Genomic DNA, 55,196 nt, shown 5'->3' on the forward strand with positions numbered 1-55,196 from the left:
AGTTGTAGTTTTGATAAGCTTTCTTATGACTTTATTATGACACGGAAAAAGTATCTAATCTATTGAATTACCTTACAGGAATGTGACAGTTTTGTAATAATAAAACGCGCATTATGTTCCATTTTAATAAAGCGCTTTAATATTGGGATACATAAACGATTCTCTATTTTCTTTCCAATCTTTTTCTACTTCTTTAAAAGTTGGTCGTCCTAATTCTTTATTATTTTCATGTTTACTAAACCACTTTTTCACATACTGGTCTCCATTTTTATTTTGAACTGTACAAAGGAAGCTATTACTGCTATCCTTTAATATTTTTACAATCACGAAAAGGCACCTCTTCCCTTTTAAATAACATGATAGAACTTGATCTTTTACTATAAGCCCTTCCTCTCTTATAGTCATACGACTCCTCGGCCGCGCCAAAGTTGTAAGATCAAAAAAACGATATTCACTATGTTTATATTTTGCATAATTGATATGTGAAGTAAATATTATTTAAAGAAATCAGAGTTATAAGCATTATGCTTATCAAATATTTTATAAATTTCTAACTTATCATCTAATGTTGCATCTACTAAAATTAATATATTTCCATCGTAAATATATTCTTCATACTTTTTAGCATGTTCTTCTGGAATTCCTAATCCTATAAATGCTCCTATTAAACTTCCAGCTCCTCCGCCAATACCAGCTCCACCAATAGCTGCTGCGATTGGTCCTGCTGCTACAATTGGACCCATTCCAGAAATGGCAAGTATACCAAGGCCAGTTAATAAACCACCTAGTCCCCCTGCTACTCCTCCTGCTACAAGCCCTGTCGCTGAAAAGATATCTGCTTTATGTGCAGTTTCATTCTTAACTTTTTCACCCGATTTTTCTTCCAGGTGTTCAATTTCCTTTTGATCCTTCGCAATAGCTGAAATGTTATCTGCTGGGTATCCTTTATCATTTAATTCATTAATAACGAGTGCCGCATCATCAATTGTTCTAAAAACACCTACTATTTTTCTATCTACATTCATAACTATTAACCTCCTAAAGTTTTATATAATGTATCTTTATTTTTCTTCATTTCTGTATACACTAACCTTCTTATTAACATAACCATTTACGAAAAATGCGAATAGTAAAAGCACTACAAGTGAACTACTTAACAAGTAAATTAAATCAAATGTAATATCAATCATCATTTCATTCATGTATACCAGGCTCCTTTTTATTTAAAGTAAAAGTATATTTTGATAGACTAATCTACTAAACATAGACATCTTACAATTCATCTTCAGTCAATCTCTTTATAGTATATGTATACCCTTCCTAACTCTTTCTAAACGTAAAAAACTTTAATTATATTTTTCTTATTTATACGTTTAACATCTTCTAAAACGGGTATGTTTATATTGTTATGCTCACTATATGGAAAGGAATATTACGATGAACGCCATTCACTCTACTACTATTTCTTATAATGAAACACCTACAATAACTCAGATTCATCATTTTTATGCTTTAATGACAACATTTCAAGCTAATTTGTTTATAAGTAAACATGGAACAATGACATCAATCAAAAATTTAAGCACTCTAGTATCCTTTTTCCTTATTGTAAAAAAGAAAGATCTTGTATTATTTATTTTTGAAGGAATAGATGCAAAAAAAGCTTTAAGAACACTCTTTCCTTCTTAGAATGTTTGTTATCCTCTATTCCCCCGTTTACTACCTTTCATATATGTTTTTATATTTCAAAATGATTTCCTCTATGAAAAAAGAACCCCCTAATACAGTAGGGGGATTTCTAGTTTGGCCTTATGAAAACTGATATAATATATATTACGTTTTTTATTCTTTAAAATAGAAAACTTTTAATAATCTTGAAGGTAGGAATTTTTGATGAAATCGAAAGCAAAATTTAGTATTCGTTACAAAATTATGGCTGGTTATTTAGTTATCATTTTGTTCTTGCTTATTTCTTTCATTATGTTAAACAATGGGATTTCCAGTTTACAAAAATCTCGTAATTTTATTATTGATCACGATTTTAAAGTTCTTAATTTAACGAATCAAGTGGAGAAAGATTTACTAACAATTGAAAATAAAGCGAAAGGATTTATCACTTCTAATGATGCAAATTACGTTCAATCCCTTAACGCTGCAGAAAAGGATTACGAAAAACATTATCAAGATCTTTTTTCTTTATTAGAGGATAACCCCTCTCAGCAAGAAAAATTAAAACAGATTAACGAAAACATTACTAGTTGGATTAATAAAGAGATTCACCCACTCATTACAAATAATAATAGTAATAATGTACAAACAATCGACACGACTCAAATTCAGTCATTACAGTCGCAGCTAACTAACTTCCGTAGCACTGAGGAGCAACTAACGAAAAAAAGAGCTGCACAATTAGATATTGAAAATAATAAATTAGAGATTTGGTTATACAGTTTATTGTTCTTACTTTCTTGTATTTCCATTATCGTTTCACTCTATATTTCGAATTCCATTACAAAAACGATTAAAAATGTAATTCAAGCTATTAAATCCATTTCTTCCAAAGAAAAAATTACGGAAAGAATTCATGTAAACAGCCATGATGAAATAAAAGATCTAGCTCATACAACGAACCACTTACTAGACGAAATATCGAAAAGAGAGTGGTTGCAAACCGAGCTTGCAGAATTAATTTTAATGTATCAAGGTGTATCTTCTATTGAGATGTTAGGTAACAAAATTCTTAGTGGGGTTATACAAAAAACGCAAACTTCTTGCGGTGCATTTTATGTTCGTGAAGAAATTGAAGACACTGTCTACTATGTGAAGAAAGCTTCTTTCGCCGGTCAAGGTCCTGATGTTGGAAAACAGTCTATTAAAATGGGTGAAGGTTTCATTGGACAGTCTGCTTTAGAAAAGAAAAGTTTTATTCTCAGGGACATACCTGAAGAATTCCGTTACGTTACTACTGGATTATTAGAAATACGCCCTAAAAACCTACTAGTCATCCCTATCTTATTTGAGGATGAAGTAATTGCAGTAATGGAGTTAGTAAGTGTAACTGAGATTTCAGACTTGCATCAAGATTTAATTCAACAAACTGTTGATAATCTAGGTTTGACAATCCATAGCATTATGGGACGTATGCGAATTCAAACTCTTTTACATGAATCACAAGCAATGACAGAAGAGTTACAAGTTCAATCAGAAGAATTGCAAACGCAAGCGGAAGAACTACAAATGCAAGCAGAAGAATTACGAACAACGAATGAACAATTAGAGTCTAGAACTGAAGAAGCTGAGCAGAAAACAGCTGACTTACAAATTACTAAATCAGAATTAGAAGAAAAAGCAAGTGAGTTGTTACGCAGCTCAAAATACAAATCTGAGTTCCTAGCAAATATGTCACATGAATTACGCACACCGTTAAATAGTATTTTACTATTATCTGAAATGTTAAGAGAAAATCATGATAATCATTTATCGGATGATGAAATTGAACTAGCAACTGTCATTCATTCATCAGGGAAAGACTTACTTACTTTAATTAATGACATACTAGATTTATCTAAAGTAGAAGCAGGCAAACTAGACATCATTTTTGAAGCAACGAACATAAGTGACATGGCAGCCAATATGCATCAAAACTTTTTACATATAGCTGCACAAAAAAATGTCGAATTTACTATTGAAGACAGTGATACGATTCCAGATTTGTTTTATACAGATGCAAAACGGATTGAACAAATTATTAAAAACTTACTATCCAATGCATTTAAATTCACAGAAAAAGGATCCGTCTCTTTACATTTCAATCCGATAGAAACAACCAATTTGAGTCATGATATGCAATCTATAAGTAAAGAGTGGATTACAATTTCAGTAAAAGATACTGGTATTGGTATCGCTAAAGAACAGCATCAACTTATTTTCGAAGCCTTTCAACAGGCAGATGGAGCAACAATTCGGAAATATGGTGGTACAGGCTTAGGGTTATCTATTTGTAAAGAGTTTGCTAGATTATTAGGTGGTTGGATTACGTTAGAGAGTAATTTAGGAGAAGGTAGTACTTTCACGGTATATATTCCTAACCTTCCAAATGGATTACATGATATACAGTTATCCAATTTAGAAGTCGCAGCAACGGTAGATGACGTTATTCCTGCTGAAGTTGTTGAAGAAACTATCGTTACTACCGAAACAAATAACGTCTTCCAAGAGAAAACCATTTTAATTGTCGATGATGATCATCGAAATATATTTGCGTTACAAAATGCATTAAAAAAACAAAACGCCAACATTATTACTGCCCAAAACGGCATAGAGTGTTTAGAAATACTAAAAAGCAATACAAATATTGACCTTATTTTAATGGATATTATGATGCCTAATATGGACGGTTATGAAACGATGGAAAATATCCGAATGAACTTAGGGTTACATGAAATACCTATTATCGCATTAACTGCTAAAGCAATGCCAAATGATAAGGAAAAATGTTTATCTGCTGGCGCTTCAGATTATATAAGTAAACCATTAAACCTACATCAACTCTATTCGGTAATGAGTGTATGGTTAATAAAATAAGTGAGGTTTAGTTGGAGTGGAAAATAAGTATTATAATTTTGATCCATCAGTAGATACGGATAAGCGTACGAACTTAGAAATTGAATTACTATTAGAAGCGGTATTTAAACTATCAGGATTTGATTTTCGCCAATATGCTCGCACATCTATTTATAGAAGGATTTGCAATAGAATGCAGCTCTCTAATATCCCTACCATTTCAAAATTAATTGAAAAAGTAATTCATGAAGAAGGGTTTTTAGAACAGTTATTAAATGATTTCTCCATTAATGTAACTGAGATGTTCCGTAATCCTGCTTTTTTTAAAGCGCTAAGAGAGCATGTTATTCCTGAATTGAAAAAACATCCTGAAATTAGAATTTGGCATGCTGGATGCGCAACTGGTGAAGAAGTATTATCAATGTCCATCTTACTTCACGAAGAAGGATTAAGTGAAAAGGCTGTTATTTATGCAACAGATATGAATACAAATGTGTTAGAAAAAGCAAAACAAGGCATACTTTCATTAAATAAAATGCAAACTTACACGAAAAACTATTTACAAGCTGGCGGTACACAAGCATTTTCTAACTATTATTCGACGGATAGTCGTTTTGCTTATTTCAATCCATCACTTTTACAAAACATTATTTTTGCACAGCATAATTTAGTAACCGATCAATCTTTTAACGAGTTTCATATTATACTTTGTCGTAACGTTTTAATTTACTTTACAAGTAAACTTCAAAACCAAGTGCAGCAACTATTTTATGAAAGTTTAAGTCACAATGGATTTCTATGTTTAGGGAATAAAGAAACTCTTCGTTTTTCAGATATAATGCCGCATTATACCCAATTTAATCCTAGCGAACAAATTTATCAAAAAATACAATAAAGTGAAACTTTAATCAGATGGGGGGGATTCCCCACTGATTATCAGCCCTCACCAATCGGGCGTTTACGGACAGTTGATCTCCCACCTGCCTTCTTTGCTTCAGACTAAATTTTTTGGTGGGAGTCTTACTGCCCGTTAATGCGGGATAAAAAGCGTATGAAATCCTCTGTTTGGATTTCATACGCTTTTTATTTTGCATTCGTTTGTATCATAATTAGGCACATATCATCTGATTGTGCTTTCTTCTGTTCTCCCTTATAAAACCCTTCTATCTCGCCTTCTAAATCTCCCCATTTTCTTTCTGTAAAAGTACGTAATTTCTCTTCAGCCTCAAATTCATCATTTGCAATTGCTTCAAGAACACCATCTGTAAACAATACGATTTGAGCGTTCTTCTCAAAAGGTATAACTGTCTTTTCAACTTTTATTTCATCAAAAAATCCTACCGCACAACTCCCGCGATTTAGTTCAACCATATTTGTTTCATCAACTAAAACGTATCCAGAAGGATGCCCTGCATTTACATATTCAATCGTTCTCTTTTCTGTATCTACTACTAAATATATCGCTGTAAAATAATATGGAATATCGTCATTCTCATTATGTAAAAGAGTCATATATTTATTTAAGTCTTTAATGACAAGTTCTGGATCGATTAAAGATTTAATCGTTTCACGTAATACAGACGAAATAAACATACAAACTAATGAAGCAGATATACCATGTCCCATCACGTCTAATAATATAATACCGTAGCGGTTTTCATCGATTTTATACCAATAATACATATCTCCAGCTAATTTAAATGAAGGTAAGTAACTTGCTTCAATTTTTATATAATCTTCTCTTAATGGGCTACTTAATAAGTTTCTTTGTACTTGCGTAGCTAAATCTAGTTCATTCCGAAGATTTTCTTCTTGTTCTTTATGCCAATTTAATTCCGATTTCAAGCGTAACGCTACACGCATACGTGCTAATAGTTCAACTTTATTTATAGGTTTCGTAATATAATCCATTGCCCCCATATCAAGAGCTTCGGCCAACTTATTTGCATCCTCTAAAGCTGTAACAAAAATAATAGGAATATCTTTAAACTTCTCCTCTTTTTGTAATCGCCTACAAACTTCAAGTCCATCAATTTTAGGCATCATAATATCTAATAGTATTAAGTCAATTTCATTATGCCTGGAAGAATCTTTTCCAAACTGTATGTATTCGAAGAGCTCTTGTGCAGAATTGAGCGATACAAGATCATGATATCCGGCTTGTTTTAAAATTTTCTCAATTACAAATATGTTAACCGGATTATCATCAACAATTAAAATGGACACAAGTTATTTCCCCTTTTCTTATTTAAAATGTAAATCTATTATCATTTTCTATTTTTCTAGTATTACATACTCAGTTACAAAATGAAAATTTCGTACTCAAACATATTTATACAACAAAAGAACAAACCCCTAGAAATAGGAATTTGTTCTTTCACTGTATAAATTTCTACTTTTAATTTAACACCATTGCTTTATCATTTAAAAGACGATCTAATTCTTCCATATGATTTGTTTCATCTGCAATCATATCTTCTAGTTTTACAACTAACTCTGTCATATTTAATTTCGCTGCCTGTTCTTTTCTCGTTTCATAACGCTTAATTGTTTCATATTCTGATTGTCTAGCGGATTCTAACATTTCTCTAACATCTTCTACTTGTTTCACTGGTAAAGGGATCGTAGTAGGTGTACCACCTAACGTCTTAATTTTCTCCGCTAAATATAGGGCATGTCCTTGTTCATCACTAATTTCAGATTCAAAGAAAGGTTTCAATACTTGTCTATATATACCAGAAACTGTAGCTGCATTATGGTTATACATAATAATTGCTGAGTATTCTCCTGCTAAATCTTCATTCAATCCTTCGATTAGTTCTTTCACATCGTGTGACATTTTTATATCTCCTCCTATACTTAATAAGTACCCCTTTCCTCATGTTTTAAACATAATTATTTAAAATTTTTATGTATCTAAAAATGCAGCTTGCTTCAATTTACTTATCGCTTGTCTTTTAATACGAGAAACGTGCATTTGCGAAATACCTAACCGTTCTCCTGTATCTTTTTGATTTAAATTTTCTCCAAATATATAATGAATAACACTCTTTTCCGTATCATTTAATACGTTAAAAATATCCTCTAAAACGAGACGTCTTTCTGTCTGTTCATATCCTTGCTCTACTTCACCTACAGATTCAATTCTCGCTACCGAACTTCCATCAGATGAATTTTCAACTACATCATCTAAGGAAGATACTCGATAATTATTTTTCGCATCCATAATCTCTAGAACTTCCTCTTCCGATAGTCCTAAATGATTTGCAATTTCTATTATCTTCGGTGAACGTTGCAGGTGATCTGTTAACTCCTCTATCGCAAGTTTAATTTTCCCGCCTAAATCTTTAATTCGCCTTGGAACATGAATACCCCAAGTTTTATCACGTAAATACTTCTTTATTTCGCCTACTATTGTAGGTATTGCAAACGGCTCAAAAGCATTCCCTATCGAATAATCATACCTTCTTATTGCGCCTAAGAGCCCTAACATCCCTACTTGTATAATATCCTCATGCATCGGCCCGCCTTTTGAATAGCGATATGCAATGGAATATACGAGATTTTTATAATGATCAACTAACCTTTCCTGCGCTTCATTACATTGGTTTTGTTGGAATTCTGCAATTAGCTTAATAACGTCTTCTTTAGTAAGAGTTGTAGGTTGAGATTGGATTTCCATCATTCTCCACCTGCTCTCTTTGTATATATTTTGTCATTAAAACTGTCATGCCCTCATCATGCATGATTTGTATATCATCCATTAACGTATTGATTAAATATAAACCTAAACCATTTTCCGGCAAATGTTCTACTGGTTTATTAATATCATACGGACCGACTTTACTTTTTAAGCTACTGAAATCAAAGCTAACTCCATTATCCGCAGCCATAATTTCTAATCGATCTTCATATAGACCAAAGACAATTGTAATTTCTCCAACGTCTTCTTTATATGCATGTTGTACAATGTTTGTACATGCTTCACTAATAGCAATTTTCATATCTTCTATATCGTCATAAGCAAAGCCCATTCGATTCGCAACACCAGCCATTGTTAAACGAATAATAGCCACATATTCTGCCTTTGCAGGAATTTTCATTTCTATCTTTTCAAATCTCTCCATCATCCCTAGTCACCTTCTTTCTACTTTTTCAAAATCGGAATTCAAATTTAATATTTCTGTTAACCCTGTAATATCGAATAATCTTTTTAATCTTTTAGATACACCGATAAACTCTAGTTTTCCATCATTTTTCTTAACTGCTTTTAATAGCGCTATAAAAACACCTAAACCAGTACTATCCATATAATCTACGTTATGAAAATCTACTACAATATGAACCTCTTTTTCGCTTGTAATAGGCATTACCTTATTTTTTAAATCTGATGCCGTATACGCATCAATCTCACCATTAAGTTGTACCGTATAACCTACATCATTTTGCAAAATATTTATTTCCAAATTCATCATTTCCGCCCCCTTATCTCAAACTTTTACTATTTAATTACCCATAAAAATTAGTTTTAAACATATTTTTTTATTTTCATTATAAATAAATTTTCTACACCTTTCTCAGCTTAACACTAAAAAAAATACTACCGAATGTTTAAACCTTATAAATTTGTGTATGTATAATGTATAAACATTATTTTTAGGGGGATCTATCTATGGAAGAGCACAACTTTAAAAAGGGAGATTTCGTTCAATTTTCTTATCGACACGATCATGCTACAAAGTTAGTTGGTTCCATTATTAATATACTAACAAATACAATTGTAGTTGATATAGGTAATAACGAGGACTTATCTCATATAGAGCCAAGGCAAGTCGTAAGAATAAATAATTGTGAAAAAGTAACGATGGTTTAATACATAATAAAAAGTGTAATTTCAATGAGCGGGGGCCTTCATCCCCCCGCTCATTCCTATGCAGATTACATTAAAAAAGCATCCAAATTATTTTCATTGGATGCTTTTTTATGTATATTTATCAGTTCATTAACCCTATCGCTATATATAACAAACTTAAAATTACTATTCATTATCATACTTACGCTTTCCGTAGCATTCTAGAGAAGAATGTGACGATTAAAATAAAGACGATTGCGCCTAATAAAGCTGGAAGAATAAAGATGCCTCCCCATTCAGGACCCCAGTGACCAAATAATGCACTACCAACCCAAGATCCGATTAATCCAGCAATTACATTACCAACTATACCTAAAGGAAAGTCTTTCCCTGTAATCATTCCAGCTAACGCACCAATAAGTCCACCTACAATACACGTAATAATAAGTCCCACAATTAAACCTCCTATATTATTTTTATATTGGATTCATCAAGCTTTGGTATGTAACCAAAGCTTGATGAAAATGTATTATTCTTTATTATCCAACTCATCGCTTATCTTTTGTTTCACTTTTCCGACTTTTTCTTTTATAGTTCCCTTCGTCTTCTCCCACTTCCCTTCATTTTTCAACTCTCTATCTTCTGTAACTTCACCAATTCCTTCTTTTATTTGTCCTTTTTTCTTTTCAACTTTACCCGTAATTTGTTCTTTTAGCCCGCTCTCACTCATATTTCCCATCTCCTTTTCGTAATAGATTTATAGATTTAAAGGATACAAATTTAAATAGAATACATGCATCTTCTTTCTTGTAACCATTCACCGACTCTTTCTAAATCCTTAACGAATAACAAGATTTTCCCTTCATCCAGCTTTTCTTCATAAAAGTTCGCTTCTTCCTCATTAAGCCCTAACTCCTGCATCTTATTTCTTAACTGATCTCCTGTTTTTTGAAAGACGTTAATAATGCTTGTCCCAAGTCCCTCCTCTTTTATCCCAATTGTATTCACGTCTGCATTGTCTGCAATTCTATCTGTCCTATCTTTCTCATGTGTTAATACGTAAATATCTTTTTGTTCTATTCCTTTCTTCACTAGATCATTCGCTGCATTCATGACCTCTTTCTCCGTAATAAATTCATATACAAAAGGTTTACTATACTTCGTTTCCATCTTTAACTTCCTCCTTTAAAATGAATTATTTGTTATATTATATGTAGTACACCTATTTTCGAAATGTTAAACATAAAATTCAAAAAAAGTTATGTGAATTTTGATTTTAATAGAAAATAAACAACATCATTTACCACTTTAAAACATCTTCTACTTACAATAACCTCCTAAATTAACGGAAAATTGTTATAATTGAACGTAAGGAGGGATAATATGAAAAAAATCATATCTATATGCGCTCTAACCGCTCTATCTTTCACTTTAATAGGTTGTACAAGTACCTCGGTTACAGATAAATCTTCACAAGTTAAGCAAGAACATACACAAAATACCTTTCAATTAAACTCCGCAAATATTACCGACATTGAAATACTGAAAACAACAAATAATACTACTTCCAAATCTCAAACAGATAATGAAGAAATGATAAAATCTATCGTTTCAGCAGTTCAAAATGGAACACCTAAAACTATCACTTTAGATCAAAAAAAGAAACAATCTGTGCATTCTACTATAACCGTTACATATAAAGATGACGAAAAAGAAGAGTTTCTTGTTTGGGTTGATAATAAGGAACAAATTACAATTGCCAAAGATGAGAAGAAAGATAAGGTAGAAAGTGTGATAGTGAATATTAAAGATACTAAAATGATGAAGGATTTCTTTTAAAATTCTAGTTAACATTAAAAAAAGAGTAGGATTACATCCTACTCTTTTGTTTAATCATACCCAATAAATAGACTTTTATAAGATCTATTTAAGGTCTAATTTTGCTAAATCATGTTGTAAAACATTATTTCCTTCTTGTGGGTTAAATACGATTGCACTAAGACCAAAAACATTCGTAACAACATCTCTATCTTTCGGACGAATGATTCTTACTTCATAAGCAAACAGTGCTGGAGGAAGAGCTGCTGAACGAAAAGTAACATATCGATTAGGTGGCAATGTTTGTGTTGAAGGGTCTATTAATGGTAACAATACCGGAGAACCAGATGACCAATCAAACATTTCAACAGTTACTCTACGAGTATCATCTGGATCAACATTCATAGCCTCCACAGTAAGAAACAACGTAGCAGAATGTCTACGTAATACACCCGTTGATAAAGTCTCATTGTGATGTTCACAACATTTTTTCGGAGGGTGACCATAGCCATAACTCATACCAATTCCCCCCTTTCATTTACAATTAAGGACAAGTATTCCTTATAATATATAATGTTAGTATTCTTTTAGTGCAAGGTATAAAAGCGGATTTCCATCTATATTTTTGGATATTTTATTTTTCATTTATTCGCTTTTAAAGAATAAAGTGAAACTTTAATTAGCCCTCACCAATCGGGGTCTTACTACCCAGCAAATAGCGAGATAAATCTATTTTGAAAAGGACCTGCTCCATTCATTCGTAAAAGCATAAAGTAAATGGAATCCGTTAAAACACATGAGTGACCCCTTGGTTTTCCCTTCCTATTAAAAGGAGGAACTGTTATGGGCTTTGGTGGTAGTTGTGGCGGCTGTGGCTTCGCTGGAGGATTTGCTTTATTAGTTGTATTGTTTATTTTATTAATTATCGTTGGAGCTGCTTGCTTCTGCTAAAAAACTATCGGAAAAGACACTCATGTGAGTGTCTTTTCTTTATATGTAAAAAAAAGCCCGCCTATTTCCGTAGGCGGGCTTTATCTTTATTACACAATACGAAAGTATACTCTCTTTTTCACTAAAATTTTATGTAATTATACATATTCATGAAAATAGAAGACTTAAATTATGCCAAAATAAAGTGAAACTTTAATCAGTGGGGGGTGTTCATCCACCACTGATTATTAACCCCCACCAATCGGACTTTTACGGGCAGCCCGCCCCCCACCTAACTTCTTTGCTTACGCTGAATTTTGAGGTGGGGGTCTTACTGCCCGTTAATGCGGGATAAAAAATATAAAAAAATATCCAAAAAAACTGTCACAAAATCCGTTTTTCTGGTTTCTCTATAATACAGGTATCAAATTGAAAGTGAGGTTTAAACGGACATGTTAACCATAGAAAATGAAGAAAGTCATGCTTCTGATATGACCTTTGAAGATTTATTTAAGCAGTACTATGCTTACGCTGTGAAACAAATCATCTGGATTGTTAAAGATCAATCTATCGCTGAAGAGTTAGCACAAGAAGTATTTTTACAATTATATCGTAGCGATTGGAAAGGAATTGAAAACATACCTGGATGGTTGATTAAATCTTCTACTTATGTAGCTTATAACCATTTTCGATCTGAAAAAAGGCAGCAAGCGAAGATTGATAAAGAAATACAATACCATGAAGTACAAAATGTTTCATCATTAGACGATGATTGGATAAGAAAAGAAGAAATTACAAAGGTCCAAACGATACTAAATAAAATGAATGATCGAGAACGAACCCTTTTACTAATGAAATTCTCTGGTTTTCAATATAAAGAAATTGCAGAAGTACTTCAAATTGAAATATCTTCTATTGGAACATTATTGGTCCGAGCAAAAATGAAATTCCGCAAGATTTATAAACAAATGGAGGAGGCATAACAAATGAAATGTTATGATATCGGGTTTATTCAAACATATATTGATGGAGAACTTTCTCATGATATAAGAAAGGAATTCACAAAGCACCTAGATACATGTGAAGCATGCCAAGATTTATTAGTAGAAATTAGTAAATTAAATCAATGGGAAAACGTAATGCTAGATGAAGAATCTGCAAATTCACCACAAGAAATCAAAATTGATATAGAACAAGCATGGAAAACATTTGAAAGCCGTTCCAAGTTAGACAATGTTTCTAATATAAATCACAAAAAGCACCAAAAGAAGGGAATGTTTACAAACATGAGTAAAAAATCAAAACGTTTCATTTATACAGCAGTAGCTGCAGCTGCACTTTTTACAACAGCAATGATTCCACAAGTACAAGTGGCGGCTACAAATGTTGCTTCATATTTTTCTGATGCAATTACAAATGATAAAGTTGTAAATGAAGGAATAGGAGATGAAAATGGTGTCATACAAGATATGATGAAGAATGGTAAATATATTCCTATTGATGAAAAAATTACAGATCAAGGTATTACTGTACATCTCAAAGAAGTATTTATCGCAGATGCACGTATATCAGTTCATTATAGAATGGAAAAAGCTGATGGTAATTTAGTACCATTTGAATTTGATACATCAGGATTAAATCTTGAAAATGATGGTAAAATTAATGGGCAACAAGAGGAAAACCCTGAGATTAAAAATGACGGGAGACTATCATTTATCCATGATTCAGATGATCGTCTTCCTTTTGAACTTATGGCAGCAGGTAAAAAACTAAATGATGTAGGCATTCGTGATAATGATAAACCTGAAGGTGTTGCTACATTTGTTATAGATTCTAAAGGAAAAGACGCTTTTAAACAGCCCCTTACTTTAGATGTAAATATAACTAGAATTGGAAAAGTAATTGGATCTTGGAAAGGTCAAATTCCAATTGATACTTCACATTTGAAAAACAATACGAATTAACATGAAAAAAAGAATAGAACAATATGTATCTAATTCTCAGTTTATATGTTTTCTTGTTTTCGTTATATTTATTTCTTATATAGTTTTTACTCTATCTTTTATTTATGATTTAAGTTTATAACCTTAAATCAATCATTTAAAACCATTACAAAAAAAAGCCCCCTAAAAAAGTAGGCAAATAAATAACCGGTTTCTTAACGTATAAGGAATCGGTTATTTTGTATTTAAAATGCGTCTAGACGTACAATTTTTTTGATATGGTGACCTCTAATAAACCATATCAAAAAAAGAATAGACAGCCTAAGGTGCCTTTCTCCGACTTGAACCATGTTTAATTGTTTTGTTTATTGAGAAATACAATGGTTTATTTATGCTGATCTTCTATATTAGGTCCGTTTGCAGTCCATACAGCAATTAACAAAAGAACAATAGCGATGAAAAAGTTGATGAGCATTTTTACTAAACTACGCATAGGTAGAAAAGCATATATACTTCTCTACCTATCTTAATGTTACTTGATAAGTACTTGTTTTAATTATATATACAAGGAAATTAAACCAGCTATAACAATCAATGGAAGAATTACTGCAAGTTTATTTTGTAGAGGGACACGTTTGTCTGGGACTCCTGGATGGATAACAAAAGCCAGTAAAACAATTGCTCCAATAATACCTAAAAGTATATTAATGATAATCATCCTCCTAAGGAATATTATTAAAATTATATCAAATTTAAACACAAACAAAAGGAATTAATGTTAACAATTACCAAACAACCTATTTATACATAAAAAAACCCCCAAAGTATCTACTTTAAGGGGATCCATCCTATCACCTTCTCTCTTCATACAACCGATTTGCTTTATACGAGCAAACAAAATACATACATGTCACAACGGGGATAAATGTCAAAAAAAGTCCTCTCATTAATGCAAATGGCGTTTCAAATAAGAATGACCATAGAAATGATACACCTTGCTTATCCCATAATCCTGGCGTCAAGTATAGTTCTTTCGGATTTACAAAGGCTCCTAAATTCATTGTATTACTATACATAAATAAAAATAATATCGGCAAATAACAGATCGCTAATTCTAAAAATGTTTTAGATAGACGCTTATACTTCCCTGCTCGTGACATTGGATCTGAAAAAATGTCATCTTCACTTTCTTCATCTACCTTTTTAAAATATTGCGTACCTGACCACCTATTACCAGCTATATGCTCCCAGCCACTATCTTCAAATAATGTGCAGTAATTAATAAAATCACTTTTTCTACTAAATACTCTATGGTCTATTTTAATCGTCGCATCTTCCGGTTCTGTATATCTAAATGTATAACCAAATGTATTGCTTTCTAGTTGATAGCCTTTCCAAGCCATCTCCTCTAACCATTTTTCCTCTTTCTCAAAGTCTAAAAAGAATTTCAATCTCCACATCATCGTTTCCCCCTAACTATACGTGTAATAAACTTTTTGTAACCGCAATAATGTGCTGCATTCTCATAAAGTCTAAATGCAATACTTCTTTCCCGCGTTCCGTAATGACATACACTTTTCTTCGTTTATCTTCGCTTTTTACCGATTCTATTAACCCTTGTTTTAATAAATTTTCAACCGCACCATACAATGTACCCGCTGCGATTTTCACTTGATGATTACTCAGTTCCTCCACCTTTTGCATAATTAAATATCCATGAGCTGGCTCTAATAAAGCTAAAAGAACGTAATACGTTGTTTCCGTTAATGGTAAATTTTTATCTCTATTCATAAAGACCTCCAATGTAACGATAAGTATATAGCTAAACTATATAGTTCAACTGAATAGTTTCATTTTATACAGTCAAACTGTATATGTCAAATGTAGGAATAACTTTATAACCCAAAACAAAAACGCTACCTTTTTAAAAGATAGCGTTTTTGTTTTATCCTTGCTTATTCTTCGCCTTCATTTGCTCTTCATAAACAAACTTCGCGGTCATAAAGTCGTTAGAAAAATCTTTCAATGCATTCTTCATTACATTTAATTCTTCTTGTGATTTAATTTCAATACTGTTTAAGAAATCAAATGCTTTTGATTGTTCCTCCGCAACAAAGTTTTGTGTCATATAATCATCTTGGAAGTCTTTCTTCGCCTTTTCTTTTACTTTATTCATTGCCTCTGTTTTGTTTATGCTTTTCATTGGATTTTCGAATGCTCCAGTAGGTTGTTCTGGTTTTGGCTCTTCTTTCTTTTCCGGCTGTTGCGCTGGTGCTGGTTGTTGTGGTTCCTGCTTTGGTTGTTCTTGTTGAACCGGCTGCTGCGCTACTTGTTGCTCTTTTTTCGCTAACTCATCTTTTAACTTCTTCACTTGCTCATCAAGAGATTTTTTTTCAGTTTCTAACACACTCATATCACTTTTCAACTTTTGCGTTTCTTCAAAATGTTCATCTACTAATTTATTATATTCTTTCTCAGAGTACATTTTTTCACTGGTTGATGTCGTTTTCTCTTTCATAACAACTACATTAATAATTATAAATAAGGCTACAATTCCTATTAACGCAGCGGAAATCTTCTTTTTGTTCATGATTAATCCTCCAAAATGTAAAATTTAAAAAATTATCATAACAGACCAATTCGCTTTCAACTGTCATATTTTGTCGAATCAATATAATAAAAAAAAGCATCTGAAACAGATGCTTTTTCTCATTCTTAATACGTAAACGTAATCGTCACTAAAGAATACCCTTCTTTCGCATTGTAAGGCTCCGCTTTATAAGAAACTCGGTTTGCCCCTTGCGGATAATCGATTTCGCCAATTACCTTTTTCACATCTTGCAGTGCACCATTCATTGATTGCTTGTACAGCACTTCAATTTTCTCTGGTTTTGCACTATAACGCTGCTGCATTTTATTTTTTAATTCGGTATAGTTATTTGCAATATATTCATTTCCTAAATAGTTTAACTTTGTATCTTTTAATATTTGCTGATATGCAGGCGTTTTCTTACTACCTGCCGCAATTTTATTTGTCAGTGTACTATAATAGTTTGTTGTAGCTTGCGGGTAATCTCCGCGGTTCCACTCATGATTTCTTGTTATTTGCTCATCTGATAAGTTAAAATACGAATACGTTACGCGGCCCTGCTCATCTGGCACCGGATCATCGAATGTTGTATCAAGGTGATACCATTTGTTTTCGATTTTCACTAAATTCCAAGCATGAGGTTGTCCGTCCCCAGTTCCTGTCACGAAATGATTTTCAATTCCTGCTTCTTTTAACAATTGATAAGTTAATAGTGCGTAACCTTGGCAAACCGCAGAACGATTTACAAGTGCCTCATATGCTGTGTAAGCTTTATAAGACGTATCATAAGAAACATGTTTTACTACGTAATCATGAATCGCCTTCACTTTTTCGTGATCATCCATTCCAACTTGAGTAATAGAAGAAACGATTGCTTTCGCTTGTTTCATGACATATTCCGTCTGTTCTTTCGTTTCACGATATGTAATCTTAAGCGTAAATGTATAATTTCCAGGTGATCCAGAAAGTCCATATGAAACATTCGATCTATTATAATTTGTATACTCATTTTTACTTGCAACTTCTTTATATGCGTTAAAAAGTGTATTCATCACTTCGTCTGTATTATTATTTTTCGTTTTATATGGAAGTGTAATAGTCGTTTCATACGTATTAATACGCTTTTGTACTTCCTCTTTAAACGCTGTTAATAATGCCGCATCTCCTGTATCTTTCACATCGGCATTTTTATATTTCAAAGTTTTATATAAAAACTGCGCATACTGTTCACGTGTTACTGTGCCATACGGTTCAAAATTCCCGTTCCCTGTGCCATCTGCGATTCCATTTGACTGCACCGCACTAATTGCATTTTCTGCCCAAAATGGATTTGGAACATCCTTAAATGTATGTTTTTGTTTAGCCGCAAGATGGAAAGCATTTGTAAGAATTTGTGCCATTTCCGCACGACTCACAGAAGCTTTCGGTCTAAACTGGCCGTTTTCATCACCTTTAAAAACTCCTAAATTCGTTAAAGTTAATACCTCTTCTGGGAACATTGTAGAACTTTGATTAATATCACCGTAAGGATTTTTAATCGTAGATCCATCCTTTAATACGTAACGAGTTCCATCATTACTAAACGAACCACCTTGTTTATTCGGTACTAACACTCGATAAATTAAAGCCGCAACTTGCTCCCTTGTCGCAACATCTCCAAAACCAAATATCCCATTTCCATAACCTGAAATAATATTTTTACTCGCTAAATCTTTAATCGCAGGATATGACCAATGTGATGTCGGCACATCAGAAAAAACACCCACTTCAGCAGCTTTTACATCGCTGCCATTTGTATATAACAACGCACCACCAATAAGTGATAGTGATGTAATTGATTTTAATAGTTTTGTGTACATAATTTCTTCTCCCAATATGTTCTCTATTTTTGTTGGTTTATGTCGAAAAATCTAAAAATATGACAAAATATATTATACAATTAAAAGTTTTTGAGGGATATATCGAATTTTAAAATATGCAAAAATTCATATTGTTATAAGGATTCATAGTGATATTATGTTGTTTTACTTGCGAATATACAAATAAAAAAACGCTCATCTGAGCGTTTCATCTATATACCTAATAATTACTTTTTCTACACTTCGAACTCTTCTTCGGTAATAATCCTTTAATCTAACAACTCTTTATACTCCAATATTTCTTCAGCCCGATGGCCCTCCATGCGTATATTGTATAACACTTGTTGTATTAACCTTTGATTGGTCTGTTGAAACATTTCATCCATTTAGAAATAGTTCTATTAAATTTTTCACCACTAGCCATAAAAATATCTTATAATCTTTATATAATAAATTATTGTATTAGGAGTAGATAAAATGCCAGTTACACTCGAACTTATTCTTTTCATTCTTATAGCAATTAGTGCTGTTGGCTATTTAATAAAAGAATTTCAAAAAAATAGGAAACGAACACTTGGAATTTCACTAGAATTTTTAATTCTTTTCTGGTCAATATGGAGAATATCAACTATCATAATCTAATTTATAAAACATGAATTCCTTTGAATAAAACTCAATATTATGTCCATAATGTTGATAGGCTGTATGCCAGAATCCATTTAGTCTTCTCTGTATCTCCTTGTATTAAGCAGTTAGCCTTTGCTAGCTGCTTAATACAAGGAAATATTTTTTATTTAAATTAACTATTTTGTTCACTTTTTTGATACATTTACGAAACATTCATATGTTACGTTATATAAGTCCTTTTTTAAATCATATTCATTCTAGAAAAAAGTCCTAGTCCCCCTAGGGCTTTTTTCATTCAAATAAAGAGTTTTATTGTTTCTCAATAACCGCAACTATTTAATGTGGTAAAATAATAATTGGATTGGCATCCAATACCATATTACGATGGATCAAATCGCAAGAAGGCACCTTAGGGTGTCTTTTTTATAGAAAATCAGTTTAAAAACTAAAAATAAAAGAACCTCAATAAATGAGGTTCAAAAAATCTACTATTTTAAATTACCTTCGTAAAAAGCAACTCCATTTTGAACATGTTTTAAATACCACGTAATCGTCCCGCCACAAACATTTTCATTAAAACTATTAGCATATACTCCATTTGAGTAATAAAGAGTTCTTTTGAACTTACCGTTAGAATACTCATAAGGAATTGAGCATGTTGCTTGTTTCGGAGAGCTCACAGCTTTTTGCGTATCAGCTGAAGCTGCCCCAATTCCTCCTGTTAATGCAATACCTGTTGCCAATAGCCCTACTACTAATTTCTTGAACATAATAAATCCCCCTTTAATAGTTTTTATAACTTACAACTTAAATGTACCACTTTTGTAATTTATGTAAATATATTGAATATGTAGAAATATTTATTTAATTATTAGTAATATTAGGATTTTATTTTATCAAATGGAAAATAGAGGGATTAGGAAGGTTTGTAAAAATCCATACTAAGTAAACTAAATATCACGATATATCATTTATGGGCTGATCCAAAATTTTTTCTGATTGGAAAACTATAGTCTCATATATCAATTGCGAGGATACCTTAAGGTATCTTTTTTGTACATATAAAAGTCTCAGCATCTTATTCCTTTAAAACAATAATTGCAACTATATTAATTTTACATTACATTAAGGTTAGGGAATATTCTTATATTAATAAAGTGAAAGTGCTAAATAGTAGGTGGAAGAATGGAATTTAACGATTTGGGTATTACCATTAAAGAACTTAGAATCAAAAAAAATATATCACAATCCGAATTATGTCATGGAATATGTTCACAAAGTCAAATTAGCAAGATTGAAAAAGGTATGATTTATCCATCTAGTATATTGCTATATCAATTATCAGAAAGACTTGGTATTGATCCAAATAATATATTTGCACTAACTCAAAATAAAAGATTAAAATATGTAGAAAATGTAAAATACGTAATAAAAGATTGCTTAAAGCAAAAACAATATAAAGAACTTTATGAAATAGTGAAAAAAGAGAAAAACTTAAATAATTTTCAAACAAAAGAAGAGAAACAATTTCTAATATGGCATGAAGCAATTGCTATATTTATAGTGGATAAATCATTAAAAAATGCTTTAGATTTTTTAAATAATGCATTAAAACTGACTTTAACTAATTCTGATTTTTTATCAGAAAGAGAAATAGATATTATGCAAACAATGGCTATATTTTATGCGGAAAATAAAGAATATGAAAAAAGTATTAATATATTAAAAAGATGTTTAAGTAATTTTAATAAGTTAGATTTTCCTAGAGATAAAGAAATTAAGTTGAAAATCATGTTAAATTTAGCAAAATCTTTGGACTTCACATATCAACATGAAGAGGCAATAAAATACATTGATAAGGGCATCAAATTAGCAATTAATCTAAATACGTTATACCTATTAGGTGAACTCTTCTATTTAAAAGGTCAGTTTTTATTAAAAATTAAACAACATAATGTAGAAGATGTTATTTATAACTGGAAAAAAGCATTATTTATATTTGAACTAACAGAAAAAGAATATTATACAAAAATGCTACCAGATGAACTTATTGAATTACAAAATAAAAAACACTCATAATTTCGTAAAAACTACTTACAAATCCCACAGAAAAAATCCCTATAGCTTTTAAACTTAGAACGATAATATTAAAATAATTTAAGTCGGCAGAATGCTCCTTTTGGTATCTTTTCTTTATTTTTACAAGTACCTACTCAATTAATTCTTAAAAACATAATAGGAAACATTGTTTTATTTATCCTATTTTCATTCATGCTATATATAAAATTCGTTAATAAACCCACCTCAAATACTAGTTCCTTTTATAAGTCGTTTTTTTGATGTAGCTGATATTATTCTCAATACAATAGAATTAATTATTGGAACATATTTAGCAATATATATCAAAAAACAATAATAAGAAGATCCCTTCCACCTTAAGGTAGAAGGGATCTTCTTATTTCTATTTCAAACTACTCGCAATCTCCGTAAAGATAACCCCAAGTGCGTCAACAAGCGTTTTTTCACCAACTACCGCTCCTCTACCGAACGATCTTTCACCGATAGATTGTATGCCTTGAAGTGCTGCTTGCTACATTTCAGCGAACTCTTTCACTGTTAGCTCACGTTTTTCGCCTGCTGCATTTACGGGCAGCCCGTTAATACGGAATAAATGTTAAATCAACTCCTATTTAACATTTCAATTCAGATATACGACCGTAAAGAATGCATCATCACGGTGTCAGCAAGCAAAAGTGTATTCTGCATTTCTGAAAACAGTAGATGGCAGATTATGCCCTACTGAATCTGCTAAGAAAGAATATACAAGAACATCCTTAACATCATCTTTATTTCCACTAATGATGACATCAAGGAAATCTTCTATTTGGAATTCTGGAGTAAACAACACAATCTTAGTTGTTCTGTTTGGTTCTAAAGAAACAAAAGTACGAGAGATTTCAACTAATTCATTTTGAGTTGGGAAAAAAGTGTTTCGGCTTCTCTTAACAGTTACCGTTACATTACTAGTATGGCAGCGTGAATCATTGTTTAACATAATGTTGAGAGCAGTTGGAATAATCCCATTTTCAGAGACTGGAACTCGAAACACTCCAGTAGATTTATGGGCCATATAATCACATCCTTTCAAAATAAAATCTATTTACAATATATTAGATGCAAAAAACGTTCATTTTGATATGGACAAATTACATGATTAATATATCTATAATTACCCTCGGTATTACTAAGCCAATGTTTTAAAAGATTAACAAATATCGTGAGAACCAATCGAATGTATATTAAAAGTAAAAAGAATAAGTTGTTTAAAATACCACCTATTTTGAGCCAATAATGAGACATTATGTTAATCTTATATGTATAGCTGCACAAAATTGAGAAACTTAAGGAGACAGATAAATTTTATGAGAAAATTATCTATATTACTTACTTTCATTCTAGTATTAGTCAGTGTTACGGCTGCTTGCACACAAGATAAAACAGATAGTGCCGTTGAAAATGCTCCAATAGAAGAACCAAGCGCAAAAAATGTAAATGAAGAATTAATAAACTTTGAAGAAAAGGAAGATATGAGCCGCTTGGAACAAGGTATTTTATTAGTTGGCGAGAGTGTTAAGGGAGGCTATTACTTGGCCGCTGTTCAAAGTGCATATTTAAATGCTAGCAACGATTCCGTCATGGTTAATGTCTCTGTAAAAAATGTACGAGGTCAAACGATTGGACTATCAGAATTAAAATATAACTTAAAAGATGAAAAAGACGGAAAGATCTATAAAGGAAAGGTGCTTGATCAAAACCCTTCTGATATACAAGTTAAACCAAATGAAACGGTAGAATTGAAAATAGCTTTTGAAGCACCAGGTACCGTAGATGAATATATGTTTTATATTGAAAGCTCTTTAGACCCTCTACAAACATACTGGAAAATTGATAAGCTGCAATCACAAAAAAACTAAGTCTAAAATACAATTTGATTGAAGAAATCTCTCAAATAAGCAAAAAGTACCGGAAAATTTGATATAGATACAAATGAATAATATATAAAGTGAAACTTTAATCAGTGGGGGTTTTGTTCATCCCCCACTGATTATTAGTTGAACCAATCGGGCGTTTACGGGCAGTTGATCCTCCACCTAACTTCTTTGCTTCCGCTGAATTTTGAGGTGTGGGTCTTACTGCCCGTTAATGCGGGATAAACATAAGACCATCGATTTAATGAATCGTTGGTCTTTTTCAAAAAATGCCCCATTAAAAACTAAGAGATAAAAAAGAACTAATCTCTAGAAGAGATTAGCTCAATATATCCAAAGCTATTATGGTACATAGTTTTATGAGCAAACGTTATATAATGTTGTATGGGATACATAACCTGTCATCCCTTTATATGTAACTTTTAACCACTGTTTAGAATTACTGTAATGACCTTGAACATATTCACCAGTTACCCATGTTCCAGTAATTTTCGTACCATCATTAAATGTATGTAAGACAGGTGAATCGACAGTATAACCACTGCGCATCTTTGCACCATATACACCTACCGTACCTCCCTTTGCACAAGCTGCTACTACATTTTCATTTTCAGTAGCATTCGTAGCCGCGAAAGCAGAGCCATTAAATGTAAATAAAGTAAATATAAAAGCTGTTAGTACTGTACAAATAGATAAACGACGTAACAAAATAAATTCCCCCTTTTTTTATAATTTACTTCTTCACAAATGATTATCTTAAATATTCTAACTATTTTCAATATATTAATGTTGAAAAATATTAGTTGTATTTTTGAAATAAGATTTTATCAAAAATAGTAACAAACTCATATTTTACAGGGAGAGCACCGAAAGAAGTCTTCTACATATCAACTATATAAAAGTCCCTCCACCTTAAGGCAGAGGGACTTGCTAATTCCTATTTCAAACTACCCGCAATCTCCGTAAAGATAACTCCAAGCGCATGTGCACCTGCATCAGGGTATCCTAAACTTCTTTCGCCAACTGTACCAGCGCGGCTCTTTATGCAGCTACTGGCGATGCAATTCCGAAAAAAGGGAATTTTTTAGAGTAGATGACAGCAGGTTGGGCTGTACTTCACCTAATTAACTAAAGAATACTGCACGGGCCAATATTTGTGCATGATCTAAAATATAGAGGGCTCTATTTTGTCATAGATTACTACAACACTAAAACTCATCCCCATATTTTAGCAATCAGAGTAATACCCCAAAGGATATATGCCAGTTGTGATATTATATACAGTGTAATTTCAAAACTAGTAAGTTTTCTTGTTAATTTAATTCTCTTTAAATACATATAAAAACAAAATGCAGATATAACTAATAATAATTGAGATGCGTTGTTTATGTTTTCTAAAATATTCATACAAAATCAACTCCTTACAGTAATTGTATAAAAATATACTTTAAAAGTATCATAAAAACTATTTAAATAAAAAGACCATTTGCAAATTTAATAATGCAAATGGTCTTTTTATTTAATATTTCTTCAAATAAATTCAAGTTATAAAAACACTATTTATTTGAAGAAAATGATGCTGGAGCTGGGCCACAAGTTAATGCGAAAGCAAATAAAACCGGAACAGAAAAAGCATAACCTGATAATGCAAGTAATCCTGCTGCTCCCCAATAATCTTCAGCTTTTATATATTTTTTCAATTGATTCCAGAAAGATTGTCCTATTCCAAGTGCATCTTGCCAACATCTTTCCCAAGTATTACTAGAGTAAACATTACTTGATAGATCTTCATCATTTAACATTTTAGTACTTGCTAAAATACCTGCTTTTTCTTCATTGTTATACGGAGATTTTTCCAACTCTTCTTTATTAACTATGTATTTACCAGTTGCCTTATCTTTTACAACAATCTTTGTAAAAACATACTCAAATTCTTTTGCTAATTTTTCTATTTGTTCAGGGTTAGCACTTTGCGCTTGTCTACTATCAATTGTCGCTGCTGAAGACAACGTAGGAATAAGAAATAGAGTACAAGCCATCATTAAAGCAAAAAACTTTTTAAACATAAAACAATTCCTCCCTTTGGGATATTTTGTAATTCCATTACAGAATACAACATAATTTTCCAAAAATAAACACTTTTTTATCAATTTAAATATTAAGTTAATTAAGGACATTAATTAATTAACTTAATATTTTTAATAAGGTTTTCTTGCTTTTGGGTGGAATGGTGAAGACTGAGGTGAAGCGTAGCGAGGAGTTCACCACTTTATAGCGTTGATCATTAAAGAGGTAACACCACATCGCTATCAAGCTAAGATTATGCAAAGTCAATGTTAGGCGAGATTGTTTTTTTTCTAAAGGGCAAGTGCAGGTGATTGAAAGATTTGCATACGAAATAAACCCTAACGGGTTTCACTTTTTTGAATTAAGCGGCTTGATTATCAAACATGGTACAATTGTAAAAGACACCTAATATATCAAAGACCGTTTTTTCTCATATCGATGAGATTTCCGCTCATTTTGTTGTAGGAGATTGAACAGCCGAAGTAACACCTTTGATAGCTCTTGGGTGTGTTTTTGTATGGTTTGGAATATAAAAAAATAGTCTTTAATCATATATACAGCTTTATACTCATTAAGCTCTCGTTTTTTCTTCAAGAGGAGCAATTGGCGCATTTGAAACATAATAGAAGAACAAATAAGTAAATTAATAATTGGTATTTTTTCGAAGTGAACTATTGAGAAAGTTTATTTTACGAATAGGAACCGTAGTGTAATTGTTGTCGAAAAGGAAAATTATTAATAGCAGAACTTCCTTATTGAGAAACTTTTATTTTTAATATTTTATAAAGTTTTTTTATAAATAGTAATGCGATCAGCTCACAATTACAAATCTAACTATTCTGATTATTATTGATAAATAAAATATTAAGGTAAAAATATGGTAAAATTATGAAAAAGTTGTAAAATATTAATTAATCGCGATTAGTTTATAGAATAATAAATGGAGGTTTTTATTTATGAAAAAATCATTAATGTTATTAACGGGTGGTTTAGTATTAGCAAGCGGGATTGGTTTTGGGGCAGATGCATTCGCAAGGGACATTACACCTTATAGCGAAGTGACTTATGGTGGATGGCACGCTCAAGTAGCGGCGAAAAAATTTAGAGATAATGTAGACGGAATTGATAACAATGATCATATTTCCACTGGTTCTCAACGCTCTGTAATTCTTAACAGTGATGGTGAAGCTAGAAGTGATAAGATTACTGTATATAGTGGGAATCGTGAGCATTTAACTAATAATACTGGAAAAGGTGGTTATACTTACAGACTAAATATGACTCCTCCAACTACATGGGATCGTTTTAAAACATCAGGTAGCTTTAGCCCTGACGAATATTAATAATGTGTTAGGTTGATTAAATCCGAAATAACTAATTCAATAATCTTATATATTAAATATATAAGATTATTGAATTTAACTATTTATCTTTGTAAAAGGAGATTGGTTATGGGAATTATAGTTGCTGAAATGAAAAAGGGTATATGTAATAAAATGTTTTTATTATCTATCCTCTTGGGAATAATTATGATTTGTTATAGTGCTTATACTAGTTTAAAACCTTATTTATTTCTGTCTAGCGCATCTGATATCACTGAATCTCAAGTTAATTTATTAAAGGAATTGGCATTTAATAGATATGAGGTTTGGGTGTATGGTACAGATTTTTATGTGCTTATTTCACCTTTATTAGCATGCTTAGCATATTCGACATCATATCGATTGGATATTGAAACAAATTTTATCAACTGTATTCTTGTTAGAACGAAGAAAAAATATTATCAAATAGCAAAAATTTCAGCAACTGCCCTTTCGGGAGCACTTTCTGTTAGTTTTCCGTTGATATTGTTTTTTATTATTATTAGTATTTTTCTTCAAGGAGATATTACGAAACCTTTAAAGATTTATCCTTTTGGGGTATTAAGTGAGATTTATAATTATAATCCTAATCAATACATATTATTTTTTATAGTTGTACACTTTGTTTTTGGAGCGGTGTATTCTATATTTTCTTTAGCCCTTTCTTCTGTTATTAAAAATCGATTAATTGCGTTAATTACTCCTCTAATATTTTTGTATGTAGGTACTATTACATTTCATACAATTGGCTTACCTAGATTTTCACCTGGAGTTGTTAATTCATTTTATCAAATGAAAACTGTTACTTTACTAGACATTACACTACATTTATTGGGAATGTTAATTATTAGCTTGAGTGTATTTTTTATTTCTTCCAGAAAGGAGCTTGAAGAAATTTAATGGGAAAATCAATTCTTTGGCGATTAACGTATTACAATTTAAATCAAACATTATTCCAAACAAAATTGTATGTATTTATTAGCATTTCAATTTTTCTTGCTTTTATGTCTAGCAAATTAATGTCCAATGAACTGCCAGACAGTTCTACGCTTAATCTTTGGGATGGTGTATTTTCTTTTATAGGTAATTATCAAATCAATTTGTTTTTACTTGTTTTATATTTTTTATATTCTATTATTAAAGTTTTATACGACAATGATGAAGTAAATATTTTCATAAGACTTATTAGTAAAGAACAATGGTTATTCTCTAAGATAATAACTATTTGTATACATAGCTTGGTAGCAGTACTTTTATTTTACCTTATCCCTCTTGTAGTAAATCTGATTTTACTGCCATATGATGCATCTTGGAGTGAAGAAGTGGCAAATGTACTTGCAGGAAAATCACCATTAATTTCTTTACCACATATGGATTTTTCAAAAGCTTTTTCACCGATATTTGCTTTTATTTTATCTTTTTTATTAACCATGATGGTATTGAATATTGTTGGATTATTCAATATTGTTTTATTTATGATGTTTAATAAGAAAAAAACAGTTGTTATTGCAATTAATATTGTATATTTGATTTTTTGCTATATTTGTTATCATTATATAGATTTAGGTTTTTTAAATTTTATTTCAATATATGATTTTATGGTATTAGAATTCTTTTATTACAAACCACATCAATTGGATTTTTTAACAACTTTTATTATGCTGTATATTATTTACATGTTACTTTTTATTTTTGGACGTTTGTTGGCTCGAAAATGGTCCGTTTTATGAAGGAGAGATTTAATGTTTCAAAGTATATTATTTAGAATTACTTGGATTAATTTAAAGTCTTTTTGTAGAATTTGGAAAATTACACTTTGTTTCACTGTATTTTTTTTAATTTGTATATATAATAGGCAGGAAATGAATAATATGATGTATTCTTATCATAAGACGTACTCGTATTTTGATTTTGCATTTTTTATGCTAGGCAGTAAATATGATCCAATTCACTATAGATTACTTGAAACAATGGTAATGATACTTCCTTATGTATTATCTAGTTATCTTACGGCTATTTATTCTTTGGAAGAAGGTATTTTAAAATCTTATATGACCATTCCTAGGGTGAAATCATTATTTAAATGGTATGTTGGTCATATTGTTACTTTAATAATTACATGCTCTGTATATATAGTTATAGAGCATATTTGTATATTTATAGTTTCATTAGATTTACCAAAACATGTGTTAAATTCAGATAATGAATTATTACCTGTTATCACTAACCCAGTAACTACAATGTTAACTGTGATAGGTATACAAATTATCAGTATGCTTTTTTTTCAGATATTACAACTGGTAATAACGTTACTTACCCAAAATCCAATTTATGGGTTTTTATTCGCGATATTTTCTTATGTAATGGTATTTTTTACGAACACTTTAAATGCAGGAGCTTTAAAGTGGATTCCAGGTATCCAACTTATATTGAAAAATAATAGTGTTTCTTCAGATTTTGTTAATACTATTTCTCCATCTTGGTCATTTATGTATATGTTTATTTTAGAATGTCTAGTTATAGGGATTGGTTGGTTTTTTTATAATCGTAAGGAAAAATTACTTTATAAAATTATGTGAGATGTTTAAAAGGGGGGGTTATCATGAATGATAATACAGTAGTAGTACAAGTAGAGGGATTTAGTAAAAAAATAAAAGGAAACAACATATTGACAAATATTAATTTAAATTTATACAAAGCGAAAATATACGGGTTTGTGGGGCATAATGGATCGGGAAAGAGTATGTTATTTAAAGCCATATGCGGATTAACAAAAGGTGAAACAGGAACAATAACAGTAAATGGGAACATCTTAGGTGAAAAAACTGATTTTCCTGATCGAACAGGCGCTTTAATTGAACATCCTGGTTTTTTACAACAATTAAGTGGTTTTACTAATTTAAAATGGTTAGCAAGTATTCAAAATAAAATTAGTAACGAACAAATTATTAATGCAATTCAGCTAGTGGGGTTAGATCCGAATGATAAAAGAGCTGTAAAAAAATATTCATTGGGTATGAAACAAAGGTTAGGAATTGCCCAAGCTATTATGGAAAATCCAGATATCCTTATACTGGATGAACCAATGAATGGATTAGATTCTCAAGGTGTTTCTTCAATTAGGAATTTACTTTTACAATTGAAAAATAAAGGTGTAACTATATTATTAGCCAGTCATATACAAGAAGATATTAAACTCTTATGTGATGAAGTGTTTATAATGAATAATGGGGAAATAGTCAGAGAATAGTGTAAGAAAACTGATCTACTTATAACGATAATAGCATTAAAACTTATTATATATTTAATTTCTTATGCAGACGCTAAAAAAGATGGTATATTAATTTAGCAAAGAGTTATACAAAGTAACTCGGCCGATCTTAACCGCTGAAGAAAAAGAACTGATTGAGAACATGTTGTTATGTTCCTTATTATCTGAAGAAGAAATACTAATTACATATTACGAAGGTGGTTATTTACTCTCTAGCTATATGACTGTTGTTGGTATTGACCTGCAAAACATTGCTGTCATATGAACTGATGCTTTTTATAATAAAATGAAATTACAGTTTTCTAACATAATCGATGTAGAATAATCCATCTAAAGAAGCCAATTCCTTTCAGGAATTGGCTTCTTTGTTTTTTCTATTATATTTTTAGTGGAAAATACATTCTTTGCTTCCACTATAAAAATCCATTCTCCCCATTGTTCATCTTCCGTATTATAAATTTAACGTACTCTAAGGGCAATATAAGGCTTCATTCCCCAAGTAGTGGATACTGTCTTACCACAAACTATATTTTTACCAGCATATTTTATTGCACCTGCTTTAAAATCGATTGTACCAAATTTATGAACAGCTTCTAATGGATTTTTCCCTTGAATTGCTTACCTAATAACATCTGCCACTATTCCATTAGCTACTCTTCTCGCCTCAGCTGTGAACTTATTTGTGCATCTGTTGTTAACGATGATATAGTACGATTTACTAAATCATTTATCCAAGCTAGGAAAGAACCTGGATTAGCGCTAAATACAGATACACCTGGAGCTAATACTCCCTGTAATACATCTTTTTCTGAAATATCTTGAGACCAAGCTGCAACTCACCCACCATTTTGAATGCTATGTTCTAATTCAAACTTATTTGTCTTGTATCCAGAAAAACCGTGACACAAAGTTCGATGCACTGGATGTATTGGATTATGCTCTATCACATCACTCAACCAACTCATTCAGTCCAATTCTGAATTATAAATATCATTTTTTACCATTTTGGTGTATTCGCTATTCCCTCCTCCATAATTCCAATCACTATAATAATCATAATGATAAGCTAGATAAGGTAATGGATACAAATAGGTTGATCTAGTGGAGAGTAGTTACTAAATTGGCCAAACAGGTCTATATATGAACAATACGGATTAATGATTATGAAATTCCCCCCTATATTTCTATTTATAAAAGTAATATATGATATCAAAGGAATGTAGGTACTTGTCTAAATTTAAATAGGGGATTTATCACAAATTCTCTTTTTATATTCTTTATCCCTCCCAAACCACTCCATAAGGTGTCCAACCATAATTTTGAAGTACGAAATAATAAATACCGCCTTTTGAAGTGATTTCTATCGATTGGATAGTTTTGCAAAAATACAATTAAACAACCTGAATTCCATATTTATAGGAACTCACGTTGCTTCTTTTAAAACTATTATCTTAGTATTTATAAACATACATATCTTTACAGAGAAAACATCTAACGAAATTATATATTAATAAATTATAGAAAAATCCCTCCACCTTAAGGCAGAGGGACTTTCTAATTACTATCTCAAACTACCAGCAATCTCCGTAAAGATAACTCCAAGCGCATGTGCACCTGCATCAGGATATCCTAAACTTCTTTCACCAACTGTACCGGCGCGGCCCATGCGAGCTACGATTTCTTTCGTATACTCTGCTCCTTTAACTGCTGCTTCTGCTCCTTTTTCAAAAGCAGTTTTCATGTCTTCTTCGTTTGAAGCGCTATTTAACCAAGAATCTACACATGGAGCAAGCGCGTCAACAAGTGTTTTGTCACCAACTACCGCTCCTCTACCAAATGATCTTTCTCCGATAGATTGTATACCTTGAAGTGCTGCTTGCAACATTTCAGCGAATTCTTTCACTGTTAGCTCACGTTTTTCTCCTGCTGCTTTGCTAGCTGCGCGGAATGCACCACCCCAAATTGGACCAGATGCGCCGCCGCAATGTTCCATAATAATCATTGAACAACCGTCAAGGAATGACCCAATCGTTACGTTCTCTTGATCTACAATAGAATGCCACTCACGTTTTAATTGCTTAAATCCTTTTGCCACACTCATTCCGAAGTCGCCGTCACCTGCGTGTGTATCTAACTCACAGAACGGTACTTCGTTTTTAATAATAACGTCGCTCATTTTATCAACGAGATAAATCATGTTGTTTAATGTAATAACATTATCCTTAATCACAGCATGCTCTTCCGCTGTTTCTATTTCAAAGGAAACTTCCTTCTCTTCTTTCTCTTCAAGTACATTCACGTACTCTACACTTTCAACTGACCCATCTACTTTAAACGCTGGTGTATTACACTCTTTTGATAGTAATGTTTTTAACTCATCATCTAACTTCATCACTGTTAAAGACATGCCAGCCATATCGATACTTGTCATATAGTTACCGACGAATACTCTATTGATTTTAATGTTTCTAGCAGCTAATTCTCTCGTCACTGCGTTGTTAAATAAGTAAAGTTCTTGCAGTGGTGTTCCGCCAAAACCGTTAACTAGAAGTGCGATTTCCTCGCCATCTTTTACTCCTAAATCTTTTACAAGATCATTTGTCATACGGTTAGCTAGTTCATCTGCTGACAGCATTTTTTCACGCTTAATTCCTGGTTCGCCGTGAATACCTACGCCGTATTCCATTTCATCTTCCGCAAGTGTGAAAGTAGGTGATCCGCTCGCTGGAACTGTACAAGAAGTTAACGCTAAACCGATTGTGCGCACGTTAGCCGCTGCTTTTTCCGCTACAGCTTTCACCGCTCCTAAATCCATACCTTCTTCCGCTGCTGCGCCGGCAATTTTATGAACGAGAATAACTCCCGCAACGCCGCGGCGTCCTACTGTATATAGGCTATCTTCTACCGCAATATCATCATCCACTTTTACGTAGTCGACTTCAATTCCATCTTCCGTCGCTAAATGAGCTCCGTTTTTGAAATTCATAATATCGCCGCTGTAATTTTTAATAATTAATAACGTTCCTTTTTTACTAGCTGTCTCTTTAATCGCTTGATACACCTGAATTTGTGAAGGTGACGCAAACACATCTCCGCACACCGCCGCATCTAACATTCCTTTTCCGACTAATCCTGCATGTGCCGGCTCATGGCCACTACCGCCGCCACTAATTAACGTTACTTTGTTTTCGTTCATTTCTTTCTTCTTAATAACTTTATATTTTTTCAAAAGTTCAAGCTCTGGGTGAGCCATAACCATTCCGTTACACATTTCCATTACTAATGTTTCTGGTTTGTTTATAATCTTTTTCATTGTGATTATCCCTCAATTCCTTTAATATATTGTGATATATTTGAAATCTTCTTCTTACTACTCATGTTAAAATGAAAGCGTTTTATAGTAAACGGACAAAATGGACAATCTGTCTAAAGACACCGCTCTCATTTATAGATAGGATTTTTATATTACTAACATTCTAGGGATGATTCAGATGACCTCTTCTATAATTTCTAAAAAAATAATCGCGAACTCATTGAAATATTTAATGGAAACAGAGTCGTTTCATAAAATATCAGTGAGCGATATTATGTTACACTGTCAAATGCGTAGGCAAACTTTTTATTATCATTTTAAAGATAAATTTGAACTATTAAGCTGGATTTATAGAGAAGAAACGAAAGAAAACATTATCGACTTTCTCGATTATGAAACATGGGAAAACATTTTCGATTTATTATTTGATTACTTTTACGAAAATCAAAAATTTTACCGAAATGCTTTTAAAGTCATTGAACAAAACTCGTTTAATCACTATTTATTTGAGCACACGAAAAACTTATATATGAAGATTATTGATGAACTATCCGTGAACTGTGGCTTAACTCTTTCTATTGAAACGAAAAATACGATTGCCTCCTTTTATAGTCACGGCTTCGTTGGAACGATAAAAGATTGGATTGAAAGCAAGTGCGAAGTAAATCCATCCATTATGTCTTCTCTCATGAAAAATATGATAAACAATCAATTACTACTATTACTGGAGCAGTCAGCAAAGTAATTAAAGGGTGGCAAAAGCAATGAAAAAGATTATGAATGATGTACAAAATATTGTTCAAGATATGATGCATGGCTTTTATTTTGAACATAACGACAAAGTAAATTACGACGAAACAAATAACATCATTTATGTAAAAGATATTGAAAAACTGAAGCAAAACGTTGCTATAATAAGCGGCGGTGGTAGCGGACATGAACCCGCTGATATTGGCTATGTAGGAAAAGGAATGCTTACGGCAGCAGTAAACGGAAGCATCTTCACTCCGCCTACAGTGGAACAAATTGTGGCGGCAACTCGCCTCATGCCGAAAGATAAAAATATTTTATTCATCATTAAAAACTTTAAAGATGACGTTGAAAACTTTCTAGCGGCAAAGCAAATTGCCAAAGAAGAAGGAAGAAAAATTGACCACATCATCGTAAATGACGACGTTTCAATTGAAGATGATGCTTCTTTTAATAAAAGAAGACGCGGCGTAGCTGGCACTGTTTTCGTTCAAAAAATACTTGGTGCGGCCGCTCTTGAAGGACATTCTTTAGAAGAACTAACAACACTCGGCCGTTCTATTACTGAAAACTTACACACATTAGGAGTTGCCCTTTCCCCTGCCAACGATCCAGTGAAAGGAAAAGCTTCATTCACATTAAACGATGATGAAGTGTTTTATGGCGTCGGCATTCACGGAGAAAAAGGTTACCGTAAAGAAGCACTATCCTCTTCTGAAATATTAGCGATTGAACTGATGAACAAACTAAAAAGTATTTACCGCTGGAGAAAAGGAGACAACTTCGCTATCCTTATTAATGGACTCGGCGCAACTCCATTAATGGAACAATACATTTTCGCAAATGACATTCGCCGTTTGTGTGAACTGGAAGGATTACATGTGGAGTTCGTAAAGGTTGGTACGCTGTTGACTTCTTTAGATATGAAGGGTGTTTCTCTCAGTTTGCTTAAGGTAGAGGATTTGGATTGGGTGAAGTGGTTGAAGGCGGATGTTAGAGTGGGTAATTGGTAAGTAAAAATTATGATGATAAAAGCCTTTAACTATAACAAGTTAAAGGCTTTTTACAAATTGAAATATCGCTCGAGCGTTCAAAAGAAATTCATACTCACCTCACTGAATGATTACAGGTCTTCCAAATAAAGCTGGATAATAAATGAACATCGCACCTACAAATGAACACACTAAACAAAAAACAGCCTCGTATTTTATGACTAGAGACGAGTTTGTATCAAGCTTTTTTTCCTCTCTTTTCAATATCAATTTAAATAACGCTGTATATAATACTTTATATAAGACATACCCAATAATTGCCCCAAGGGTATTCGTAAATAAATCATCAATATCTGTAATTCTATTATTTAGTAATTGATTTAACTCAATTGCCAATGAAAAAAAGAATCCCGCGCATACGGTGTTTTTTATCTTTCTAAACTGCGGCCAAATAGTCGGTAATAAAAAACCTAACGGCATAAACAGTACAATGTTCAAAAGATACGTAGTACTACCTACCGTATCAAATAGAGTCAAGTTGATTTGACTTACACGAATCCACGTTTCATATCTACTTATATCCCATACAGTCGCGATTTGCGTCACCTTATACACTAGCGAAAGGTAGAATAGAAAAACATACACCCATAAAAAATGCCGAATAGATATATTGTTTTTCGCTTTAAAATAAAATCCAATTTGAAACACAATACAAAAAATTATAGTAAAAAAATACGTATACAAATAACTAATCAAAACTCCTGTATGCATGTAGAATCCCCTAACTTTACATTTTCATCTATGACTTTGTCTTTTTTAGTCTCCTTCATGATGTAAGTCATTTATAGGATAGGAAAAACTTTTAAAATAAAGAGTGGGATAAACATAAAATTTTTCTTAAATCTTCAGTTGGGTTTTATTATTACTCTTCTTAGGAATCCGCCATTGATAGCTAGGCAACAACATGCTTAAACCTAACAATACTATCATTTTTGCCTGTAATACTTTAACCGATGCAGCATATATAAACTCATGTGAATCGTTTGTTCAGTTAACACATGAAATTAAGAAATATATGACGTACTATAATCACTCTTGCTATCAATAGAATTTAAAGAAAATGACTCCTGTTTGCATACAGAAATCATCTTTTTTAGGTTGCCTAACTTTTTTTAGAATGTCCTTTACAAAAGGTACAGATCAAGAGCACCCTGTTCCTATTCGAGGGGATCAACTATACCTTCTTCCCTTAAAATCACACAAACCCATTTACAAATCTATAAAAGTAGATATAATATCCTTATGGAACCTTTATTAATTTATAAAGCATTGTCAAATGAAACAAGATGTCAAATTTTATCATGGTTGAAAAATCCAGAAAACCATTTCGATGAAAAAGCTTATCTAGAGCAAGGCCTTAGTTTTCAAGTTGGAGTGTGCGTAGGAGATATCCAGCTTAAAACTGGCTTAGCCCAATCGGTTATTTCTAGTTATTTATTAACTATGAAAAAAGCAGGTTTACTACAATCTGACCGAATTGGAAAATGGACCTACTATCGCCGAAATGAAAAAACAATACGAGAGTTTTCTGAATACGTTCAAAACGAATTATAAAATGAAAGCAAATAATCAACCTACCAATTGATTATTTGCTTTCCCACATTCTACTTTTATATAGCTGTCCAATACATTCTTTTTAAAACTTCGCTACCTATAAAAGTAAGAAACATAGAAAGGAGCATTTTTTTAACATATCATATCTAGTTATTTAGATATATGTCTTTGTATTTAACATTACATAATTCTAATACTATTGACATCCAATCATGCTCATTTCTTTGTTAATAAATCGATTTTACTTTCAAAATAATAATAAGAATGGAGAGTTTTACAAATGAAAAAAGTAAGTCCTTTACTTATTCTTACACTAGCAATAGGGGTGTTTGGAATTATTACTACCGAGATGGGTATTGTCGGCGTATTACCACAAATCACTCAGAAATTTGGCATTTCAACTGCACAAGCAGGATTTTTAGTAAGTATATTCGCACTAGTCGTTGCTATTTCTGGTCCGTTTTTAATTCTGCTCATTTCTAGTATTAATCGCAAAATAATTTTATTAACAGTCATCTTTGTTTTTGTTATTTCAAATATAATCTACGCTTATACAACACAATTTGAAATCATGCTTGTTTTTCGTATTTTACCAGCAGCACTTCACCCACTCTTCTTTTCAATCGCTCTTGTAACAGCTGCTAAACTTGCCCCTCCTGAAAAGAGTGGTCAAGCGGTTACAAAAGTTTTCATGGGAATTACGGTTGGCTTTGCACTAGGTGTACCATTAACCTCTTACCTTGCAGATCAATTTTCATTAGAAATTGCTTTCTTATTCGGAGCGCTTATTAACGCCCTTGCATTTATTGGAATGCTAATCTCACTTCCTTCTATGCCCGTTAAAGAAAAAATGTCTTTCGGCAAACAAATTCGTATACTCGGCAAACCAGGATTATGGTTAAATATTTTAACCATCACATTCCTTTTTGCAGCTATGTTTTCCGTATACAGCTACTTCGCCGAGTACCTTGCAAAAGTAACTTCCATGAATGGATCTCTCATCAGTATCATGCTATTCATATTTGGTATAGTTATGATTTTAGGCAATCATTTATTTGGTAGTCTCTTGCAAACAAGCATAGTAAATACAGTAATATCGTTCCCTATTTTATATTCTATTGTTTACATATTGGTTTATTATTTAGGTTCTTATCTTGTTCCAATGATTTTTATGGTATTCATTTGGGGAATCGTGCATGCTGGTGGATTAATTGTTGGTCAAACATGGTTAATAAGTGAAGCAAGAGAAGCACCCGAATTTGGTAATAGCCTATTCGTTTCATTCTCAAATCTCGGAATTACTCTAGGAACAACTATTGGAGGCTGGTTCATTTCAAACTTAGGTATTCATCAACTTATTTGGAGTGGATTTATATTTACACTACTTTCATTTCTATTAATTATAATAAAACTAAAATTTTTCACTTCTAATAACCTAGCTTCATTATCAAGCTAGTACATTTTCAATTCCAAATTGGATAAAAAACATTATAAAGTGAAACTTTAATCAGCTCTCACCACTTGGGCGTTTACAGGCAGCCCGGCAAATAGCGGGATAAATTCTATATAAAATACTGGTTATTCTTCTTATAAGATTTTATAAACTATAAAGTATGACACTTAGAGCCTTTAGCTATAATTACAAGTTAAAGGCTTTTTATATAAAAACAGCTTTAAAAGGGGCTAATCTTATGGAACATCATCAAAATAGAATACTAAAAAAAGGCTCCATTGCTGGAGCACTCAAAAAATAATATAACTAAACGAATTAAAACAAGGAACAGACAATTAAAATATACAAATAAAATATAAATAAATCTATATATATGTAATATTACATATAAAAACCCTATTTATCGCTGCTATAATAAACTTACTCGATGATTGTTATATTATTCATAGGTTATACCTTCTTAACACCAATTTTACAAAGAAAAAAGGACATCTTAATTGATGTCTTTTTTCTTATATGATAACGACGCAATACAATTAAGATGATTCCAATCGAAAGAAGGCACCTTAAAGTGTTTTTTCTTCATTACACAATACGAAAGCATACTCTCTTTCGCCTTCAACTTTATGTAATTATACATATTAACAAAAAATACACTTAATGAATATTAAATATAGTAAAATATAAACTGTGGACACGTTCTATAAAGCAGATTCTTTTGATAGGCGTAACATATCAATCATTTTAGGGGATGTGGCGTTACTCCGATACTAATCTCAAATTTCTTGTATTTTATGAACTAACAATCTGGTGTATATAGATGATTCTGTTTTATAGGGTGTGTTTACATTTATAACAAAGGGGTAATACGGATAGATTCGTATTAAATGAAAATGGTTCAAGTCGAAGGAAGGCACCTTAGGGTGTCTTTTCTTTATTCCTCCGCATCCCTCATACTGTAATACCCTAAATTAATAATAACCAAGAAATATCCCCCCATAATTCCAGCAGCGAATGTCCACATGAATTCATGGTGTTCTATTTCATACATAATAATCGCACCGAGTATTGCGGCTGCGAACCGATTCATCATTCCGAGCATCGGTGCTTTTTCTTTTTTTACAATGCTATCTCCGAACTTTTCAATACGCCTTCCTAAAATCCAGGCGCAGTACATACTCACCAAAAGGCCAATACTTATCCCTACAAACTGGGCTGAAAAAGGTGTCAGCAACCATCCCAATAACATTACGCCTAGCAAACAATACATTTGTATGTTGAACGTTCTTAGTGCCATACGAATCATGTTATTCTCCTTTATCTTTCTCATTGTAGTTCCGTATCATCAATCCAAGCTTTCAGGCTTCAAGCTTTCAGCTATATCTTTTTTAAAATGAGGAAATTTGATTTTGCTCACCATTAAATAAGCGAGTACGCATGTACCAAATGCCACGGAAACTGGATTATTTAGGCGGCATAAAATGAGGATACACATCGCCGCAAATGGAATGGGCATTCCGATGAATGTTGGGAGTTTGCTTTGCCGTGTGTTAAACCTCGCAAGCCGAAGCATTCCACAAATACTATACGCGAGGGCACATATCATCCCGATAGACTGTAAATCTTTTAACGAAGCACTATATGCAAGAATAGACGGTGCCACACCAAAAGTAACTAAATCCGCAAATGAGTCTAGCTCTCCGCCTATTTCCGAAACAGAATCAAGTTTCCGAGCGACCATGCCATCAAAAAGGTCAAACAACATACCCGTAATAATAAAAACTGCTCCCAAATAAATATCGTGAACGAAAACAGCGTGAATAGCCAAAAGCCCACACACAAAATTTGCTATCGTAATCATATTCGGTATGTAACTCATCACATGCTTCCCCTCCTTTCTACTAATTGTTTCATCTTGCTTCTTACTCATTACAATCAATATCCTTCTGCTTTTCTTCCAATATCACTTTATTTATTTTCGTTAACGTATCGGTCATTTGCTCTAGGGCATTTATATCGATTTTGGAAAAGTATTTCTCAATTAATACATCATCTAACTCAGACAACCGCTCTATATACTTACTACCTTTTGGACCAAGTGTAAGAAAATACTCCCTTTTATTATTAGGGTTTACTTGTTTTGAAATCATCTGTTGTTTTTCCAATTTCGATAAAACTTGGCTCACAGCACTTTTCGTTATATTAAACGTACTCGCAATGTTATTTGCTGTCGTGTTTTCATTTAAATGAATATGAAATAACATGCTCTCTTGCTGCCCAGTAAGACCGAACTCATCCTTTAAATCTTGAAATAGTAAAATATAGAGTTCCGTATAGGCTCGATTCATTTCATTAATTACTTCTTTATACGTTCTAGTCATAGCATCCTCCATGCTTTTATTTCGTTTCACTTAATAGTTAAGTTTACTTAACTTAACTATATTATACCGTTATGTTCGTGTAAAGGGAAATATAACTCTACACTTTATCAGCTGTGCTTTTAATGTATGTAAAACTTTCTCTCTTCATAATCTTCTACATCAGCTTCTTCCCAAAGCTCACGATTTTCCCCTCGCTCGATTAATGCAAACCTCCCCTTTCTCCAGTTGTATTGCCGCAAGACCAATGTATAAGACATAGCACCTATATCAAGTTCATCTAAATACTCTTCTAAAACAAGCTTAGTTCCTTCATCTAAACACTTAACAAATAGTTATGAATAATCAAAATTAAAATCAACTAAATTCCATATAGACCCATTACTGGTTAAAATGTTATAATGAAATCACCCTACATAGTTACTCATAGCCAGACTGAGGAACTAGCGTCTTATTAAGTAATGCGCATAACTAAAATAAAAAAGACACTTTTTAAAGTGTCTTTTTTATTTATATTCTATTCCTAGGAATTATCTCTTTTATAAACAGAATCTATCAAACAGTAAAGGAGACTAACAGATGGAACATCCTGTTGCAAGAGAATTACGTTTTATACGTGTATGTCTTATCGTTTTGATTATTGTCATTGCATTCTGGGATCGTGAGAAAACTGTGGAAATCACTGATCACGGTAGTGAACCTATCGTAAACACGAGCAATATGACCCAAGTTGGTGAGAATACATTTGCATACAAAGACGAATCTAATCAAATTAAAATATTTAAGTTTAATCCAGATACAAATGAAATAAAATTAATAAAAGAGTTTTATGCTAACGAATATTAATGAAATTACATTGGACAAAAGGCACCTCAAGGTGTCTTTTTTATTTTCAAAAGGACCCGCTCATGTTTATACTTCAAAACATAAAGTAAATGGAATCCGTTAAAAAACACGAGTGACCCTTTGTTTTCCCCTCTTATTAAAGGAGGAACTATTATGGGATTTGGCGGTAGTTGCGGTGGAAGCTGCGGTTTTTCTGGAGGATTTGCACTATTAGTTGTATTGTTTATTTTATTAATCATCGTTGGAGCTTCTTGCTTCTGCTAAAAAACTATTGGAAAAGACACTCTTATATGGGTGTCTTTTCTTTGTAAACTAAAATGTATGTGAAATGAAAACATAGTAAGAATAGAATACTCACTTAAATTATTTTTCACTTCACAAACTACATCCAAAAAGTTGGATAATTTCTTTTACTACTCATATTATTAATGAATAAAGCAATAACTACAATAACAACGGAGCCAATTAAAACTGGTGTTACTAAATAACTCCAACTATTTGCCCCTAAAATAACGATAATCGGATCGGCGCCTGCTGGAGGGTGCGTCGTTCTCGTTAACATCATAACGGCTATTGCCATCCCCACCGCTAAAGCAATTGTCCAATATTCATTCCCAAACAAATGATATATTGATAGACCGATGAAAGTTGAAATCAAATGTCCTCCAATAATATTACGCGGCTGAGATAATGGCGCATTCCAAACTCCAAACGCTAATACACAACTCGCCCCAAATGGAGCCATTAATAATTCTGTAGAGGTTATGCTCGTTAAATATGTTAAGGTAAGAATTGTTAAAAATCCCCCTAGTAGTCCCGTTAAAGAGTCCTTTACATTTACTTGTAATGGGCTTCTTCCTTTCCCTTTCATTTTTGTAAAATATCGTACACTTATTGGTTGAGGATCTTTCTGCTTAGTTGCTGTTATATTATCCATCGTTCTCCTCCTTTATTTACCAAGAATTATAACCTGACATAACTAACCTGTAAACGTTAATTTTAAGAGTTAGTTCAAGAATACAAAAAAAGAATCAACTGTTATAAGTTGATTCCCTAAACTTCTTCACATTTTCGATTCTGGAATTTTGCTACCTTTTTCCGGTTCCCACATATTTTCATAGAACACCATTTTCGTTTTCCACTCTTATCTATAAATAATAAAACACAGTCAGGGTTTGAACACCTTTTAAGGGAAATAAGCTTATTTTCTACTATTAAAGTTAAAGCATCAAATGCAATTAACGATGTGAGTACATCCTCGATTTCTCCAACCGGGATAGGTACTAGCTGCTGTTCAATGATTTTATATGTAAACGGTGCTTTCTCAATTTGTTTTTCTAAATACGTAATAAAATCATTGGAAATTTCGTGCTGATCAGCAATTGCCTCAAACTGCTTTCTCATTATATTTCTTATTTCTAATATACTAGATGTAACCAGCTTCATTCGCTCTTGAATCCCTATAAATGTTTTTCCATTCAAAAAAGGAAGATTAACCTTTATTACATATAGCCATTCTAATACATCTTCATCTGTTATTAATAAATCATAACGTTGTCCACGCTTAACTAACTCTGTATTTACTAAATCTAATGAGAGATTTCCCGATATAAGTGGGAATTGTTTTGTTTCCTGCATGTACTCATCACCTTCTCTTTAAATAATCATATTCCAAATTAATACAGAAGTACAACTTTTTTATAAACTACAAAGTATGAAGATTAAAGTCTTTAGCTATAATTACGACTAGAGGCTTTTGCATGTAAGTAAATGAAAAAGGAGCTAATTTTATGGAACATAATAAAAATGGAGTGCTTGCTTTAATTGTTTTATTTTTAGGATTAGTGTTTTTTGTTAGTGGAATGGTTTATCATTTATGGGGCTCATTTTAATTTCAACTTTTAGACAGATAAATAATTCGAATCAGAGAAATGCACAATATTTTCCCTTTTCCTTCCAAAATCAATATAATAAGATATAAAATGTAATACATATAAAGATAAATATATATAGCACTCATTAAAAGTGCTTCTATTTTGGAAGGAAGAAACAAACGATGAACAAAAAGTTATTAACATCATTATTATGTAGCACATTCTTGTTTGGAGTATCAGCTTGCAGTTCACATGATACATCTGCGAAAAACGAGCAAAAGACTTCAAAAAAAACAGAGAATAACGAACTTAATCGTAAGGTTCCGCAAAAAGAACTTCCTACCAATGTAGATTCCTCTGATGTATACATGTCAATGGGATCTGCCGAGTCATTAGATGTTCTAGGGACTGGAGAAGTTAAAGCACAAGGTGTCTTTAAAGTATTAGATATCGCAGTTTATAATCACAAAGAAGAACCCATTACACTAGATATCAACAACTTTAAATTAATTGATGGATTTGGAAGAGAATATCACATTTCCAATGAATATCAGTCAGTACTTAAAGCTGCAAATATCTCCACATTCAAATTTAATATTGTTAATCCTAATGAAAGTTCGGAAGGAAACATTGTATTTGATGTACCGAAAAACACGCAAGGATTAACTTTAAAAATTAATAATGATAAGTTAGATAAAGAACTCCAATTAAAAGTGGAATAGGCCAAATAAATACGTCTACCTTAACATTCTCTACTGACATAAAAAAGTACAGTCTTTTCTACAGCAGACTGTACTTTTTTACTTATCATTTCACATAACATTCCCTAATTTTTTTGACTAGATGCTCTCCAATCACGAAAAGATGTTGGGCGTCCAGAAAAAGCTCTTTGCTTTGTAACAGATGGTTTTTCTTCAGGAGTCATTGTTTTTTCTTTAAGAGTCGCTGGTTTTTCTTTAAGCGTCACTGATTTTTCTTCAAGAATAGTCACAGCTGTTTGCATTTTTTCTAACTGTTCTTTCAACAATTGTTGTTCAATCTTTAAATCCGTAAGTAAACGTAAAATCATCTCAGAATTAGCCATAAGATCCTCCTTCCCCCAATACACAGAATAAAATACAATATGTAGAAGACAAAATACCGGTGACAAAAATAAGGTCGTCAACTCTTTTTAACTTCCAAAATCCTTTTATTTTTTTAAGGACCTGCTCCATTCATCCTTAAAAACATAAATTAAATTAAATCCATTAATAAATGGTCTTTATGGAAGGAGGAGTTAATATGGGCTATGGCGGTAGTTGTGGTGGAGGCTGTGGTTTCGGCGGCGGATTTGCCTTACTTGTTGTGCTCTTCATCTTATTAATCATCGTTGGCGCTAGCTGTTGGGGCGGCGGATTCGGCTGCTAAGGAGAGGCACTCTTGAGAGTGTCTTTTTTTTGATATGCGGCTCGTATACATATTGTTCAAATCTATATATTTTTTAAAAATATAGATTTAAAACATATTTCTCAATGAATAAAATAACTTAACATGGTAAAATAATATTTGGATGGGAGTCCAATATATTATTAAAATTAAGATGGTTCAAGTCGAAGGAAGGCACCTTAGGGTGTCTTTTCTTTTTTATAAATAATTATAAATTAAAATCGCAAAAGATACTTACTACTTATAAGGAACATTTTGTTTAGTCCAACTATCCCCATATTTATTTGAAACTAATTACTATCATAAATATAAAGAAGTTATGGATAAAATAGTGAGGTAAATAAAACAAAATATAGATTTGATTCATATTTCTCAACGAGGTACCACCAGCGTTTTTTTTAAAATAAGCTAAGCAAAAAAATAATCAGCTGCCCATATGGACAGCTGATTTACATCATTACATTTCTATTATTTATCTTACCACCTGAACAGATGCTGGTTTCCACCCCTGATTTTCTACCCAATCAATATTAACCTTATATTTTTTATTATTTTGCTTATCTCGTACATTACCGTAGGCTTTATTATTACCATTATTCCCAATAAAATCGAAAATCAATTGGCTCTCTGGAACATCAACAGCATAAGAAATTGCTTTTTTCATCTCACTCCAATCTACTGTTCCTTCTTTAAATTTCATTTCAGGTTTTGCTCCTTGCTCGGTACCAATTGGCTTCCAAGAAGGATTAGTTTGAGAACCCTTTTCTTGAGATGCCGCTTTTTCTTCCTCATTATTTTCATTTCCGTTTGTTTTTACCGATTTTTCTGCTTTTGATTTCTCTTCTAGCTGTGCTGCTTCTTTATCTTCAGTTTTCTTCTCTTCTATCTTTGCTGTTTCTTTATCTTCAGTTTTCTTCTCTTCTATCTTTGCTGTTTCTTTATCTTCAGTTTTCTTCTCTTCTATCTTTGTTGCTTTCTTTTCTTGAGCAATTGCTTTCTTTGATGTATTAGAAGCGGTAAATAACTGGTATGTCACTATACCAACTGTCACTAATATTAAAGTAAATGCAATATTAAAAATTGCCTTTTGACGACGATTCTGTTGTTTTTCTTGAAATCTACTTACTTGTCCCATTCTTCAAACCTCCGCGTTTACTTTCTCCTCTACTCTTTATGTATTATCTCTATAATTTTCTTAATATTTCATTAAATAATAGAAATAAACTACACTTTCCTACAGGATCTCATGTCATAATAAAATTTATTTTTTTCAAGCATCTGACATATGTCATTCAAAATAGTTTAATACATTAAAAATTGATAAGCTTCCGCACTTAAGAAACCTTCAATTTTATTCAAAGGTGATTCCGATTATGTCCACATTAGATCTCCTGTAGAAAGCTTTTTAACAATTAAACCTCTTCTTCCCTTATTTATAATTTTTAAATTAAATTTCCCTCTATAGTATAATAAAGATGTTTCGTTTTCTAATGGGGTATGTCGTAAAATCAAAAGGGATTTTATCTCTTTTACCTTCTTTTCAGAGTAAATTTCACCACTAGGAAATTCTATTATTCCTAATGTAATCTTTAATTCGCTCTCATCGAAAGGCCACTCCTTATTAAGTTCCCTTATCTTTTGTATAAAGCTTCTTTTGGTTTGTCCTATATATAGCAATTTTACATTCTTAGCACATACTCTAGAGATTGCAAATATCCCCTTCTTAGAAGCTTCTTCCCTATTATAAAAATCATTTATACTATACATTCCATACCATTTAATATTTACTGTTTCTATGAATCTCACCTCATTTTTAGACAATATTATAATTTCTGAATGTTCAAATTATAATAGACGCATAGTCCTGATTACTTGAATTATAAATTGTGCTTTTCAATAATACATTTTATTATTACTAATTTCAATAATACAAAAAAAATACAATATTATAGTTTAATTACAAAACTTTATAAAAAAACAAAGTGATGTCGTACCAAATATTATATTTTTTCAATATCAGACTATCGTGAACAAAAGTTAGAGAGTTATGGAATAAAATATAATTTGTATGTACATACATTTCTTTAAAAAGAAGTTTTGTAGTTTGCAACTGAATTAAAAAAACATAGATTTTTATGACTCTTTTTGGGGATATAGCAAAGTGGGATCTTTTATATGCACGTTACTATACCGAACTAAATTTCGGTATAGTATTTTTTTGCAGCTCCTTGATTTTTCACCAAATACGCATAAAAATCAATAGTATGAAAATAAACTACTGGCTAAAAGTTTACTTTCGATAAAATAAAAAAGAACCTGCTCCATTCATTCTTAAAAACATAAGGTAAAGTGAACCCGTTAAAATACACGAATGAACCTTAGTTTTATCCTCTTACCTAAAGGAGAAACTATTATGGGCTATGGTGGTAGTTGCGGAGAAGGCTGTGGTTTTGCTGGTGGATTTGCTTTACTTGTTGTACTCTTTATACTATTAATCATTATCGGATGCAGTTGCTTCTGCTAAAAAACTATTAGAAAGGACACTCTGATATGGGTGTCTTTTCTTTATGGAAAATATCTACTATCAACCTAATTAATTTTGCCTTATAACTTCTATCATCAACAAAGGGTGATACAAACTATTACATATGTTTGTACCACCCTTTGTTGATGCGTTTAGACTTCACAAGTGTTGAAGTTTTAGACTTCTCCCTTAGTGCACCCATATTATTAGAACATCCTGTAATCTGTAGACAAAATGTAGCTAATAAAAACAATATTAATAATTTCTTCAATAAATCCTCCTACATACATAAAACACCATATGTTACAAAACAAACATAACATCAACTCTTTATAAAAACAATATAATCCTCGGTCCTTAAGCTATCTCTTAACATAGGAGTACCGTCACATATCCATCAAGCTAAGATTTTAAAATATCCCCTGCTTAAGGAATTTGTAAGTATCAAGTAAGAAAAACGAGAGCTTTGTTTTCTATAATCAAAATAGAAAGTGAAGGAAAAAAGATTATTTCTGCGATTAATATGCATGTAACAAGAGAAGAAATCTACATTTTTTTAGAATAATAATATTAGTATGTCCAAGTTTTGGAGATTGCTTGCAAATATTTTGAAGTTTTCGCACCAGAATTCTAATTACCATACTTGTTTTTTGCCATCACATATTGGAGGTTAAAACATGATTAAAAAAAAGAAAATACAAAGATTAGCACTTACCTTTATCCTACTCTTTTCTTTAGGCATTTCATCTTTCTCGCTTACAACAACTATTCACGCAGATACAAGCGAGGAACAATCTGCTGAAAAGAAACTAGTCTCTTTAACGGAGCGTACATCATTATTTTTTGAATATCTCCAGAAAGGTAAGTATGCAGAGGCACTACAGTTGACGTCTGCTGCTTTTCAATCCAAGTTTACAGCAACCACATTACAAAACTGGTGGACACAAAGTGGCTGGAGCGGGATAAAAAGCATGGGAATCCCCGTGATAAAAGAACGAAACTTGGTCCATCAGACGGTGGAAATTCCAGCAGCTACCGAAGGAACTACCATACCGCTACTCCTTAAATTCACACCTGGCGGGAAAGTAGATGAAATTGGCGAAAGGCCACCCGAGGAATCTTATACCATCCCGCATCCTAGCTATGATCAACCTGACTCCTATCAAGAACGTGAAATCGTCATTGGAAATTCTACCTATCCGTTACCAGCGACATTAACAGTTCCGAAACATAAGCGTGGTGAAAAGCTGCCCGTAGTTGTTCTTGTTCATGGTGCTGGCATCCATGATCGCGATAGCACATATATGGGAACAAAAATCTTACGAGACATTGCGGTGGGCCTTTCATCCAACGGAATTGCAGTGTTGCGCTATGAAAAACGCACCTTAGAACACGCATTAAAGATGAGTACAGAACCTGGTACGTTAGACCGTGATACTACAGATGATGCTATATTTGCAGCAAAATCAGCAGCGCAGCAGGAAGGCATTGATCCAAATAATATTTTCATTCTTGGACATAGTCTAGGAGCTGGTACAATGCCACGTATACTGAGCAAAGCGCCTTCCTCACTTGTCCGAGGAAGTATCTTACTCGCACCACCTGCACGCCCTTTGACTGACATTGCCATTGATCAGTATGAATACCTTGGGGCGTCAAAGGAAGAAATCACTGAACTAAAAAGACAGGTTGCTTTTATTCAGGATCCTACTTTCAATCCTGACCGTCCTCCAGCTGACTACAATTTTGGGTCACCTCATTTTATGTATGATGTTTCTAGGTGGCGTCCAGTTGAAGAGGCAAAATTACGAAAAGAGCCTTTACTCATTCTGCAAGGAGCACGCGATTACCAAGTAACAGTAAAAGATGAATATACAAAATGGCAAGAAGGACTTTCAAACCGCGGAAATGTTCAGTTCAAAAAATACCCGAAATTGAATCATTTCTTCATGGAAGGTGGCGGTGAATTAAGTCTTCCTAGTGAATACGAAATCCCTGCTAATGTTCCCGAGTACGTCATCCAGGACATTATTACATGGATCAACGAGACAAAAAAATAAGAAAACATCAAAATCCTTCATGCAATCATCATTGCGTGAAGGATTTTTGAAACTAGTGATTCAGACATATCTATTATAATTATATTTTTCTACGCACTAAATAAAAAGCTAAGGACCCCATAATGACAGGTGCAGCGAAGTCAAAGAAATGTGAAAAAGTAAAAGTAAAAAGAAAAAGAAATGGTATAAGTGTATAGATAAATGCTAGTCCTATAAATAAAGGAATTCCAAATTGAAACTCTCGACATCGTTTAATTTTCCTATATAAAACTTCCCCAAGTAAACAAGCTATGAGAGCTGGTATACTACCATAAGTGACGATAGTTTTTATGAATCCATGTAAAACGTCCGGGTGAATAAAGCTAGGATTAAAAATATATGAAATTAAGAACCATCCAAAAATAAAAGCAAACAGACTTGCAGCATAACTAACTACAAATTTTATCAAAGTAAGCAACGTAATCATCCCCATAATTTCCTAATATTATCTTCATTGTATCATTTTCTCTTAAAAAGACTCCAAAAGGATATACTTGCCCTTCAGCTTTCTTTTTTAACGCTTGTTCAAGACGTATTTTTTGATGTTATTCTGTATAAAAAACTTCTGGGAGCAACCTGCTCTGTTAGGTTGATAGCGATGGGGTGCCGCCAGCTTTCCGAAAAAATCACGCTAAGCCAAAAACCATAATAAGCTGTCCGTATGAGCAGCTTATTTACATAAAAAAAGACACCCTTAAGGTGCCTTTCTCCGACTGGATAAACACTTTAATTTTACTAATGTGTATTGGACTTTCCATCCTCAATGAATGGAAAGTAGAGATGCTTCAATTATGTACCGATCTGGAGCGTCTCCTATATAGTCAAAAGGATAACAAGTTGTTAATGTTAATGTTGACTCACTTTTTTCTACAATAACTGTTCGATCTTCTGAATCTGTTATCCAATGCTTTTTAATTTCATATGTATATGTTTTATTTTCATATTCCACGATAAGTTGGTCATTTTCCTTTAATTGACCAAGCTCGGTAAAAACAGTATCTCTATGTCCACTTAAAACTGTATGACCATTTCCAGATGGTGTAGTAGTTAAGTCACTAACAAACATACCTACACCCTTTTTTAGTACTTTATCATCAGCTCCCCAATATACAGAGTATTTCTTTTGTATTTTAGGGATAATTAAATATGCTACTTTATCTCCTAACTGATGGTTTACCTTTGAAGCAGGAATTTGTACAGGTTCTTCAGATTGTAATGAAGTGTCAATCTTTGTCTCTGTCTCTATCTCTGTTTGATTGATTTTTTGCGTTTCATTTTCTTTAGAAGGTGTGGAGGTCTCATATTGTTTAGCCTCGTTAGTTGTTAACGACTCTGCTGATTGTCTAGCACTATACCATTCTAGAAAATAATAGGAAAAGATAGTAAGTCCAATAACAGTTAAACATAAGCCTATCCATTGTTTTTTATTCACTTTTATCACTCCATTTGAAAACGACAGGATTTCTCCTGCCGTTTTAAGGAACTATTTTATGCGTTTGTCTTTTTACGACGGAACATTAATACAGAACCAGCTAATGCTAATCCTAAGCTTGCTAACATCATTGTAACACCGTTTGATGCTGTATTAGGTAATTTTTCACCTTGTTTTTTCGTTTCTTTTTTCACAACTGTATTAGTATTTTTCTTTGTTTCTTTTGCAGTTGTTTGAGGCTTAGTTTGTTCTTGTTTATTATTTGTTGTTTGGTTGTTTTGTTTTGAATTCTCTTGCTTAGTGTTTTCTTGTTTAACAGGTTCTTGTTTAGTGTTTTCCTGTTTAGTGTTTTCTTGTTTAGGTTGTTCTTGAGGTTTAGTAGTTTCTTTATTTTCTGTTGTAGTATTTGTGCTCTTTGGATATTTATAATCTTCACATGGAATGCCGTCTTTATCATTATCTAAACGGTGTGGATCATTTCCAACACCATATCCATTTTGATCCCAGAATGCTTGAGCATCTTGTTGACTTTTAAAATGGCCACAGTTTTTTGTATCATTAGGACTCTTAGCTGCAAATGCAGAAGAACTGTACCCCACTGTTAATAGTGTTACCGCTGTTGCTGAAGCTAATAATTTTTTCATAAATTTCTTTATCCCCCTAAATGGTATGTATTTACATTGAAATATTTTACATTTAAAAAATTAAAAATACAATAATAATTTGTAGATAAATGTAAGATTTCTAGATAATAATACCAAACTATTAATTCGTATATTGTCATATTATGTCGAAAGAAAATAAAAAAAGAGCCAAAGCTCTCTTTAATAACTAATACTAACCATAGTCACTATTCTCACAGTAATATGAATTTGATTTATCACAACAAATATATGTTGTTTGTTGGATAAATAATGGAATCAGTAAAGCATTAGCTGTAGTAGCATTTGAGACAGTAATACTTTGAAAACATCCTCAAGTAAGAAAGTTTTTGTATCTCTTGATGTTAATGTTGTTAGTGTAAAAACTCCCTTTAGATGTATACGGAGGTTTTTTAAATTTATATTTTATTAGATTCATAAACTTCTCATAAATTATAATACAAAATATAGAAATACAGTTATAATATACTATGTTCTTATATATTTTTGGGGAGGATTTATAGTGAATAAAGTATATGAATTTAAAAGTGCTGGAAAGTCTACAATTACTATTGATGGGAATTTTATCCGCATAAAAAGAAAAGGCTTTGTAAACCTTATGAATCATGGTTTAGATGGCGAAAAGACAATTGATATCAATACGTTAACTGGGGTACAAATGAAGCAGGCTGGATTTACTAGTGGATATATCCAATTTATTTTTATGGGGAGTAAAGAAAGCAAAGGTGGAGTATTTGCAGCTACAAAAGATGAAAATACAGTTATGTTTGTAAAAAAAGAGCAAAAAATGGCTGAAGAAATCAAAACATACATAGAAGGAATATTGTCAAATAAGGGGCAAACACAAGTGGCTGCAACTACAAGTGGTGCTGACGAAATATTAAAGTATAAAGAGTTGTTAGACCAAGGTATTATTACTGAAGAAGAATTCCAAGCTAAGAAAAAACAATTATTAGGTATATAGAGGGCACTCAGTTGAGTGCTTTTTTATTTTATGGATATCAACACATACACATCAAGCTAAAAATTCTTTGTGTTTTATACTAAGGAAATTTATTTTTATCATTTTGGTGAGGAACGTTTTCCTTAACCTGATAGCGATGGGGTGCCGCCAGCATTCCGAAAAAATCACGCTAAGCAAAAAATATAATAAGCTGTCGATATAGACAGCCCTTTACATAATTATCGTTATTGGAATCAAAATAAACTTACACATCCAAACTATTGATAATAGCTAATATTTGATGATCTGTCCATTTGCCATTAATCCTTATATTTTCTTTCGCTATACCTTCTTTTTTAAACCCCACTTTTTCTAATACACGAATAGGTGCTATATTATCAAGCATCGCTCCTGCTTCAATTCTATGTAGCTTTAATTCCCTAAAAGCAAAATCTACAACAAGTTGAAGAGCCTCTGTTGTATAGCCCTTTGCATTATGCTCCTTATCTAAAGTAAATCCCGTATAACAGCTTTGGAGGTCCCCCCTAACAATTTGAGTTAATGAAATGTCTCCGATAAGCTTATCATTTTCTCTTAAAAAGATTCCAAAAGGGTATACTTGCCCTTCAGCTGTCTTTTTTAGAGCTTGTTCAAGACGTATTTTTTGATGTTCTTCTGTATAAAAAACTTCTGGGAGCAACGGGCAAACTCTTTGAAAAAATTCGCGATTTCTAATATGTAAGTTAGCTAACTCGTTAGCATCAGCAGTTTTATAAAGCCGAATATAAATGTGCTTCCCTACTAGTTTCATAACATCCCTCCAACATTTTTATATGTCTAATGAGGCAAAAGTATACCATATACTTTATACGGTTGGCTATTGTCAGGAGTCATTTTGTACGAAAGAAAAGACACTCTATATGAGTGTCTTTTCCAATAGTTTTTAGCAGAAGCAAGAAGCTCCAACGATGATTAATAAAATGAATAACACAACTAATAAAGCGAAGCCTCCCGAGAAGCCACAACCGCCACAACTACCACCATAACCCATAATAGTTCCTCCTTTAGATAAGAGGGGAAAACTAAGGTTCACTCATGTATTTTAATGGATTCGTTTCATCTTATGTTTTTCCGCATTGATTGAGCAGGTCCTTTCGAAAACTATTCACATATTAACTATATTTTTAAAAATAAATAATTCGACTATATCAATAGATAGATAAATTAATATAATGTATTAATCCTAAAAGAAGGGAGGAATAGCCATGCAATTAGTTTGTTTTAAAATAGTAAGTGGTCAGTATTTCTTGTTTGTAGAAGGTATTCAAATTCCTGTACCAATTCCAGCAGTTGCTGCAGCTTTATTAATTGGTTTAGGAGTAATTCCACTTTGTTCTTAATGTAAGGAATTCGGATCATTCCTATCTTTCAATTGGAAAAGCCTCAAGTATATGAATACTTGAGGCTTTCTTTATATCAAAGAAAAAACACCTTACAGCGCTTGAAGATCTCCTGATTTAACTAATGCGGCCGTTACATCATCACCGAAAGTATTGAGACAGAATACTTGCTCGTCTACCTTATCCATTACTGTAGCTTCACCTATCTCGCCACCTTGAAGTTTAATAAAATAGTTATGTTCTTCTAAAATTTTACTAAAATCTCTATTTGCCCATCTTTCAGTAATTGCTAATAGCTCTTCTTTATTCTTGAAATTGTTTCCGTTTAGAATGTTTCTTACTTTCTCTGCATTCTTTTTAGACATAGGAATTGCTCCCTTTCCTTCACACGCTTTTACTTTTTGATGAGTCATGCTATGCATAGCTGAAATAACTTCTTCTTCAGCAGAAGTTACTGTAATGTGAAGTTGTGCATTTGAACCTTTAACTTCTGCTTCATTCGATAGTATGTCTTCTTTATCAACCTCTGCAAAAACATGGTCCTCACTCCCAAGCGGGACTTCAGCAAACTGTAACATTCCATAAGTTATACCAGTTGCAAGTACTACTACCCCTATAATAGATGCTAGCCAATACGTTAGCTTCTTGTCCATCTTCATTTCCCCTGTCTTCGTTTAAATATCTTAACTAAATAATACCATATTTAATTCCTTTTTATTGAAGAGTCTCTAATTTCTACTATTTAAAAATATTCTCATCGTCTAATGCAATACGATATAATCATTTTATAATACAAAAAAATCATATTCTCATTCCCTATTTTTTTGGAGGTGATTGTCTTGAATAAAAACATCAATCTACTTCTTCAAATAATAATTGGAATTATAATCATGATCGCACCTATTCTCATAACAGGATCTATATACGATGTCACTAAATCATTTGGTGAACTATTAGTGGCAGAACTTATTATAAGAACACTTTCTCTCATTATTGGACTTTTAGTTATTAGTACGGCTTTGCATCGTTATTCTCAATAATTATTCATGTTCAAAAAATACAAATATTTTACATACCAATTCTTATGTATAAAGACACCCAAAACAAGTGTTACGAAAAAAATATAAAAAAGACATCTTTTCTAGGGAAAGATGTCTTTTTTATATAAACCTTAATGTTCGTTCTGTAAAACCCTCGCTGCCTTTACTCCTTCTTTCTCTTCTTTTAAGAATAACGATACGATAAATGCAACAATAATAAAGATTAACCCAAGTGCAAATGCACCTTGGAACCCTGACGTTAAACCGTTTAACTTCTCTACTGGATCCAGTGGATTTGCGGAGCTTTCCATATAGCTAGTTGTTCCTGAAGACATTTTCGATATGAATATAGCTGTACCAATTGCGCCAGCTACTTGTTGCAACGTACTAAATAGTGCTGTTCCGTGCGGATATAAATCTGGTGTTAATTGATTTAAACCGTATGTTTGTGCTGTCATGACAAACATGAGTCCAACCATTAATACGCTATGCATGACAATAATTTGTACCATTGATGTATCAGGAGTAATGCCTTTAAATAAGAACATTGCAATTCCTACTAAGACAATGCCGGGAACGAT

General features: G+C 32.3%; 68 protein-coding genes and 5 pseudogenes (1 of these 73 running past the window's edge). 30 read left to right on the forward strand and 43 right to left on the reverse strand.

Translation table 11 applies throughout. The features are described 5' to 3' along the window. Positions 1 to 123: 123 nt before the first annotated feature. From ACLBXA_RS12635 to ACLBXA_RS12645, 3 genes are all read right to left on the reverse strand, one after another. The gene (locus ACLBXA_RS12635; protein ID WP_000635853.1) at positions 124 to 327 is read right to left on the reverse strand and encodes a DUF4028 family protein; all 204 of its coding nucleotides are present in this window, start codon (positions 325 to 327) and stop codon (positions 124 to 126) included. A 167-nt stretch (positions 328 to 494) separates the two neighbouring features. Further along, positions 495 to 1,025: a general stress protein gene (locus ACLBXA_RS12640; protein WP_001100085.1), complete on the reverse strand. Its 531-nt coding sequence runs from the start codon at positions 1,023 to 1,025 to the stop codon at positions 495 to 497. A gap of 36 nt (positions 1,026 to 1,061) precedes the next feature. Then, the gene (locus ACLBXA_RS12645) at positions 1,062 to 1,202 is read right to left on the reverse strand and encodes a hypothetical protein (protein WP_001004568.1); all 141 of its coding nucleotides are present in this window, start codon (positions 1,200 to 1,202) and stop codon (positions 1,062 to 1,064) included. Between the two features lie 235 nt (positions 1,203 to 1,437). On the opposite strand from ACLBXA_RS12645, the gene ACLBXA_RS12650 reads away from it, so the two are divergent. The 3 genes from ACLBXA_RS12650 (at position 1,438) to ACLBXA_RS12660 (ending at position 5,458) form a co-directional block, all read left to right on the forward strand. Then, positions 1,438 to 1,689, forward strand: a complete 252-nt coding sequence (locus tag ACLBXA_RS12650; protein ID WP_447617239.1) for a hypothetical protein — start codon at positions 1,438 to 1,440, stop codon at positions 1,687 to 1,689. A gap of 204 nt (positions 1,690 to 1,893) precedes the next feature. Further along, a complete protein-coding gene (locus ACLBXA_RS12655; protein WP_000836705.1) occupies positions 1,894 to 4,584 on the forward strand; it encodes a response regulator in 2,691 nt (896 codons plus the stop codon). A gap of 16 nt (positions 4,585 to 4,600) precedes the next feature. After that, complete coding sequence (locus tag ACLBXA_RS12660) at positions 4,601 to 5,458, forward strand: CheR family methyltransferase (RefSeq protein WP_000429058.1); 858 nt, start codon at positions 4,601 to 4,603, stop codon at positions 5,456 to 5,458. 188 nt (positions 5,459 to 5,646) lie between these two features. On the opposite strand, the gene ACLBXA_RS12665 is transcribed toward ACLBXA_RS12660, so the two are convergent. The 5 genes from ACLBXA_RS12665 to rsbV all read right to left on the reverse strand — a co-directional run bounded on the left by ACLBXA_RS12665 (position 5,647) and on the right by rsbV (position 9,038). Next, positions 5,647 to 6,789, reverse strand: a complete 1,143-nt coding sequence (locus tag ACLBXA_RS12665; protein ID WP_000025524.1) for a fused response regulator/phosphatase — start codon at positions 6,787 to 6,789, stop codon at positions 5,647 to 5,649. A 172-nt stretch (positions 6,790 to 6,961) separates the two neighbouring features. After that, complete coding sequence (locus tag ACLBXA_RS12670) at positions 6,962 to 7,402, reverse strand: ferritin-like domain-containing protein (RefSeq protein ID WP_000017755.1); 441 nt, start codon at positions 7,400 to 7,402, stop codon at positions 6,962 to 6,964. Positions 7,403 to 7,471: 69 nt separating this feature from the next. Next, positions 7,472 to 8,248, reverse strand: coding sequence for an RNA polymerase sigma factor SigB (sigB, locus tag ACLBXA_RS12675; RefSeq protein WP_002083014.1), 777 nt, complete (start codon positions 8,246 to 8,248; stop codon positions 7,472 to 7,474). Continuing rightward, positions 8,211 to 8,693 carry an anti-sigma B factor RsbW gene (gene rsbW, locus ACLBXA_RS12680; protein WP_000970581.1) on the reverse strand — a complete coding sequence of 161 codons (483 nt, stop codon included), beginning with the start codon at positions 8,691 to 8,693 and terminating at the stop codon, positions 8,211 to 8,213. Before rsbW ends, sigB begins: the two co-directional genes overlap by 38 nt. A gap of 6 nt (positions 8,694 to 8,699) precedes the next feature. Then, positions 8,700 to 9,038, reverse strand: coding sequence for an anti sigma b factor antagonist RsbV (gene rsbV / locus ACLBXA_RS12685; RefSeq protein WP_002106052.1), 339 nt, complete (start codon positions 9,036 to 9,038; stop codon positions 8,700 to 8,702). A gap of 197 nt (positions 9,039 to 9,235) precedes the next feature. On the opposite strand from rsbV, the gene ACLBXA_RS12690 reads away from it, so the two are divergent. Beyond that, complete coding sequence (locus tag ACLBXA_RS12690; RefSeq protein ID WP_000390994.1) at positions 9,236 to 9,436, forward strand: hypothetical protein; 201 nt, start codon at positions 9,236 to 9,238, stop codon at positions 9,434 to 9,436. A gap of 181 nt (positions 9,437 to 9,617) precedes the next feature. Here ACLBXA_RS12690 and ACLBXA_RS12695 read toward each other — a convergent pair whose 3' ends face one another. The 3 genes from ACLBXA_RS12695 to ACLBXA_RS12705 form a co-directional block, all read right to left on the reverse strand. After that, positions 9,618 to 9,869 carry a GlsB/YeaQ/YmgE family stress response membrane protein gene (locus ACLBXA_RS12695; RefSeq protein WP_000522902.1) on the reverse strand — a complete coding sequence of 84 codons (252 nt, stop codon included), beginning with the start codon at positions 9,867 to 9,869 and terminating at the stop codon, positions 9,618 to 9,620. Between the two features lie 75 nt (positions 9,870 to 9,944). Beyond that, a complete protein-coding gene (locus tag ACLBXA_RS12700) occupies positions 9,945 to 10,145 on the reverse strand; it encodes a CsbD family protein (RefSeq protein ID WP_000004259.1) in 201 nt (66 codons plus the stop codon). Positions 10,146 to 10,195: 50 nt separating this feature from the next. Beyond that, the gene (locus tag ACLBXA_RS12705) at positions 10,196 to 10,585 is read right to left on the reverse strand and encodes a general stress protein (protein ID WP_000448818.1); all 390 of its coding nucleotides are present in this window, start codon (positions 10,583 to 10,585) and stop codon (positions 10,196 to 10,198) included. Positions 10,586 to 10,798: 213 nt separating this feature from the next. On the opposite strand from ACLBXA_RS12705, the gene ACLBXA_RS12710 reads away from it, so the two are divergent. Next, entirely contained in the window at positions 10,799 to 11,254 is a 456-nt protein-coding gene (locus ACLBXA_RS12710; RefSeq protein WP_000720869.1) for a hypothetical protein, read from the forward strand. A gap of 84 nt (positions 11,255 to 11,338) precedes the next feature. On the opposite strand, the gene ACLBXA_RS12715 is transcribed toward ACLBXA_RS12710, so the two are convergent. Beyond that, on the reverse strand, positions 11,339 to 11,752 hold the full coding sequence (locus tag ACLBXA_RS12715; protein WP_000120211.1) for a hypothetical protein: 414 nt from the start codon (positions 11,750 to 11,752) through the stop codon (positions 11,339 to 11,341). A gap of 324 nt (positions 11,753 to 12,076) precedes the next feature. On the opposite strand from ACLBXA_RS12715, the gene ACLBXA_RS12720 reads away from it, so the two are divergent. From ACLBXA_RS12720 to ACLBXA_RS12730, 3 genes are all read left to right on the forward strand, one after another. Next, positions 12,077 to 12,184, forward strand: a complete 108-nt coding sequence (locus ACLBXA_RS12720) for a YjcZ family sporulation protein (protein WP_000505670.1) — start codon at positions 12,077 to 12,079, stop codon at positions 12,182 to 12,184. Positions 12,185 to 12,615: 431 nt separating this feature from the next. Beyond that, positions 12,616 to 13,146, forward strand: coding sequence for an RNA polymerase sigma factor SigX (locus ACLBXA_RS12725; RefSeq protein ID WP_000955505.1), 531 nt, complete (start codon positions 12,616 to 12,618; stop codon positions 13,144 to 13,146). A gap of 3 nt (positions 13,147 to 13,149) precedes the next feature. After that, positions 13,150 to 14,127: a DUF4179 domain-containing protein gene (locus ACLBXA_RS12730; RefSeq protein WP_000650416.1), complete on the forward strand. Its 978-nt coding sequence runs from the start codon at positions 13,150 to 13,152 to the stop codon at positions 14,125 to 14,127. A 535-nt stretch (positions 14,128 to 14,662) separates the two neighbouring features. Here ACLBXA_RS12730 and ACLBXA_RS12735 read toward each other — a convergent pair. The 6 genes from ACLBXA_RS12735 to ACLBXA_RS12760 all read right to left on the reverse strand — a co-directional run bounded on the left by ACLBXA_RS12735 (position 14,663) and on the right by ACLBXA_RS12760 (position 19,952). Further along, entirely contained in the window at positions 14,663 to 14,824 is a 162-nt protein-coding gene (locus ACLBXA_RS12735; protein ID WP_000583951.1) for a hypothetical protein, read from the reverse strand. Positions 14,825 to 14,957: 133 nt separating this feature from the next. Then, entirely contained in the window at positions 14,958 to 15,569 is a 612-nt protein-coding gene (locus ACLBXA_RS12740; RefSeq protein ID WP_002083001.1) for a DUF2812 domain-containing protein, read from the reverse strand. A gap of 13 nt (positions 15,570 to 15,582) precedes the next feature. Continuing rightward, positions 15,583 to 15,897 (reverse strand): PadR family transcriptional regulator, encoded by a 315-nt coding sequence (locus tag ACLBXA_RS12745; protein WP_001078063.1) that lies wholly within the window; start codon positions 15,895 to 15,897, stop codon positions 15,583 to 15,585. A gap of 154 nt (positions 15,898 to 16,051) precedes the next feature. Beyond that, a complete protein-coding gene (locus ACLBXA_RS12750) occupies positions 16,052 to 16,696 on the reverse strand; it encodes a hypothetical protein (protein ID WP_001035230.1) in 645 nt (214 codons plus the stop codon). A gap of 125 nt (positions 16,697 to 16,821) precedes the next feature. Then, positions 16,822 to 18,555: an S-layer homology domain-containing protein gene (locus ACLBXA_RS12755; protein ID WP_081143649.1), complete on the reverse strand. Its 1,734-nt coding sequence runs from the start codon at positions 18,553 to 18,555 to the stop codon at positions 16,822 to 16,824. 1,115 nt (positions 18,556 to 19,670) lie between these two features. Beyond that, a complete protein-coding gene (locus tag ACLBXA_RS12760; RefSeq protein ID WP_000473837.1) occupies positions 19,671 to 19,952 on the reverse strand; it encodes an LCI fold-containing protein in 282 nt (93 codons plus the stop codon). Positions 19,953 to 20,367: 415 nt separating this feature from the next. Between ACLBXA_RS12760 and ACLBXA_RS12765 the strand changes: the two genes are divergently transcribed. Beyond that, on the forward strand, positions 20,368 to 21,261 hold the full coding sequence (locus ACLBXA_RS12765; protein WP_000395471.1) for a helix-turn-helix domain-containing protein: 894 nt from the start codon (positions 20,368 to 20,370) through the stop codon (positions 21,259 to 21,261). Between the two features lie 661 nt (positions 21,262 to 21,922). Here the strand turns inward: ACLBXA_RS12765 and ACLBXA_RS12770 are convergent. Continuing rightward, positions 21,923 to 22,312 (reverse strand): hypothetical protein, encoded by a 390-nt coding sequence (locus tag ACLBXA_RS12770; protein ID WP_000940658.1) that lies wholly within the window; start codon positions 22,310 to 22,312, stop codon positions 21,923 to 21,925. A 292-nt stretch (positions 22,313 to 22,604) separates the two neighbouring features. Here ACLBXA_RS12770 and ACLBXA_RS12775 point away from each other — a divergent pair, with 292 nt between their 5' ends. Beyond that, positions 22,605 to 23,156 (forward strand): hypothetical protein, encoded by a 552-nt coding sequence (locus ACLBXA_RS12775; RefSeq protein ID WP_001228900.1) that lies wholly within the window; start codon positions 22,605 to 22,607, stop codon positions 23,154 to 23,156. A 372-nt stretch (positions 23,157 to 23,528) separates the two neighbouring features. Here ACLBXA_RS12775 and ACLBXA_RS12780 read toward each other — a convergent pair whose 3' ends face one another. From ACLBXA_RS12780 to ACLBXA_RS12800, 5 genes and pseudogenes are all read right to left on the reverse strand, one after another. Further along, the gene (locus ACLBXA_RS12780; RefSeq protein ID WP_000946191.1) at positions 23,529 to 23,879 is read right to left on the reverse strand and encodes an SH3 domain-containing protein; all 351 of its coding nucleotides are present in this window, start codon (positions 23,877 to 23,879) and stop codon (positions 23,529 to 23,531) included. A gap of 229 nt (positions 23,880 to 24,108) precedes the next feature. Further along, entirely contained in the window at positions 24,109 to 24,252 is a 144-nt protein-coding gene (locus ACLBXA_RS12785; protein WP_136804073.1) for a DAK2 domain-containing protein, read from the reverse strand. 134 nt (positions 24,253 to 24,386) lie between these two features. Next, complete coding sequence (locus tag ACLBXA_RS12790) at positions 24,387 to 24,578, reverse strand: hypothetical protein (RefSeq protein WP_001022918.1); 192 nt, start codon at positions 24,576 to 24,578, stop codon at positions 24,387 to 24,389. A 149-nt stretch (positions 24,579 to 24,727) separates the two neighbouring features. Beyond that, positions 24,728 to 25,237, reverse strand: coding sequence for a hypothetical protein (locus tag ACLBXA_RS12795; protein WP_098617805.1), 510 nt, complete (start codon positions 25,235 to 25,237; stop codon positions 24,728 to 24,730). 362 nt (positions 25,238 to 25,599) lie between these two features. Then, positions 25,600 to 25,889 (reverse strand): annotated as a pseudogene (locus tag ACLBXA_RS12800) (IS4 family transposase); the annotation flags it as partial. A 305-nt stretch (positions 25,890 to 26,194) separates the two neighbouring features. On the opposite strand from ACLBXA_RS12800, the gene ACLBXA_RS12805 reads away from it, so the two are divergent. The 6 genes and pseudogenes from ACLBXA_RS12805 to ACLBXA_RS12830 form a co-directional block, all read left to right on the forward strand. Beyond that, on the forward strand, positions 26,195 to 26,581 hold the full coding sequence (locus ACLBXA_RS12805) for a hypothetical protein (RefSeq protein WP_073524757.1): 387 nt from the start codon (positions 26,195 to 26,197) through the stop codon (positions 26,579 to 26,581). Positions 26,582 to 26,689: 108 nt separating this feature from the next. Next, positions 26,690 to 27,499: a hypothetical protein gene (locus tag ACLBXA_RS12810; RefSeq protein ID WP_098617806.1), complete on the forward strand. Its 810-nt coding sequence runs from the start codon at positions 26,690 to 26,692 to the stop codon at positions 27,497 to 27,499. Beyond that, positions 27,499 to 28,329, forward strand: a complete 831-nt coding sequence (locus ACLBXA_RS12815) for a hypothetical protein (protein ID WP_097890756.1) — start codon at positions 27,499 to 27,501, stop codon at positions 28,327 to 28,329. The genes ACLBXA_RS12810 and ACLBXA_RS12815 overlap by 1 nt, the downstream gene beginning before the upstream one ends. A 12-nt stretch (positions 28,330 to 28,341) precedes the next feature. Beyond that, positions 28,342 to 29,178, forward strand: a complete 837-nt coding sequence (locus ACLBXA_RS12820) for a hypothetical protein (RefSeq protein WP_097890754.1) — start codon at positions 28,342 to 28,344, stop codon at positions 29,176 to 29,178. 23 nt (positions 29,179 to 29,201) lie between these two features. Further along, positions 29,202 to 29,849 (forward strand): ATP-binding cassette domain-containing protein, encoded by a 648-nt coding sequence (locus ACLBXA_RS12825; protein WP_097890752.1) that lies wholly within the window; start codon positions 29,202 to 29,204, stop codon positions 29,847 to 29,849. 100 nt (positions 29,850 to 29,949) lie between these two features. Beyond that, positions 29,950 to 30,135 (forward strand): annotated as a pseudogene (locus ACLBXA_RS12830) (YolD-like family protein); the annotation flags it as partial. Between the two features lie 1,296 nt (positions 30,136 to 31,431). Here the strand turns inward: ACLBXA_RS12830 and dhaK are convergent. Next, entirely contained in the window at positions 31,432 to 33,183 is a 1,752-nt protein-coding gene (gene dhaK, locus ACLBXA_RS12835) for a dihydroxyacetone kinase subunit DhaK (RefSeq protein ID WP_098425433.1), read from the reverse strand. A 178-nt stretch (positions 33,184 to 33,361) separates the two neighbouring features. On the opposite strand from dhaK, the gene dhaS reads away from it, so the two are divergent. Further along, the gene (gene dhaS, locus ACLBXA_RS12840) at positions 33,362 to 33,928 is read left to right on the forward strand and encodes a dihydroxyacetone kinase transcriptional activator DhaS (protein WP_000204218.1); all 567 of its coding nucleotides are present in this window, start codon (positions 33,362 to 33,364) and stop codon (positions 33,926 to 33,928) included. 19 nt (positions 33,929 to 33,947) lie between these two features. After that, positions 33,948 to 34,946, forward strand: coding sequence for a DhaKLM operon coactivator DhaQ (gene dhaQ, locus ACLBXA_RS12845; RefSeq protein WP_098900005.1), 999 nt, complete (start codon positions 33,948 to 33,950; stop codon positions 34,944 to 34,946). Positions 34,947 to 35,045: 99 nt separating this feature from the next. On the opposite strand, the gene ACLBXA_RS12850 is transcribed toward dhaQ, so the two are convergent. After that, entirely contained in the window at positions 35,046 to 35,696 is a 651-nt protein-coding gene (locus tag ACLBXA_RS12850; RefSeq protein WP_000556849.1) for a VanZ family protein, read from the reverse strand. A gap of 235 nt (positions 35,697 to 35,931) precedes the next feature. Between ACLBXA_RS12850 and ACLBXA_RS12855 the strand changes: the two are divergent. The 3 genes and pseudogenes from ACLBXA_RS12855 to ACLBXA_RS12865 form a co-directional block, all read left to right on the forward strand. Then, a pseudogene (locus ACLBXA_RS12855) lies at positions 35,932 to 36,033 on the forward strand (TetR family transcriptional regulator); the annotation flags it as partial. A gap of 194 nt (positions 36,034 to 36,227) precedes the next feature. After that, positions 36,228 to 36,539, forward strand: coding sequence for an ArsR/SmtB family transcription factor (locus tag ACLBXA_RS12860; RefSeq protein WP_000433538.1), 312 nt, complete (start codon positions 36,228 to 36,230; stop codon positions 36,537 to 36,539). A gap of 280 nt (positions 36,540 to 36,819) precedes the next feature. Then, positions 36,820 to 37,995, forward strand: a complete 1,176-nt coding sequence (locus ACLBXA_RS12865) for an MFS transporter (RefSeq protein ID WP_000757912.1) — start codon at positions 36,820 to 36,822, stop codon at positions 37,993 to 37,995. Positions 37,996 to 38,926: 931 nt separating this feature from the next. Here the strand turns inward: ACLBXA_RS12865 and ACLBXA_RS12870 are convergent. The 4 genes and pseudogenes from ACLBXA_RS12870 to ACLBXA_RS12885 all read right to left on the reverse strand — a co-directional run. Further along, entirely contained in the window at positions 38,927 to 39,298 is a 372-nt protein-coding gene (locus ACLBXA_RS12870; RefSeq protein ID WP_098900004.1) for an ATP synthase subunit I, read from the reverse strand. 39 nt (positions 39,299 to 39,337) lie between these two features. Next, positions 39,338 to 39,922 carry a CDP-diacylglycerol--serine O-phosphatidyltransferase gene (gene pssA / locus ACLBXA_RS12875; RefSeq protein ID WP_000038934.1) on the reverse strand — a complete coding sequence of 195 codons (585 nt, stop codon included), beginning with the start codon at positions 39,920 to 39,922 and terminating at the stop codon, positions 39,338 to 39,340. Next, positions 39,915 to 40,373: a MarR family winged helix-turn-helix transcriptional regulator gene (locus ACLBXA_RS12880; RefSeq protein ID WP_000198951.1), complete on the reverse strand. Its 459-nt coding sequence runs from the start codon at positions 40,371 to 40,373 to the stop codon at positions 39,915 to 39,917. Before ACLBXA_RS12880 ends, pssA begins: the two co-directional genes overlap by 8 nt. Before the next feature lie 69 nt (positions 40,374 to 40,442). After that, positions 40,443 to 40,702, reverse strand: a pseudogene (locus tag ACLBXA_RS12885) (hypothetical protein); the annotation flags it as partial. Between the two features lie 247 nt (positions 40,703 to 40,949). On the opposite strand from ACLBXA_RS12885, the gene ACLBXA_RS12890 reads away from it, so the two are divergent. Both ACLBXA_RS12890 and ACLBXA_RS12895 read left to right on the forward strand, forming a co-directional pair. Beyond that, positions 40,950 to 41,216 (forward strand): YmzC family protein, encoded by a 267-nt coding sequence (locus tag ACLBXA_RS12890; protein ID WP_000400973.1) that lies wholly within the window; start codon positions 40,950 to 40,952, stop codon positions 41,214 to 41,216. A 153-nt stretch (positions 41,217 to 41,369) separates the two neighbouring features. After that, a complete protein-coding gene (locus tag ACLBXA_RS12895; protein ID WP_000505686.1) occupies positions 41,370 to 41,480 on the forward strand; it encodes a YjcZ family sporulation protein in 111 nt (36 codons plus the stop codon). A gap of 118 nt (positions 41,481 to 41,598) precedes the next feature. Here the strand turns inward: ACLBXA_RS12895 and ACLBXA_RS12900 are convergent, their stop codons facing one another. Together ACLBXA_RS12900 and ACLBXA_RS12905 are read right to left on the reverse strand one after the other, a co-directional pair. Beyond that, a complete protein-coding gene (locus ACLBXA_RS12900; protein WP_000368843.1) occupies positions 41,599 to 42,153 on the reverse strand; it encodes an HPP family protein in 555 nt (184 codons plus the stop codon). Positions 42,154 to 42,269: 116 nt separating this feature from the next. Beyond that, positions 42,270 to 42,854: a CGNR zinc finger domain-containing protein gene (locus ACLBXA_RS12905; RefSeq protein ID WP_001158427.1), complete on the reverse strand. Its 585-nt coding sequence runs from the start codon at positions 42,852 to 42,854 to the stop codon at positions 42,270 to 42,272. A gap of 418 nt (positions 42,855 to 43,272) precedes the next feature. Here ACLBXA_RS12905 and ACLBXA_RS12910 point away from each other — a divergent pair, with 418 nt between their 5' ends. Further along, the gene (locus tag ACLBXA_RS12910) at positions 43,273 to 43,812 is read left to right on the forward strand and encodes a DUF4352 domain-containing protein (protein WP_001035632.1); all 540 of its coding nucleotides are present in this window, start codon (positions 43,273 to 43,275) and stop codon (positions 43,810 to 43,812) included. A 104-nt stretch (positions 43,813 to 43,916) separates the two neighbouring features. Here the strand turns inward: ACLBXA_RS12910 and ACLBXA_RS12915 are convergent, their stop codons facing one another. After that, positions 43,917 to 44,174 carry a hypothetical protein gene (locus tag ACLBXA_RS12915; RefSeq protein WP_000013694.1) on the reverse strand — a complete coding sequence of 86 codons (258 nt, stop codon included), beginning with the start codon at positions 44,172 to 44,174 and terminating at the stop codon, positions 43,917 to 43,919. Between the two features lie 197 nt (positions 44,175 to 44,371). Between ACLBXA_RS12915 and ACLBXA_RS12920 the strand changes: the two genes are divergently transcribed. Continuing rightward, the gene (locus ACLBXA_RS12920; protein WP_000540377.1) at positions 44,372 to 44,497 is read left to right on the forward strand and encodes a YjcZ family sporulation protein; all 126 of its coding nucleotides are present in this window, start codon (positions 44,372 to 44,374) and stop codon (positions 44,495 to 44,497) included. Positions 44,498 to 44,987: 490 nt separating this feature from the next. Here the strand turns inward: ACLBXA_RS12920 and ACLBXA_RS12925 are convergent, their stop codons facing one another. Both ACLBXA_RS12925 and ACLBXA_RS12930 read right to left on the reverse strand, forming a co-directional pair. After that, complete coding sequence (locus tag ACLBXA_RS12925) at positions 44,988 to 45,650, reverse strand: YrrS family protein (RefSeq protein ID WP_043333439.1); 663 nt, start codon at positions 45,648 to 45,650, stop codon at positions 44,988 to 44,990. A 236-nt stretch (positions 45,651 to 45,886) separates the two neighbouring features. Continuing rightward, positions 45,887 to 46,321: a sodium:proton symporter gene (locus ACLBXA_RS12930; RefSeq protein WP_242297681.1), complete on the reverse strand. Its 435-nt coding sequence runs from the start codon at positions 46,319 to 46,321 to the stop codon at positions 45,887 to 45,889. 607 nt (positions 46,322 to 46,928) lie between these two features. Here ACLBXA_RS12930 and ACLBXA_RS12935 point away from each other — a divergent pair. Together ACLBXA_RS12935 and ACLBXA_RS12940 are read left to right on the forward strand one after the other, a co-directional pair. Further along, positions 46,929 to 47,039, forward strand: coding sequence for a YjcZ family sporulation protein (locus tag ACLBXA_RS12935; protein WP_000540371.1), 111 nt, complete (start codon positions 46,929 to 46,931; stop codon positions 47,037 to 47,039). A 677-nt stretch (positions 47,040 to 47,716) separates the two neighbouring features. Beyond that, a complete protein-coding gene (locus tag ACLBXA_RS12940; RefSeq protein WP_000592098.1) occupies positions 47,717 to 49,099 on the forward strand; it encodes an alpha/beta hydrolase family protein in 1,383 nt (460 codons plus the stop codon). 79 nt (positions 49,100 to 49,178) lie between these two features. On the opposite strand, the gene ACLBXA_RS12945 is transcribed toward ACLBXA_RS12940, so the two are convergent. The 4 genes and pseudogenes from ACLBXA_RS12945 to ACLBXA_RS12960 all read right to left on the reverse strand — a co-directional run bounded on the left by ACLBXA_RS12945 (position 49,179) and on the right by ACLBXA_RS12960 (position 51,214). Then, complete coding sequence (locus ACLBXA_RS12945; RefSeq protein WP_025988997.1) at positions 49,179 to 49,565, reverse strand: hypothetical protein; 387 nt, start codon at positions 49,563 to 49,565, stop codon at positions 49,179 to 49,181. Positions 49,566 to 49,590: 25 nt separating this feature from the next. Next, positions 49,591 to 49,713, reverse strand: a pseudogene (locus ACLBXA_RS12950) (GNAT family N-acetyltransferase); the annotation flags it as partial. 185 nt (positions 49,714 to 49,898) lie between these two features. Continuing rightward, a complete protein-coding gene (locus tag ACLBXA_RS12955; protein ID WP_001036099.1) occupies positions 49,899 to 50,570 on the reverse strand; it encodes a class D sortase in 672 nt (223 codons plus the stop codon). Between the two features lie 56 nt (positions 50,571 to 50,626). After that, positions 50,627 to 51,214: an excalibur calcium-binding domain-containing protein gene (locus tag ACLBXA_RS12960; protein WP_000734536.1), complete on the reverse strand. Its 588-nt coding sequence runs from the start codon at positions 51,212 to 51,214 to the stop codon at positions 50,627 to 50,629. Positions 51,215 to 51,734: 520 nt separating this feature from the next. On the opposite strand from ACLBXA_RS12960, the gene ACLBXA_RS12965 reads away from it, so the two are divergent. Beyond that, entirely contained in the window at positions 51,735 to 52,196 is a 462-nt protein-coding gene (locus ACLBXA_RS12965; RefSeq protein ID WP_001045577.1) for a DUF4429 domain-containing protein, read from the forward strand. Positions 52,197 to 52,440: 244 nt separating this feature from the next. On the opposite strand, the gene ACLBXA_RS12970 is transcribed toward ACLBXA_RS12965, so the two are convergent. After that, positions 52,441 to 52,986, reverse strand: coding sequence for a GNAT family N-acetyltransferase (locus ACLBXA_RS12970; RefSeq protein ID WP_000779762.1), 546 nt, complete (start codon positions 52,984 to 52,986; stop codon positions 52,441 to 52,443). 132 nt (positions 52,987 to 53,118) lie between these two features. Then, the gene (locus ACLBXA_RS12975) at positions 53,119 to 53,226 is read right to left on the reverse strand and encodes a YjcZ family sporulation protein (protein WP_000540375.1); all 108 of its coding nucleotides are present in this window, start codon (positions 53,224 to 53,226) and stop codon (positions 53,119 to 53,121) included. 214 nt (positions 53,227 to 53,440) lie between these two features. On the opposite strand from ACLBXA_RS12975, the gene ACLBXA_RS12980 reads away from it, so the two are divergent. After that, complete coding sequence (locus ACLBXA_RS12980) at positions 53,441 to 53,575, forward strand: hypothetical protein (protein WP_001177693.1); 135 nt, start codon at positions 53,441 to 53,443, stop codon at positions 53,573 to 53,575. Between the two features lie 92 nt (positions 53,576 to 53,667). On the opposite strand, the gene ACLBXA_RS12985 is transcribed toward ACLBXA_RS12980, so the two are convergent. After that, positions 53,668 to 54,228, reverse strand: a complete 561-nt coding sequence (locus ACLBXA_RS12985) for a PRK06770 family protein (RefSeq protein ID WP_000358711.1) — start codon at positions 54,226 to 54,228, stop codon at positions 53,668 to 53,670. A 186-nt stretch (positions 54,229 to 54,414) separates the two neighbouring features. On the opposite strand from ACLBXA_RS12985, the gene ACLBXA_RS12990 reads away from it, so the two are divergent. Beyond that, a complete protein-coding gene (locus ACLBXA_RS12990; RefSeq protein WP_001038824.1) occupies positions 54,415 to 54,615 on the forward strand; it encodes a hypothetical protein in 201 nt (66 codons plus the stop codon). A gap of 131 nt (positions 54,616 to 54,746) precedes the next feature. On the opposite strand, the gene ACLBXA_RS12995 is transcribed toward ACLBXA_RS12990, so the two are convergent. Next, positions 54,747 to 55,196 carry the 3' portion of an MDR family MFS transporter gene (locus ACLBXA_RS12995; protein WP_447617240.1) on the reverse strand. Its footprint extends 1,026 nt past the window's final position, so 450 of the gene's 1,476 nt are visible here — the last part of the coding sequence; its start codon lies off the right edge, out of view; it ends in the stop codon at positions 54,747 to 54,749.

This window comes from Bacillus sp. D48C, from assembly GCF_053345735.1.

What these genes read in the sequence shown, in the direction of transcription:
- ACLBXA_RS12640 (WP_001100085.1), bottom strand. Translation starts at nt 1,025, where the DNA reads ATGAATGTAGATAGAAAAATAGTAGGTGTTTTTAGAACAATTGATGAT.
- ACLBXA_RS12645 (WP_001004568.1), bottom strand. Translation starts at nt 1,202, where the DNA reads ATGAATGAAATGATGATTGATATTACATTTGATTTAATTTACTTGTTA.
- ACLBXA_RS12650 (WP_447617239.1), top strand. Translation starts at nt 1,438, where the DNA reads ATGAACGCCATTCACTCTACTACTATTTCTTATAATGAAACACCTACA.
- ACLBXA_RS12655 (WP_000836705.1), top strand. Translation starts at nt 1,894, where the DNA reads ATGAAATCGAAAGCAAAATTTAGTATTCGTTACAAAATTATGGCTGGT.
- ACLBXA_RS12670 (WP_000017755.1), bottom strand. Translation starts at nt 7,402, where the DNA reads ATGTCACACGATGTGAAAGAACTAATCGAAGGATTGAATGAAGATTTA.
- sigB (WP_002083014.1), bottom strand. Translation starts at nt 8,248, where the DNA reads ATGATGGAAATCCAATCTCAACCTACAACTCTTACTAAAGAAGACGTT.
- rsbW (WP_000970581.1), bottom strand. Translation starts at nt 8,693, where the DNA reads ATGATGGAGAGATTTGAAAAGATAGAAATGAAAATTCCTGCAAAGGCA.
- rsbV (WP_002106052.1), bottom strand. Translation starts at nt 9,038, where the DNA reads ATGATGAATTTGGAAATAAATATTTTGCAAAATGATGTAGGTTATACG.
- ACLBXA_RS12690 (WP_000390994.1), top strand. Translation starts at nt 9,236, where the DNA reads ATGGAAGAGCACAACTTTAAAAAGGGAGATTTCGTTCAATTTTCTTAT.
- ACLBXA_RS12700 (WP_000004259.1), bottom strand. Translation starts at nt 10,145, where the DNA reads ATGAGTGAGAGCGGGCTAAAAGAACAAATTACGGGTAAAGTTGAAAAG.
- ACLBXA_RS12705 (WP_000448818.1), bottom strand. Translation starts at nt 10,585, where the DNA reads ATGGAAACGAAGTATAGTAAACCTTTTGTATATGAATTTATTACGGAG.
- ACLBXA_RS12710 (WP_000720869.1), top strand. Translation starts at nt 10,799, where the DNA reads ATGAAAAAAATCATATCTATATGCGCTCTAACCGCTCTATCTTTCACT.
- ACLBXA_RS12715 (WP_000120211.1), bottom strand. Translation starts at nt 11,752, where the DNA reads ATGAGTTATGGCTATGGTCACCCTCCGAAAAAATGTTGTGAACATCAC.
- ACLBXA_RS12720 (WP_000505670.1), top strand. Translation starts at nt 12,077, where the DNA reads ATGGGCTTTGGTGGTAGTTGTGGCGGCTGTGGCTTCGCTGGAGGATTT.
- ACLBXA_RS12725 (WP_000955505.1), top strand. Translation starts at nt 12,616, where the DNA reads ATGTTAACCATAGAAAATGAAGAAAGTCATGCTTCTGATATGACCTTT.
- ACLBXA_RS12730 (WP_000650416.1), top strand. Translation starts at nt 13,150, where the DNA reads ATGAAATGTTATGATATCGGGTTTATTCAAACATATATTGATGGAGAA.
- ACLBXA_RS12735 (WP_000583951.1), bottom strand. Translation starts at nt 14,824, where the DNA reads ATGATTATCATTAATATACTTTTAGGTATTATTGGAGCAATTGTTTTA.
- ACLBXA_RS12740 (WP_002083001.1), bottom strand. Translation starts at nt 15,569, where the DNA reads ATGATGTGGAGATTGAAATTCTTTTTAGACTTTGAGAAAGAGGAAAAA.
- ACLBXA_RS12745 (WP_001078063.1), bottom strand. Translation starts at nt 15,897, where the DNA reads ATGAATAGAGATAAAAATTTACCATTAACGGAAACAACGTATTACGTT.
- ACLBXA_RS12750 (WP_001035230.1), bottom strand. Translation starts at nt 16,696, where the DNA reads ATGAACAAAAAGAAGATTTCCGCTGCGTTAATAGGAATTGTAGCCTTA.
- ACLBXA_RS12755 (WP_081143649.1), bottom strand. Translation starts at nt 18,555, where the DNA reads ATGTACACAAAACTATTAAAATCAATTACATCACTATCACTTATTGGT.
- ACLBXA_RS12760 (WP_000473837.1), bottom strand. Translation starts at nt 19,952, where the DNA reads ATGTTCAAGAAATTAGTAGTAGGGCTATTGGCAACAGGTATTGCATTA.
- ACLBXA_RS12765 (WP_000395471.1), top strand. Translation starts at nt 20,368, where the DNA reads ATGGAATTTAACGATTTGGGTATTACCATTAAAGAACTTAGAATCAAA.
- ACLBXA_RS12770 (WP_000940658.1), bottom strand. Translation starts at nt 22,312, where the DNA reads ATGGCCCATAAATCTACTGGAGTGTTTCGAGTTCCAGTCTCTGAAAAT.
- ACLBXA_RS12775 (WP_001228900.1), top strand. Translation starts at nt 22,605, where the DNA reads ATGAGAAAATTATCTATATTACTTACTTTCATTCTAGTATTAGTCAGT.
- ACLBXA_RS12790 (WP_001022918.1), bottom strand. Translation starts at nt 24,578, where the DNA reads ATGAATATTTTAGAAAACATAAACAACGCATCTCAATTATTATTAGTT.
- ACLBXA_RS12795 (WP_098617805.1), bottom strand. Translation starts at nt 25,237, where the DNA reads ATGTTTAAAAAGTTTTTTGCTTTAATGATGGCTTGTACTCTATTTCTT.
- ACLBXA_RS12805 (WP_073524757.1), top strand. Translation starts at nt 26,195, where the DNA reads ATGAAAAAATCATTAATGTTATTAACGGGTGGTTTAGTATTAGCAAGC.
- ACLBXA_RS12810 (WP_098617806.1), top strand. Translation starts at nt 26,690, where the DNA reads ATGGGAATTATAGTTGCTGAAATGAAAAAGGGTATATGTAATAAAATG.
- ACLBXA_RS12815 (WP_097890756.1), top strand. Translation starts at nt 27,499, where the DNA reads ATGGGAAAATCAATTCTTTGGCGATTAACGTATTACAATTTAAATCAA.
- ACLBXA_RS12820 (WP_097890754.1), top strand. Translation starts at nt 28,342, where the DNA reads ATGTTTCAAAGTATATTATTTAGAATTACTTGGATTAATTTAAAGTCT.
- ACLBXA_RS12825 (WP_097890752.1), top strand. Translation starts at nt 29,202, where the DNA reads ATGAATGATAATACAGTAGTAGTACAAGTAGAGGGATTTAGTAAAAAA.
- dhaK (WP_098425433.1), bottom strand. Translation starts at nt 33,183, where the DNA reads ATGAAAAAGATTATAAACAAACCAGAAACATTAGTAATGGAAATGTGT.
- dhaS (WP_000204218.1), top strand. Translation starts at nt 33,362, where the DNA reads ATGACCTCTTCTATAATTTCTAAAAAAATAATCGCGAACTCATTGAAA.
- dhaQ (WP_098900005.1), top strand. Translation starts at nt 33,948, where the DNA reads ATGAAAAAGATTATGAATGATGTACAAAATATTGTTCAAGATATGATG.
- ACLBXA_RS12850 (WP_000556849.1), bottom strand. Translation starts at nt 35,696, where the DNA reads ATGCATACAGGAGTTTTGATTAGTTATTTGTATACGTATTTTTTTACT.
- ACLBXA_RS12860 (WP_000433538.1), top strand. Translation starts at nt 36,228, where the DNA reads ATGGAACCTTTATTAATTTATAAAGCATTGTCAAATGAAACAAGATGT.
- ACLBXA_RS12865 (WP_000757912.1), top strand. Translation starts at nt 36,820, where the DNA reads ATGAAAAAAGTAAGTCCTTTACTTATTCTTACACTAGCAATAGGGGTG.
- ACLBXA_RS12870 (WP_098900004.1), bottom strand. Translation starts at nt 39,298, where the DNA reads ATGATTCGTATGGCACTAAGAACGTTCAACATACAAATGTATTGTTTG.
- pssA (WP_000038934.1), bottom strand. Translation starts at nt 39,922, where the DNA reads ATGAGTAAGAAGCAAGATGAAACAATTAGTAGAAAGGAGGGGAAGCAT.
- ACLBXA_RS12880 (WP_000198951.1), bottom strand. Translation starts at nt 40,373, where the DNA reads ATGACTAGAACGTATAAAGAAGTAATTAATGAAATGAATCGAGCCTAT.
- ACLBXA_RS12890 (WP_000400973.1), top strand. Translation starts at nt 40,950, where the DNA reads ATGGAACATCCTGTTGCAAGAGAATTACGTTTTATACGTGTATGTCTT.
- ACLBXA_RS12895 (WP_000505686.1), top strand. Translation starts at nt 41,370, where the DNA reads ATGGGATTTGGCGGTAGTTGCGGTGGAAGCTGCGGTTTTTCTGGAGGA.
- ACLBXA_RS12900 (WP_000368843.1), bottom strand. Translation starts at nt 42,153, where the DNA reads ATGGATAATATAACAGCAACTAAGCAGAAAGATCCTCAACCAATAAGT.
- ACLBXA_RS12905 (WP_001158427.1), bottom strand. Translation starts at nt 42,854, where the DNA reads ATGCAGGAAACAAAACAATTCCCACTTATATCGGGAAATCTCTCATTA.
- ACLBXA_RS12910 (WP_001035632.1), top strand. Translation starts at nt 43,273, where the DNA reads ATGAACAAAAAGTTATTAACATCATTATTATGTAGCACATTCTTGTTT.
- ACLBXA_RS12915 (WP_000013694.1), bottom strand. Translation starts at nt 44,174, where the DNA reads ATGGCTAATTCTGAGATGATTTTACGTTTACTTACGGATTTAAAGATT.
- ACLBXA_RS12920 (WP_000540377.1), top strand. Translation starts at nt 44,372, where the DNA reads ATGGGCTATGGCGGTAGTTGTGGTGGAGGCTGTGGTTTCGGCGGCGGA.
- ACLBXA_RS12925 (WP_043333439.1), bottom strand. Translation starts at nt 45,650, where the DNA reads ATGGGACAAGTAAGTAGATTTCAAGAAAAACAACAGAATCGTCGTCAA.
- ACLBXA_RS12935 (WP_000540371.1), top strand. Translation starts at nt 46,929, where the DNA reads ATGGGCTATGGTGGTAGTTGCGGAGAAGGCTGTGGTTTTGCTGGTGGA.
- ACLBXA_RS12940 (WP_000592098.1), top strand. Translation starts at nt 47,717, where the DNA reads ATGATTAAAAAAAAGAAAATACAAAGATTAGCACTTACCTTTATCCTA.
- ACLBXA_RS12945 (WP_025988997.1), bottom strand. Translation starts at nt 49,565, where the DNA reads ATGATTACGTTGCTTACTTTGATAAAATTTGTAGTTAGTTATGCTGCA.
- ACLBXA_RS12960 (WP_000734536.1), bottom strand. Translation starts at nt 51,214, where the DNA reads ATGAAAAAATTATTAGCTTCAGCAACAGCGGTAACACTATTAACAGTG.
- ACLBXA_RS12970 (WP_000779762.1), bottom strand. Translation starts at nt 52,986, where the DNA reads ATGAAACTAGTAGGGAAGCACATTTATATTCGGCTTTATAAAACTGCT.
- ACLBXA_RS12975 (WP_000540375.1), bottom strand. Translation starts at nt 53,226, where the DNA reads ATGGGTTATGGTGGTAGTTGTGGCGGTTGTGGCTTCTCGGGAGGCTTC.
- ACLBXA_RS12980 (WP_001177693.1), top strand. Translation starts at nt 53,441, where the DNA reads ATGCAATTAGTTTGTTTTAAAATAGTAAGTGGTCAGTATTTCTTGTTT.
- ACLBXA_RS12985 (WP_000358711.1), bottom strand. Translation starts at nt 54,228, where the DNA reads ATGGACAAGAAGCTAACGTATTGGCTAGCATCTATTATAGGGGTAGTA.